Here is a 53,958-nt window from a genome sequence, read left to right on the forward strand (position 1 = left end):
GCGCGCAGACCGTCCTGTGGGCCCTGTGGTCGAGCGCCGACCTGGCCGAGGGCTGGCGGCGGGCCGCCCTCGCAGGCGGGGCCGGCGGTGCCCGGGCGGACCGCGACCTCGACGCGGTGCTCGCGCTGTTCCGCGCGGCCGAGACGTTCGTCGACCGGCTGCCGCAGGCCCCCGCGCGCGCGTTCCTCGACTACCTGCAGTCCCAGGACCTGCCCGCCGACAGCCTGGCGGCGCGGGCGGCCAGCCGCGACTCCGTCGCCGTGCTCACCCCCGCCGGCGCGGCCGGCCGCGAGTGGGACGTCGTCGTGGTGGCCGGGGTCCAGGACGGCACCTGGCCGGACCTGCGGCTGCGGGATTCGCTGCTCGGGTCGCAGTCCCTGGCCGACCTGCTGGCGGGTCGGTCCCCGGATGCGGCCGGCGCCGGCGCGCAGGCCCGGGCCGCGGTCCTCGCCGACGAGCTGCGGTCGTTCGCCGTGGCGACCTCCCGCGCCCGCGGCACGTTGCTGGTCACGGCCGTGGCCGACGCCGACGAGCAGCCGTCGGCGTTCGTCGACCTGGTGCAGCGGCCCGGCGACGACCCGGCTGACGAGGAGCGCGACCCGCGCCTCGTGGCAGCGCCGGTGCCGATGGACCTGCGCGGGCTGGTGGGTGCGCTGCGCTCGCAGCTCGAGGGGAGCCTGGCCGCACCGGGGTCCGCCGGGTCCGGCCCAGCCGCCCCCGACCGTGGCGCCGCGCAGCTGCTCGCCCGGCTCGCGGCGGAGGGGGTCGCGGGCGCCGACCCGCGCGAGTGGTACGGCCTGGCCGACGAGTCGAGCGCCACGGCGCTGTGGGCCCCGGACGAGCTCGTGCCGGTCTCGCCGTCGAAGGCGGAGACGGTCAGCACCTGCGCGCTGCGCTGGGCCCTCGAGGCCGCCGGCGGCACGGCGGCGGACGGGACGAGCCAGACGCTCGGCACGCTCGTGCACTCCATCGCCCAGGACTTCCCGGCCGGGACCGAGGGTGAGCTGCTGGAGGAGCTGGACCGCCGCTGGCGAGAGCTCGGGCTGCGGGACGGCTGGCCCGCGGTCGCCGAGCGCCGACGCGCCGAGCGCATGATCGGTCGGCTGGCGGAGTACCTCAAGGGTGCGGGGGAGGCGGTGCTGCGCGAGGCGCCGTTCAGTCTCGAGCTCGACCGGGCGCTGCTGCGCGGCGTCGTCGACCGGCTCGAGGACGTCGGCGAGGGCGCCGTGCGCGTCGTCGACCTCAAGACGGGCAAGCGCGCTCCCAGCGCGACCGAGACGGCCCAGAACCCGCAGCTGGGGGCCTACCAGCTCGCGGTCGACGGCGGGGCGTTCGAAGGGCTCGCGCCGGGAACCCGGAGCGCCGGCGCCCAGCTGGTGTTCGTCGGCGACATCTCCAAGGGCCCGACCGTGCGCGCCCAGAGCGGGCTCGGGCCCGAGACCGACTCGCCGACGTGGGCCCGCACGATGATCGAGGGCGTCGCGGTGACCATGGCGTCCTCGGCGTTCACCGCATGCCTGAACGACCTGTGCCCGATGTGCCCGGTGCGCACGAGCTGCCCGCTGCACGGTGAGGGACGCCAGGTGGTCGAGTGACCCTCTCCGCCGTCCGGATCGCCGAGCTGCTCGGCCGCGCCGCGCCGACCGCCGACCAGGTCGAGATCATCGAGTCCCCGCTCAGCCCGCTCCTCGTGGTCGCCGGCGCCGGCTCGGGCAAGACCGAGACGATGGCCGCGCGCGTGGTGTGGCTGATCGCCAACGGCCTGGTCGTGCCCGAACAGGTGCTCGGCCTGACCTTCACCCGCAAGGCCGCCGGCGAGCTGGGCGACCGGATCCGGCTGCGCCTGCGCCGGCTCGCCGCGGTGCGGCCCGCGCATGGCTCGCAACAGGGCCCAGACCGCGGCTCGCATCAGGGCCCCGATCGGGGCTCGAACCAGGGCCCCGATCGGGGCAGTGACCGTCGACCCGGGCTCGACCTCGCCCGGCCGACGGTGGCGACCTACAACTCGTACGCGGCGTCGCTCGTGACCGACCACGCGCTCCGGCTCGGCATCGAGCCGACGTCGCGCCTGCTGCGGGAGGCCGGTCAGTGGCAGCTCGCGACCGAGGTCGTCGAGACCTGGGCGGGGGATCTGGCGACCGACGCCGCGACGTCGTCGATCGTGCAGGCGGTCCTTTCGCTCTCCGGCGCGCTCGCCGAGCACCTGCTGGAGCCCGACGCGGCGTCCACGCAGATCGAGGCGATGATCGAGGAGCTGCTCGCGGTCCCGGACGCGGGCGCCAAGAAGGGCCCGTACGCGGCGACCGGCAAGGTGATCAGGTCCCTCGCGGAGCGCGGCCGGCTGCTGGAGCTCGTGATCGCGTACCGCCGCCGCAAGCGGGACGCGGACGTCATCGACTTCGGCGATCAGGTCTCGATCGCCGCCCGGCTCGCCCGCGAGGTCGAGGCGGTCGGGCAGACCGAGCGCGACCGGTTCCGGGTCGTGCTGCTCGACGAGTACCAGGACACCTCGCACGCGCAGCTCGAGCTGCTGTCCGCGCTGTTCGGCGGGGGGCACCCGGTGACGGCCGTCGGCGACCCGCACCAGTCCATCTACGGCTGGCGCGGCGCGAGCGCGGGCGGGCTCGAGCGGTTCCCGGACCGGTTCCCGGTTCTCACCGTCGACGGTCCGCAGCCCGCTCCGGTGCGGTTCCTGGCCACCTCCTGGCGCAACGACCGGGCCATCCTGGCCGCCGCCAACCTCGTCGCCGCGCCGCTGCGCGCGCGGGCTGTCGAACCGGCTGCGTCGATGGCGGCTGGGTCGATAGCGGCTGCGTCGTCGTTGGTGGCTGCGTCGTCTGCCGCATCGTCTGCGGCTGCGGCGGAGTCGGCGCCCACCCGGGTGCAGGTCCCGCAGCTCGAGGCTCGCCCTGGCGCCGGCCCCGGTGCGGTGTACGGCGTCTACGCGATCACGATCGAGCTCGAAGCCGCGGCGGTCGCGCGGTTCGTCAAGGACCACTGGCGCCCGAACCACGCCACCTCGGGGCGCGTGACCGCGGCGGTGCTGTGCCGCAAGCGGTCCCAGTTCGCCGCGCTCGAGACCGCCCTGCGCGCCGCCGGGCTGCCGGTCGAGGTCGTCGGTCTCGGCGGGCTGCTGCAGACCCCGGAGGTGGTCGACCTGGTGGCGGCGCTGCGGGTCGCGCACGACCCGTCTCGCGGGGACGCGTTGATCCGGCTGCTCACGGGCGCGCGGACCCGGTTGGGGATCGCCGACCTGCACGCGCTCGCGGCCTGGGCGGGCGAGCTCGCGGACTCGCGCGGCGGCCCGCCGCGGCCCGTGCGGGGCAGCGCACCGGCGGCGGAGCCGGAAAGCGCGAAGCCGGAAAGCGCGGAGCGGGACCGCGTGGACCGGGACCTCGTGGAGGGTGACGTCGTCGACGAACGCAGCATCGTCGACGCGCTCGACGACCTGCCGAGGCGCGGGTGGCGCAGCCGGACCGGGCGGCACCTCACCGACGCGGCCCACGGGCGGCTGGTGGACCTGGCGGACCTGCTGCGCACGCTGCGGTCGCACACCTACCTGTCCCTGTCGGAGCTGGTGGGCGAGGCGGAACGGCTGCTCGGCCTCGACATCGAGGTGGCCTCGCGCCCCGGGGTGAGCCCCGGTCGCGCCCGCGCGCACCTGGACGCGTTCCGCGACGTGGCGGTGCAGTTCTCCGACGGCGCCGACACCCCGACCCTCGGCGCATTCCTCGCCTGGCTCGACGCGGCGGCCAGCGAGGAGCGGGGCCTCGAGCGGCCGCTGGCCGAACCGGACCCGGACGCCGTCCAGCTGATCACGGTGCACGCGGCGAAGGGGCTCGAGTGGGACGTCGTCGCCGTGCCCGGCCTCACCGACGGCGTCCTGCCGTCGACGGCGACCTCCGGCAAGCACGGCCCGCGCGAGAGCGGGTGGCTCGGCGGGCTCGGAACGCTGCCCTACCCGCTGCGCGGGGACGCCGCGGAGCTGCCCGTGTGGGCGGTGGCCGACGCCGTCGACCAGAAGGACCTCGACGTGCGCCGTGAGCAGCTGCGCTCCGCCATCGGCGCCCACCAGGTCGCCGAGGAGCGCCGGCTCGCCTACGTCGCGTTCACCCGCGCCCGCCGGGCGCTGCTCCTGTCCGGCTCGTGGTGGCTCGATCGGCAAGATCCCCAGCCGCCGTCGCTGTTCCTGGCCGAGCTGGTCGACGCCGGGCTCGTGCGCACCGACGGCTGGGCGGATCGACCCGACGACGACGCCGCCAACCCGCGCACGGCCGAGCCGGTCACCCAGGGGTGGCCCACCGACCCGTTCGGCCCGGGGGACCGCCGGGCGCACGTCACCGCGGCCGCCGCCGCCGTCGATGCCGAGCTGGCGGCCGGGCGCACGGTCGCCGTCGGCCCGGATCCGACCTCCGCACCTCCGACGCCCGCACCTCCGACGCCCTCACCGCTGACCCGGACCGCCACGCTGCTGCTCGAGGAGCGGGCGCGGGTGGCCGCCCCGGCGGGCGGCGTCGAGCTGCCCGCGCACCTGTCGGCGTCGGCCGTGGTCCGGCTCGCGGCCGATCCGCAGGCCTTCGCGCACGCGCTGCGCCGACCGGTCCCGCTCGAGCCGTCGGTGCAGGCACGCCGCGGCACGGCGTTCCACGCCTGGGTCGAGCAGTACTACGGCTCGGCGAGCCTGGTCGACGTCGAGTCCCTGCCCGGCGCCGACGACGACTCGGTGGCCGTCGACGGGAGCCTGGCGGACCTGCGTGCGGCGTTCCTCGCGACCCCCTGGGCCGGTCGCACCCCGGTCGCGGTCGAGGTCGACATCGAGACGCCGGTGGCGGGCTACGTGCTGCGGTGCCGGATCGACGCGGTGTTCAGCGCGCCCGACGGCGGCGTCGTGGTCGTCGACTGGAAGACGGGCCGGCCCCCGCTCGACGAGGCCGCGGCGCGCACCCGGGAGGTCCAGCTCGCGGTCTACCGGCTCGCGTGGTCGCGCTGGTCGGGGCTGCCCCTCGCCCGGGTCGACGCCGCGTTCTGCTACGTCGGGGCGGGCCTGACGGTGACCCCCGAACGGTTGCTCGACGAGGCCGGGATCGAGGCGCTGCTGCGCGACGCGACGACCTGACGGCGACGACCTCACTGCGACGACCTGACTGCGGTGGGCGGCAGTGGAACCGCCCGTCAGCGATTCAGCTGGGCAGGGCCTCGTCCGCGGCTGCGGGGGCCTCGGCCGTGTGGGCGTCGAGCTCCTCGAGCATCTGCACGGCGTCGTCGATGACCTCACGGTCACCGGTCCGCACGCCGTACAGGAGCCAGCGGGCCAGGGCGAGCTCGCCGGCGAGCTGGGCGCGCTCGGTCAGGTGCGGGTCGGTGAGCTCGGTGCGGCCCAGGTGATAGGCCTCCATGATCGACTCGACGGCGTACTGGGGTGCGGCGACGAGCAACCAGGCGAGGTCGTCAGCGGGGTCCGCGACCTTCGCGTCGCCCCAGCCGAGCAGCCCGGTGACGGTCCGGCCGTCGGTGAGCACGTGCTCCGCGGAGAGGTCGCCGTGCACCACGGTCGGCTGGAAGCGCCACATCGCGACGTCCTCGAGCAGCCCCTCCCACCGGCGCAGCAGCGAGGCCGGGACCTTGCCGGTGCGCGCGGCCTCGTCGACCTCGGACAGGCGTCGTTCGCGGTAGGCGGCGGCGTCGTACGTCGGCAGGCCGACCTGCTCGACGAGGTCCACGGGCAGCTGGTGCAACGCGGCGAGGGCGCGTCCGAGGGAGGCGGCGAGGCCGGGTCCGGGGACGAGCGTCTCGAGCCGCAGCGGCCGCCCGGTGAGCTCGGCGTGCACGACGGCGCGGCCGCCCTCGGGCAGGTGGGCGAAGCCGATCGGACGCGGCACGGCGAACGGGAGGTGTCCGCCGTCGACCTGCTCCGCGATCTGCTCGAGCAGGGCCACCTCGGCCTCGAGCGCGGCGCCGGCGGCCGGACGCGTCGGGGAGCGGACCACCCAGCGCCGGCGGGAGGAGTCGATGACGACCGCGACGTCGAAGTCCGACCCGGTGGGGGTCGGGCGGAAGACGTCGACGGCGTCGAGGCCGGGGATCGCGACGGTCGCAAGGGCGGCGAGCGCGAGGGGTGAACGAGACACCCGTTCAGCCTAGGTGCCGCTAGCGGGGATTGGGTCGCGTGCGCGTGGCGTGTCCGTGAGCCCGCGTACGGTGAGGCCCGTGGACTGGACCGACCTTCCCCTTGCCCGTGCCACCGTCGACCGCGCCTCCGAGCGCCGGGCCCAGCCCGGCCTCGTCGAGGGGCTGCTCGCGGACGACACCACCCGCGTCCTGCTCGTGCACAGCGGACTCGTCGCGACCCTGTCCGCCGGGGACGCGGTCGCGCTGGACCTGCTCCCCCCGAGCGCGGTGCTCCGTCCCGGGCTTCCCGCGCACGGGTGGCTGTACCTCGGGGCGGACGACGCGACGTCGTACCTCGCGCTCGTGCTGGCCGACCGGGGCGCCGAGATCGTCGACGTCGAAGGGTTCGTGCTGGAGGCCGGGGCCGATCTGGTCGCCGGCCGCCAGTGGTCACAGCTGCGGCGCATCGGCGCGGTGCTCGGTGCGCGCGACGCCGGCCTGGCCACCACGGCCCTCGCGCTCGCGGCCTGGCACGAGACCCACCCGAGATGCCCGCGGTGCGGGGGACTGACCGACGTCGTGCAGGCGGGCTGGGTGCGGCACTGCCCGGCGGACGAGAGCGACCACTACCCGCGCACGGACCCCGCGGTGATCATGGCCGTGGTCGACGACGCCGACCGGATCCTGCTCGGGCACGCGGTGCAGTGGCCCGAGAACCGGTTCTCGACCCTCGCCGGCTACGTCGAACCGGGTGAGGGGATCGAGCAGGCCGTGCGCCGCGAGGTCGGCGAGGAGGTCGCGGTCCGCATCGGCGAGGTGAGCTACCGCGGCAGCCAGCCGTGGCCGTTCCCGGCGTCCCTCATGCTGGCGTTCCGTGCCCGCGCCGTGACCACGGACATCACGGTCGACGGCGTCGAGATCACCGAGGCCCGCTGGTTCACCCGGGCCGAGCTCGGCGCCCAGGTCACCGCGGGCGAGGTCCTGCTGCCGATGCGTGCCTCGATCGCCCGGGTGCTCATCGAAGAGTGGTTCGGCGCCGAGCTGCCCGGCACCTGAGCCGGCTCCGCCGAACGCCGAGATCGTCTGTTCGCGCCGAGGTAGTCAGGCAGAACTGACGATCTCGGCGCGGAAGGACTACCTCGCCTCGCGCTCTTGCGGTGCGGCGACTAGTTGACGGCGACCGCGAGGCGCTTCTGGACCTCGGCGAGCGACGGGTTGGACGCCCACGACCCGTCCGGGAACTGCAGCGTCGGCACGGTCTGGTTGCCGCCGTTGGCCTGCTCCACGAGCGTGGCGGCGTCCGCGTGCTCCTCGATGTTGACCTCGGTGTACCCGATCCCCGCGGAGTCGAGCTGGCTCTTGAGCCGGCGGCAGTAGCCGCACCAGGTGGTGGAGTACATCGTGACGGCACCGGCAAGGGGCAGGCTCTGCGTGGTCAAGGGGTCCTCGTCTGCGGTCCGGGTCGTGCGCGCCGGTCGGCCCGCACCCGACCTCGCCGCAGGCCCCGCAGGGCAATCCTCGACGTGTCGCTCAGGTCGAAACCCCGATCGGGGCCCGGATGTTCCCGCGAGCGGACCGCGGGTGTGGGTGGGGGTGCGGGAGAATGGTCGCGATGTCAGCAGACGAGATCCTCGAAGCCCTTGACCCCGACCAGCGGGCGGTTGCGCTCGCCCTGACCGGACCCGTGTGCGTCCTCGCGGGCGCCGGCACGGGCAAGACCCGGGCGATCACGCACCGCATCGCGTACGGCGTGCAGAGCGGGGTCTACGCCCCGACCTCGATCCTCGCGGTGACCTTCACCGCCCGCGCCGCAGGGGAGATGCGCACCCGGCTGCGGGAGCTCGGCGTCGGCGGCGTCCAGGCCCGCACGTTCCACGCCGCCGCCCTGCGCCAGCTCAGCTTCTTCTGGCCCAAGGTGGTCGGTGGCGCCCCGCCGCGCATCCTCGAGCACAAGGCACCGGTCATCGCGCAGGCCGCGAACCTGCTCTCGCTGTCGGTCGACCGGGTGGCGGTCCGCGACCTGTCGAGCGAGGTCGAGTGGTCCAAGGTGTCCCTCGTCACCGCGGACGACTACGTCCGGGCCACGACGGCGATCGACCGGCCGGCGCCCGCCGGGTACGACCGGCAGACCGTGGCCCGCCTGATCACGGCCTACGAGGAGCTGAAGACCGAGCGCGGCGTGATCGACTTCGAAGACGTCCTGCTCATGCTCGCCGACATGCTGAACACGCGTCACGACGTCGCCAAGGCGGTGCGCGAGCAGTACCGACGGTTCGTCGTCGACGAGTACCAGGACGTCTCCCCGCTGCAGCAGTTCCTGCTCGACCAGTGGCTCGGCGGGCGGGAGGAGCTGTGCGTCGTCGGCGACCCGAGCCAGACCATCTACTCGTTCACCGGCGCCTCGCCGCACCACCTGCTGACCTTCGCCACGACGCACCCCACGGCGCAGGTGGTCCGCCTGGTCCGCGACTACCGGTCCACCCCCCAGGTGGTCGCGCTGGCCAACCGCCTGATCGCCCAGCGCGGCCGGCGCGGCGCGCAGGCGCTCGAGCTCATCGCGCAGCGCCCGGCGGGGCCGCCGGTCGGGTTCACCGTCTACGACGACGACGAGTCGGAGGCCGCCGGGATCGCCGCCCGGATCGGGCGCCTGCTCGCCGCCGGGACGCACGCCAGCGAGATCGCCGTGCTCTACCGCACGAACGCGCAGTCCGAAGCCTTCGAGCAGGCCCTCGCCGCGGCCGGGATCGGGTACCTCGTGCGGGGCGGCGAGCGGTTCTTCGCCCGCCGCGAGGTGCGCGAGGCCATGGTCCTGCTGCGCGGCGCCGGCCGGGCCGCCGACGCGGACACCCCCATGCCCGACGTCGTGCGCAACGTCCTGCTCTCGGTCGGCTGGTCCGAGCGGCCGCCGGCCGCGCGGGGGGCGGCCCGCGAGCGGTGGGAGTCGATGCAGGCGCTGGTGGCGCTCGCGGAGGACCTGTCGGCCCGGCACCAGGCCACGCTGCGCGACCTCGTCGTCGAGCTCGACGAGCGCGCCTCGGCCCAGCACGCGCCGACCGTCGAGGGCGTCACGCTCGCGTCGCTGCACGCGGCCAAGGGGCTCGAGTGGGACGCCGTCTTCCTCGCCTCGATGAGCGAGGGGCTCATGCCGATCTCGCTCGCGGAGACGGAGGACGCCGTCGCCGAGGAGCGACGCCTGCTCTACGTCGGGATCACCCGGGCGCGCGAGCACCTCGAGCTGTCCTACGCGCGCTCGAGGAACCCCGGCGGGCGGGCCTCGCGCCGCCGCACCCGGTTCCTCGACGGGCTGTGGCCGGAGGACGGCGGGACGCGCCGTCGCGTGGCGGGGTCGGCCCGTCCGGCGGTGGCGAGCACGACCCTGACCGGCGACTACGACACCGAGCTGTTCGAGCGGTTGCGCGGCTGGCGCGCGCAGGTCGCGACCGAGACGGACAAGCCCGCGTACACCGTGCTCGCGGACTCCACGATGGCCGCCATCGCGGAGAAGCGGCCGGCCTCGATGTCGGAGCTTGCGCAGGTCAAGGGCATCGGCCCGGCCAAGATCGACCGGTTTGGCCCGACCCTGCTGGCGATGGTGGCCGGACCGGTTCGCGATTGATCGATAAATACGTTGTGCAGCCGCGACGGGTGCCCCTAGGTTGGTACCCGTCCTTGTAGGAGGGCCGCGCCGCAGGGCGTGGGCCCGATCGTGAGAGGTGGTGGAGCGAAGTGAAGAACCCGAATCTGACGGCGTATGCGGCAGATATTGCGCACCTCGGTCTGCGTACCCCCGCCGCCACCTCGAAGCGACCCCTCGGCGGAGCTCTGTCCTCGGACACCTTCGGCGCCGGTCTGGCTCTGCCCCCTGCAGGAACTCGATGAACTGATCAGTTCCCCCCAGGCCGCGGAGTCCACATCGGAAACCGCGGCCTTCTTCTTGCCCTGAGCCCCTGAGATCCATCGGGGCGGCGAGCGGCCGGTCGCGGATCGCGATCTACCTGCTCATCGCACCCGAACGGAAATTTCTCAGGAGGACATCGTGCGGCTCACCTCGCTGCTCGACACAGTCGGTCAGGGCGGATCCGGTCCCTGGCCACCGAGGGCCGCGGTCGACGTCACCGACGACCGTGCCCAGTTCGACCGGCTGATCGCCGGTCTCATCCCGTGCAAGACCGGCGACCCCGAGCTCTGGTTCGCCGAGCAGTCCGCCCAGGTGGAGCAGGCCAAGCTGCTGTGCCGCGGCTGCCCGCTGCGCGCCGGGTGCCTCGAGGGTGCGCTCGAACGCGCCGAGCCCTGGGGGGTCTGGGGCGGGGAGGTGTTCGTCGCCGGCCAGGTGGTCGCGACCAAGCGCGGGCGCGGCCGTCCGCGCAAGGTGGTTGCGGACGCTCCCGGGGAGGCCGTCGCCTAGCGGGTCCTGACCAGGCCGGTGCACCCGCACTCCGGGTGCACCGGCCAGTCCCGCACCCGGGGGACCGTGTCCGGCAGGCCGATCTCGAACGCCGCACCGCGCGTGCGGGGGCCGGTGCCGTCAAGCTGGGCGAGGACCTGACCGGCGGCCAGGGCGCCCGCGATCGCCGCGAGCACCGACTCCTCGCCGGCGCCGGCCGGGGCGCGGGTCCCCGCGAGCTGCGCCGCCACCGCGGGCCACCGGCCGTCGGCGTCGGTGCGGTGCAGGTCGAGGCACCGCAGGCACGCGGAGGCACCCGGCACGACCAGCGGGCCGACCACCACGTCGGCCTCGCGGACCACGACGGACAGGTGCACCACGCTCGTCGACAGCAGCACCCGGCCCCGGTACGCGTCGGCGGCGCCGTGCTCGACGAGCACCATGACGTCCGGCCGGGTCCCCGGCGGGCCCGTGGTGCACACGGCGGGCGCGACCGTGCGCAGCACCCGGGCGGCGGCCTCGCGGCGGGGGGTCTGCAGGTCACGCAGGGTGTAGCCGCCGACGCCGAGGTCCGCGGGCAGCACCGGCAGGTCGTCCTCGACCAGCACGGTGCCGACCCCGGCCGCCGCGAGCGTGACCGCCATGCTCAGGCCGAGCCGACCGGCCCCGAGCAGCCCGACGGTCCGCTCGCGGCGGCCGGCGAGCAGCGCGGGACCCGCGCCGTCCGCGAGCACCCGCGTCCAGGTGGCAGCGTCGGGTCCCGTCGCCGGGGGGACGGCGCCGGCGGCCAGCCGAGCCCGGGCGTCGTCGGGCATGGTCACCTGGGCCTGATCGAGCCTGCCCCGCAGGGCCTCCCAGCGCGCCTCGGTCACCCCGAGGGCCCGGGCGTGGGCGCGCAGCCCCCGGGCGGTCGCGCCGTCGTCCAGCGTGCGGAGCAGCTCGATCTCCGGGGTGCTCAGGTCGGTCAGCCGGACCGCCCAGCGCGGGTCGGTCCCGATCTGGACCTCGTCCCGGGCCCGCCAGAGCACCCGCAGACCCGTCCGCAGCCGCACGAAGAACCGCCCCTTCGGGCCGGGTGCGCCCGGCCGCGTCGGCCCGTCGGCCGGGAACCACCCTGGCATCGCGGCGCGCCGGCTCGGGGCTCGTCCACAGGCCTTGCCCGGACGGCGCACAAAAGGGGCGGCCCGCGGCGTCAGTGACTGACGCGCGGGCCGCCCCTTGCGGTGTGGTGACTCAGGCCTTGCCGAGGATCCGGTTCAGCTTGGTGCCGCAGACGGGGCAGATGCCCTTGGCCATCCGGCGGCCGGACTCGGAGATGACGACGTCGCCCTCGGCCTCGCGCTTTTCCTTACACTTGACGCAGTAGAACTCGCCCTTGTATGTCTCGGCCATCATGTTCTCCGTTCGATGTCTGTGCGTCGGTTCGAGGATTCGCCGGCCGACGGCCGGGGCCGAGCGGCCGGATCGGCCGCACGCTCCCGTGCACCGACACGATAGTGGCCGCGTGAGGTGGTTCGAGTGCCAACTGGTGCGGCGCGCCGTTCGGATCACGCTTCTGGGGGTCGGTTACGCCCGTTTGCGCAGTTGTCGGACGCCGGGCGGGCCGCTGGCGCACGGGTGAGCGTGGGCCGCGGCGCGTCGACCGAACAGCCAATTGCAGGCACGGGGCACTCCCGCGCGCTAGCGTGCCAAGGGTGAACCCGCAAGATCCGGTCGGCCCGGTCGAGGTCCGCCGGAGCCGCAAACGACTCCGCACCGTCACCGCCTACCGGGACGGCGATCGGATCGTGGTGGCGATCCCGGCCCGGTTCACCCGCGCGCAGGAGCGGGAGTGGGTCCGCCGGATGGTGGGTCGGCTCGCCGATCAGGAACGCCGTCGGCGCCCCTCGGACGACGAGCTGACCACGCTGGCGGCCGAGCTGTCGGCCCGGTACCTGCGCGGCCAAGCCAAGCCCGTGAGCGTCAACTGGTCGACCAACCAGGGTCGACGGTGGGGTTCGTGCACGCCCACCGAGGGCACGATCCGGATCTCCACCCGGGTGCGCGGCATGCCGCGCTGGGTGATCGACTACGTGGTGCTGCACGAGCTGACCCATCTGCTGCACGCGGGGCACGGGCCCGAGTTCTGGGAGGCGCTGGCCGCCTATCCGCGCACCGAGCGGGCCCGCGGCTTCCTCGAAGGGGTCACCTTCGGTGAGGAGCGGCTCGCCAACCCGGACCCCGACGCCGACGCGGCCGAGCCGCCGGCGGGCGAGTCTCCGCCCGACACGGCCGACGCCGACGAGGTCGCCGATGACGAGGTCGCCGACGACGAGGTCGCCGATGACGAGGTCGCCGACGACGAGGTCGCCGATGACGCCGACGACCCCGGCGAGGTCGTCAGCTCCGCTCGGGCCTGACCTCGCCTCGCCGGGCCGTCGAGCCGTCGAGCCGTCGAGCCGTCGAGCCGCCGAGCCGTCCGAGCCGTCAGGCCGGGTCGCTCGGGTCGCGCGGCGTGTCGCCGGGCTCCTCCCCGAGCAGCTCGGCCAGCGCGCGGTCCATCTCGGCGCTCTCGTCCTCACCCGCGACGCGCCGGGCCGTGTACCCGGTCGGGTCGTCCAGGTCCTCGGGGGTGGGCAGCAGGTCGGGGTGGCCCCAGACGGCGTCGCGCGCGCTCGGACCGCCGGCCCGGGTGATCTCGGCCCACAGCGTCGCCGCATCCCGCGAGCGACGCGGGCGCAGCTCGAGCCCGACCAGGGTGGCGAACATCTGCTCGGCCGGCCCGCCGGCGGCGCGGCGACGGCGGATCATCTCGCGCAGCGCGACGGCGTGCGGCAGGTGGGGGAGGGTCGCGACGGAGGTGACCTCGTCCACCCACCCCTCCACGAGCGCGAGCGCGGTCTCGAGGCGCAGCAGGTTGGCCTTCTGGGCGTCGGTCGCCTGGGGGGCGAACACGCCGCTCGAGAGGGCGCCCTGCAGGGCGGCGGCGTCGGTGGGGTCGATCGCCCGGACCGCCTCCTCGAGGCTCTCGACGTCGATCGTGATCCCGCGCGCGTACGCGTCGACGATCCCGAGCAGGTGTCCGCGCAACCAGGCCACGTGCGTGAACAGCCGCGCGTGCGCCGCCTCCCGCACCGCGAGGAACAGGCGGACCTCTTCCACGGGGGCGTCGAGCCCCTCGGCGAACGCCGCCACGTTGGTCGGGACGAGCACGGTGGCCGCCTCGGTCAGCAGCGGCAGCCCGATGTCGGTGGCCCCGAAGACCTCCCGGGACAGCGTGCCCGCGGCCTGCCCGACCTGCATGCCGAACACCGCCGAGCCGAGCTGGCGCATCAGCTGGGACGGGTCGATCGGACCGCCGACCTCCGGCTGCTCGGGCAGCTGGTCAGCCAGCGCCCGCACGAGGGCCGCCGAGAGCGAGGTGGCGACGGGCTCGGCGAGCGCGCGCCAGGTCGGGAGCGTGTGCTCGACCCATTCCGACCGGTTCCAGGCACGGGCGACGCCGCCGGCCGGCGGCAGGTCGGTCGCCGCGTCGAGCCAGAGCTCGGCGACCGAGAGGGCCTCGAGCGCGGTGCGCACCTGGCCGGGGGTGAGGGACGGGTCGCCCTCGGCCACCGCGGCCTGCCGGGCGACGTCGTGCGCGACGTCCCAGTTGACCGGGCCCGAGCCGGACTCCGCCAGCATCTTCTGGACCTGCCCGAGCACGATCCCGAGCATGTGCGGGTCGTCGGGCAGGCCGGCGGCGGCGGCCATGGCGGCCGGATCCATGCCGCGCTCCCGAAGCTCCCGCATCGCCTCGTCGGCGTCGGCCCCGAACATCGTGCGCAGCAGCTCCTCCCACTGCGGAGGCTGCTCGTCGCTGGGTCCGGTCGGGGGTTCGATGTTCATGGTGACTCCTGGGACAATGGCCGGCACGGGTCCGTCCACGGTAACCACATCGGACGTCGCGGAAGGGTGCGCAGGGGCATGGCAGCAGGCAAGGTTCGCTCACGGCGCAGCATGGTCGCGGGACGGAGGCGCGAGAACCTCGCGCCCGGGCCCGACGACGCCGTCCTGGTCGTGGGGCGCGGAACGGTTCCGGCCGCGGTCGGGGCCTGGTTCGCGCGCCCGGCGACGACGGTCGCCCGACCTGGGACGTGCGGTACACCGACGAGGTGCCCGCGATCGCACCGCAGGACGGGCTCACCGGGGCCGACGTCGTCGTGGTGGTGATGGACCGGTCCGACTTCGCGGCCTACACGCGCACACCGGAGGCCGAACGGCGCGGGGGCGGGGTCATCCACCTGCAGCGCACGCTGACCGCGGCCCGGGCAGCCGGGGTCCGGCACGTGGTGGTGATCAGCTCGGCGATGGTCTACGGCGCCGCGCCCGGGCAGGCCGTGATCACCGACGACACCCCGCTGATCACGACCGACGACGGTCTGGTCGGCGACCTGCTCGCGTTCGAGGCAGTGGTGACGCGGGGACGACGACGGCGCACACCGCTGGTCACCGTGCTCCGCCCGGCCGCGCTGGTCGGCGAGGGCATCGACACCATGATCACCCGGCACTTCGAGGCGCCGCGGCTGCTCACGGTGCGCGGCGCGGTCCGCGAGTGGCAGTTCGTGCACGTCGACGACCTCGCGTCCGCGGCCGAGCACGCGGTGCGGCACGGGCTGGCCGGTGGGCTCACGGTGGGGGCCGGTGACGTGCTCAGCCCGACCCAGGTCGAGAAGGCGTCCGGGCTGCGCCGGATCGAGCTCGCCCCCGTGACCGCGTTCGGGACCGCCGAACGCCTGCACCGGGTCGGGGTGCTGCCGACGCCGTCGAGCGAGCTCGCGTACACGGTCTACTCCTGGACGGTCGCGAGCGACCGGCTCCGGGCCGCCGGCTGGGAGCCCGCCTGGACCAGCGTGGCGTGCCTGGAGGTGCTGCTCGAGAGCGGCTCCGGCCGGCTCGCGGTGGCCGGGCGCCGGGTCGGGGCGCGGGACGCGGCCACCCTCGGGGCGGCCGGGGCGGCGGTCGCCTTCCTCAGCACCGCAGCCGTCTGGCGGCAGGCGCGAGGGCGGCGTAGGGGATGATCGAGTCGTGCCTGAGCAGCTGACCGGTCCCGACGCCGATCCCACCGACGTCGACCGCGCGAAACCCGGTCCGGCCGATGCCGGATCCGACGTCGACGCCACGGCGGACGCGACCGTGGACGCGGCCGCGACCGACGCCACCACCGACTCGGGGCCGGTGCAGACCCCGCGCGCGGTGACCCTGAGCGTCGCGGTTCTCGCGACCATGGCGCTGCTCGCGGCCCTGGTCTTCGTGCCGGTGCCCTACGCGGTGGGTGGCCCCGGGCCGACGCGGAACACGCTCGGCGAGCAGGACGGCACCCCGCTGATCGAGATCTCCGACGCGCCGACCTTCGAGTCGACCGGGGAGCTGCGGCTCACCACGGTGTCGTACTCCGGCGGGCCGGGCTACCCGGTCACGCTGCCCACCGTGCTCGACGCCTGGATCTCGGGATCGAAGGTCGTCAGCCCCGTCGAGAACGTGTTCCCGTCCGACCGGAGCCAGGACGAGATCGACGAGGAGAACGCCGCCGAGATGGTCTCCTCCCAGGAGAACGCCACCGTCGCGGCGCTCGAGGAGCTCGGGTACGCGGTGCCGGCCAAGCTCGTCGTGGCGGGCACGGTCGACGGCACCGGTGCGGTCGGCGTCGTGCAGGAGGGCGATGTGCTGGTCGCGCTCGAGGGGGCCCCGGTCGAGACGTACACCGAGCTGGTCGAGGCCCTCGGCGAGATCGCGCCCGGTCAGAACGTGTCGCTCGGGATCGAGCGCGACGGTGCGCCGCTCGACGTCGAGATCGTCACCGGTGAGCGCGAGACCGGCGGCAGCCAGCTCGGCGTGTTCATCGACCCCGCGTTCGAGCTGCCCGTGGACGTGAAGATCCAGATCGAGGACATCGGCGGGCCCAGCGCGGGAACCATGTTCGCGCTCGGGATCATCGACAAGCTCACCCCGCAGGACGAGGTGAACGGCCAGATCATCGCCGGGACCGGGACCATGGACGTCGACGGCACCGTCGGACCGATCGGCGGCATCCGGCAGAAGCTCGTCGGTGCCCGGCGGGACGACGCGACCTGGTTCCTCGCGCCCGCCGACAACTGCGACGAGGTGGTGGGCCACGTCCCCGCCGGGCTGCACGTCGCCAGGGTCGCGACCCTGGCCGAGGCCCGCGCCGCCATCGAAGCGATCGGGGCCGGGGACGGCGAGTCCCTGGCGACCTGCACCGCGGGCTGAGTCGGGTCGGTCAGGTCAGCGTCGCGTAGAGGGCGTCCAACAGCCCGGGAACCAGGTTGGGACCCATCGCGACGGCGTCGTCGGCGTCGTTCGAGCGGGTGCGGATGGCCGACCACGACTCCCCGTTGCGCAGGGCGCCGACGGCGATCCGCACGTCCTGGCGGTCCGGGTGCCCCATCAGGTACGCGAGCGCGGCGTCCTGGTCGGTGGGCATCGCCTCTTCGGCGGCGGGCGGCAGCACCACCCGCTCGACGGTGATCGCGGCCCCCTCCACGCTCGGCGGCCAGGTGATCCCGCCCAGGAGCTCCTCGAGGTCGGTGGCCGACGGCAGGCCCTCCTGCTCGATGGAGGTGAGGTGCGTGTCGTCGCCCTCGGCCGCGGACACGACCTCGGCGGTCAGCTGCACGGCGAGCTCGGGCGAGGTCGCCAGGGCCCGGGCCGTGCCGACCAGGGCGAACACCCGGACCGGCCCGTCCCAGCCGGCGGAGGCGACGTGCCGCTCGATCTCGCGGACGGCGTCGGCCAGCGCGATCTGGGAGCGCGGCAGGACGGGCAGCTCGGGCGCGGTGGCGGGGTCGGTCGGCTCGGAGGTCATGGGGATATCGTCGCACCGGGGTGTGGGAACCTCAGACCACGGCGAGGCGTTCACGGGGGAGACCCGGTACGCCGGGCCACCGCACCGTCAACGACGAGGAACCCATCGCTGTGAGCTTCACTGCCCCGCCCCGCCGCCCTTCCGGACCACCACGGGCGCGTAAACGCCGCGGCGCGCTGGCGCCCACGCTCGTCGTGCTCGGGGCGATCGTCGTCCTGGTCCTCGTCCTGGCTCAGGTCTGGACCGAGGTGCTCTGGTTCAGCCAGACCGGCTTCTTCACCGTGCTGCGGACGGAGTGGCTCACGCGTGGGCTGCTGTTCGTCGCCGGCTTCGTCCTGATGGCCGGGGCGGTCGCCGCCAGCCTGAACATCGCCTACCGCGCCCGGCCCGTGTATGCGCCGTCGACCCCGGAACAGGCGAACCTCGACCAGTACCGCGAGGCCGTCGAGCCGCTGCGCAAGCTCGTCATGATCGCCGGACCGGCCCTGCTCGGCCTGTTCGCCGGTGCGGCGGCGTCCCAGCAGTGGACGACGATCCAGCTGTGGATGAACGGGGTGTCGTTCGGCACGAAGGACCCGCAGTTCGGGATCGACCTGTCGTTCTACATCTTCACGCTGCCCGGCCTGCGGTTCGTGGTCTCGTTCCTCATGGCCGTGGTGTTCCTGTCCGCGATCGCGACGCTCGCGACGCACTACCTGTACGGCGGGATCCGGATCGGCGGCGACGGCCCCAAGACCACGACGGCCGCCCGCGTCCAGCTCTCGATCGTCTCCGCGGTGTTCCTGCTGCTCATCGCGGCGAACTATTGGCTCGACCGGTACTCGATGCTGACGAAGGCCGGAGAGAAGTTCGAGGGCGCGTCCTACGCGGACGTCAACGCGGTGATCCCGTCCAAGGGGATCCTCGCGGTGGTCGCCGTCGTCGTCGCGGTGCTGTTCCTCGTGACCGCTCGGCGCGGCAACTGGCGGATCCCCGCGATCGGCGTCGGGCTCATGGTGGTCTCGGCGATCGCCATCGGCGGGATCTACCCCGCCGTCGTGCAGCGGTTCCAGGTCGTCCCCAACGCCCAGGAGCTCGAGGCCGAGTTCATCCAGCGCAACATCGACGCGACAAAGACGGCGTTCGACCTCGACGACATCGAGGTCACGCCGTACTCCGCCACGACGGACGCTGCGGAGGGCGCGCTGCGCAAGGACGCCGAGACGGCCGCCAGCATCCGCCTGCTCGACCCCGCGATCGTGAGCCCGTCGTTCCGTCAGCTGCAGCAGAACAAGCAGTACTACAACTTCGCCGACACCCTGTCCGTCGACCGCTACACGATCAACGGCGAGAAGCGCGACACCGTGATCGCCGTCCGCGAGCTCAACCTCGGCGGGCTCGCGACGAGCGCGCGCACCTGGGTGAACGACCACACGGTCTACACCCACGGGTTCGGCGTGGTCGCGGCCTTCGGCAACACCACCAGCGTCGACGGTCAGCCCGCCTACTTCGAGGGTGGCATCCCCTCGACCGGCGAGCTCGGGGAGTACCAGGAGCGCATCTACTTCGGGCAGAACTCGCCCGGCTACTCGATCGTCGGCGCCCCCGAGGACACCACCCCGTGGGAGCTCGACTACCCGGACGACGAGTCGGGCGGCCAGAAGAACACCACGTTCCCGACCGCCGACATCGACGCCGGACCCAGCGTCGGCAACGCGTTCAACAAGCTGCTCTACGCGCTGAAGTTCGGTGACGAGGAGCTGCTGTTCTCCGACCGCGTCACGTCCGAGTCGCAGATCCTGTACGACCGTGACCCCCGCGACCGCGTGCAGAAGGTCGCGCCGTACCTGACGATCGACGGTCGGGTCTATCCCGCCGTCGTCGAGGGCAAGGTCGTGTGGATGGTGGACGGCTACACCACCTCGGACGGCTACCCGTACTCGGCCTCCGCGCAGCTCGACGACGCGACGGTCGACTCGCTCACCCAGCGGTCGTCCACGGTCGCCGAGCTCGCCCCGCAGACGGCGAACTACATCCGCAACTCGGTCAAGGCCACGGTCGACGCCTACACGGGCGAGGTCACGCTGTACGCGTGGGACGCCGAGGACCCGGTGCTGCAGGCGTGGCAGAAGGTCTTCCCCGGCACGATGAAGCCGATCTCGGACATCAGCGGTGACCTCATGAGCCACATCCGCTACCCCGAGGACCTGTTCAAGGTCCAGCGCACCCTGTTGTCGAACTACCACGTCGACGACGCGGGCGACTTCTACACCAGCCAGGACTTCTGGTCGACGCCCAACGACCCGACGCAGGCGGCCGCGGTCGCCCAGCCGCCGTACTACCTGACGCTGCAGATGCCGGGTCAGGACACCCCGGCGTTCTCGCTCACGTCGACCTACATCCCGCAGGGTGGCACCCGCGAGGTGCTCACCGGTTTCCTCGCGGCCGACGCCGAGGCGGGGGACGTGGCCGGGAAGCCGGCCGAGGGCTACGGGAAGCTGCGGCTGCTCGAGCTACCCCGCAACTCGACGGTCCCCGGCCCGGGGCAGGTGCAGAACAACTTCGACGCCAACCCGGACGTCTCGACGACGCTCAACCTGCTCGCGCAGGGAAACTCGACGGTGATCCACGGCAACCTGCTGACGCTGCCCGTCGGCGGCGGTCTGCTGTACGTGCAGCCCGTGTACGTGCAGTCGTCGAGCGGCACCCAGATCCCGCTGATGCAGAAGGTGCTCGTCGCCTTCGGTGACTCGATCGGGTTCGCCGACACCCTCGGCGAGGCGCTGGACCAGGTGTTCGGCGGCGACTCCGGGGCCGACGTCAACGACACGACGCCGGACACGGGGCCGGTCGCCCCGCCGACCGACACCCCAGACGCGACGGAGACGCCGGCGCCCACCGCGGAGCCCACCACGCCGGCCCCCGATGCGCCTGCGGGCACCGACGCGGGGACCGCCCGTGAACGGCTCGACGCGGCCCTGGCCGAGGCCAACGCGGCCATCCAGGAGGGTCAGGCGGCGCTCGCCGCGAACGACTTCGCGGCGTACGGCGAATCGCAGGCCAAGTTGCAGGCAGCACTCGAGGCTGCCATCGCGGCTGAAGCCGAGCTCGGCTAGGACCTGAAAGCACCCTGCGGGCACCCGGTTCGACCCTCGATTAGGAGGGTCGGCCCGGGTGACGTAGGGTTGCTTCAGCGGCGCGGGGTGGAGCAGCTCGGTAGCTCGCTGGGCTCATAACCCAGAGGTCGTAGGTTCAAATCCTACCCCCGCTACTTATGAAAGTGCAGGTCAGAGGCCCTTTCTCCCTTCGGGGAGGGAGGGTCTCTTATGTTCGATGTACGCATTTCATCAGCACGGAGCCTCGGGTCCCGGTAGGTCCGTGGGCATGACTACTGGGTTTTCCGTGGGTTTTGGGCCCGGACCACCGATGTGGTGCTGATCATTTGGTGCGCGACACGTCGGAAAGCCGGAGCGCTGATGTACGCAGTATGTACGCAGTTGCTCACGGCGGACCTTTCCGGCCACCCCACGACTCGCACGCCAGCCGAGCGCGACGATGATTCACGGTGTCAAAGTCATCGACCTACGACGCCAGTACGGCCAGAGACTGGCTAGGGCTGAATCCAGGACGGCCCTGGGTAGACAGCACCGGCCAACGCCTGCGGGGGCGCTAGCTCAGGTCCAGGCTCCGTTGCTCTGACCCGGTGTCATCAGGCAGGGACGTCATGCCTCGATGGCACGCAGGTGCAGCACCAGCGCCTGAGCCGGCCACAACGGTGGGATCTGTACGCCCACTTCGGAAAGCATGCTCCCGGTGAGCAGGACGCCGGCCCCGGACATCCATTGCGGTGAGGCCAGACCCTGACGGCACACGCTCGCCTCCTCACGCACGCTCAGACGGTAGCGGGTGCGGGGGTCGAGGCCGTCGAGCCGCACGCGCTCCGGCACCGCGTCTTCCAATGCTGCAACTGTCGCGATGCTGAAGAGGGCTTCGGAGCCATCGGGCAGAACGAAGCCGGTCACGCGCAGTGCGGGATCGACCACTTCCGGGTGAACCACCACGCCGTTGCAGATCACGTGGCGCACCTCCTTGTAGAGCTGCGACCAGCGGGCAATCGCCTCAAGCTCGTCGTCGGTGCACTCGAGAAGGTTCCATTCGAAACCGGCCGAGCCCATCAGGCTCGTTGCCATGCGGTAGGCGAGGGTGGTGTGACGGCCTGAGCTGTGGGCCTCCGCGGGCCCGACATGGCCGCCGACCAGCTCCGGAGGCAGCAGCAGCTGGGTCCAGCGCTGAATGTCCTGACGCTCGACAGGGTCGTTGGAGTCGCTGGCCCAGACCCGGTCGGTTCGCGAAATGATGCCGAGGTCGGTGCGGGCACCACCGCTCGAGCATGACTCGACCTCGAGCCCCGGATGCGCTGCCTTCAATTCATCGATGAGGCGGTAGGCGGCCAGCGTCTGAAGGTGACCGCCCGGGCGGCCGTCGTGCACCGCATCGACGAGGTCGCGGTTGTGGTCCCACTTGATGAAGTCGATGCCGAGCTCGCTGATGAGGGCGTCGATCTGGCCGAAGACGTGGGCGAAGGCGCCAGGATTCGCTAGGTCGAGCACGTACTGGTGGCGCCACGACAGACCAGGGGGAGGCGTCAGCGCATCGGGAGCGTGCAGCAGCCAGTCGGGGTGCGCGCGGGCCAGGTCGGAGTCGAGGCTCACCATCTCGGGCTCGAACCACAGGCCAAACTCGAGCCCGAGGCCGTGCACGTGATCGGCGAGCGGACCGAGACCGTCACGCCACACCTCCGTGTCGACGACCCAGTCGCCGAGCCCGGTGGTGTCGTCGCGCCGGGAATGGAACCAGCCGTCGTCGAGCACGAACCGCTCCACGCCGACGCGCGCCCCGACCTCCGCGAGGCGGAACAGCGCCTCCTGGTCGTGGTCGAAGTAGACCGCCTCCCAGGTGTTCAGCACGAGCGGACGAGGAGAGGCAGGATGCTGGGGCCTGGACCGCAGATAGTTGTGGAAGCGCGCGGACAGGCCGTCGTGTCCCCGCGATGACCAGGCGAAGTAGCTCACCGGCGTGACGTAGCGCTCGCCCTGCGTGAGCCGGATCTCGCCCGCACGCAGCAGCTCACCGGCGCCGATGAGCGTGACGGCGTCGGGCATCCGATCGACGCGGTAGCTTGTGTCGCCGCTCCAGCCCAGGTGCACGGCCCAAGAGCGCCCGTTGCGATTCCGGGGGATGCCCTCAGATGCGAGGAAGAGGTTGGTCGCGTCATGACCGCTCCTGCCTCGCCGTGTCTGACGAACCGTCGCGCCGCGGGGCATGTTCGTCGTGTGCGGTGCCTTCTCCCTGGTCCACCGCCCGGAGAACGAGGTCAGGTGGTCGGCGGACTTCGGCACCGGCAGGACGGCCTCGAGCCAATCGACATCGAGAACTCCGCTGGCGGAGTTCTCGAGCGTCGACGTGAGGGCGACCAGACCGCCTTGCTCGATGGCCAGCTCGAGTCGCAGGGTCAGCCCGTTGCGCGCGTCCTCAAGCTCAAGCGCGAGCTGCGGCGACGACGACGCGTCGCCGCCCGTGACCCGCACGGTCGTCCAGTGCGGAAAGACCTGTAAGCCGTCGCGCCGGGCTGACAGAGCAGGCCGGCCGGCCCAGCCGTCTGACTCTTGAGGAACCAGCGGTATCTGCAACGCCGATTCGGCGGTCTGAGGCGGCGTGACGCGGCTCTGCGCGGCGGAGAGGTCGGCCAGCAGCCCGTCGTCGAGCGGCCCCAGATCCTCGCCCCAGTGCAGCACCGAGGCGGGCGAATCCTGTTTGTGCTCCAGAACGAGCATGACGCGATCCCGGCTCAGCACACTGAACCGGCGCAATGGCGCGGCGGGGGAAACGGGCGACATGGGATCCTTCCGATCGGCGGGCCAGCATGCGGCCGCGGCCTGGGTCAGTCGATAACGAGGACGCTTGCGTGCGGTGCGAGGAAGTGATCGATCACCAGATCGGCGGCGCCCTGTGCGGCGATCAGCTCACCCACGGTGGAGGCCACGACCGAGAATGCCTCGCGTGAGACGACGAGCTCGCGGCGCACTGCATCCTCGAGTACGGGAAGGAAGGCGGCGCTAAGGCGGTTCCAGGTGGGGCCGCCCAGCACGACGCGGGGGACGTCGAGGAAGTTGACGAGCACGCCGATGCCGACGGCGACCCGGCGCGCGGCGCGATCCAGGATGAACGAGGCCTTGGCGTCCCCACCCGCCGCTAGCTCGGTGAGCGTCGTGAATGCGTCGTCGGTCGCCAGGTAGTCGGTCAGGTCAGGCAGCACCATCAGGCCGGCCTGCACCGCCTGGATGACGAGCGCCTCGGGGACGCACGCTGCGGCGAGTCCGCCGCGCCGGCCGCTCCAGTGAAGGTCCTCGGCCGTGGGATCGACCAGGATGTCGCCGATCTCGCCGATGTTGTTGCTGGCACCGCGGAGCACCTGGCCCTGGGTGACGACGGACGCACCTACGCCGGAGCCGAGATAGAGGAACAGGAAGTCGGAGTCAGCCGATTTGCGTAGTTCCGCGGTGGCGGATGCGGTGACATCCTTGTCGAGCAGGACCGGCAACCCGGTGGCGTCGTGGAGGTCTGCGCGAAGTCGCACGTCGCGCCACTTGGGCAGCTGGGGTGGGTCGAGCACCACACCGGTGCGTACGTCGAGCGGGCCTGGCACGGCGATCCCGACTCCCAGCAGCCGGTCACGGTCGATGCCGGCCTCGCGAACCAGACGACCGATGCTCACCGCGATGAGGGCCGTCATCTCGCCGGGGTTGGTCGCTTGCGGTGTGCGCAGATGCAGACGGTGGCGCACCTCACCGGCGATGTCGAGCAGCAGGATCGTGAGGTGGGCGGGGTCGATGTGCACGCCGACGGCGAAGCCGCCGCCTCCGTTGACCACCAGGGGGATGCTAGGGCGCCCTCGAACCGCGTCGCCCGGCTCGCTCTCGCGGATCATCTCGGCGTCGATGAGACGCCGAGCGATGTTGGAGATGGTCTGTGACGCGAGGCCGGACCTTCGCTGCAAGTCCGCCCGGCTTGTGCCGGGTTTCCGGCGAATCAGGTCGAGGATGACCGCCTGGTTGTAGTTGCCCAGGCTCAGCAGGTTGCTGCCTCGGAGCATGTCACCCCCCACGATCGGACGATCCGGTGCGCTGACCGCACTCGGACACGTGGTTAATCCTATCGAATGGAATGGCTTCCGCGTGGTCGGTGAGACCACCTCGGTTCGGTGAGCCGCGGTGGACGTACGCAGCCACGTGCGGCCATCGGGCAAGGTTTGACAGGTCGCTCCTCCTGACCTAACGTCTGGACCACGCTTTATCCCATCGAATAGGCAAAGTGGCCCAGGGGAGCGAAGCGGAGAGAGGCACCGCAATGAAGCGCACTCGAGCGAGAGCCGCACTTGCCGCCACCTTGGTCGTGGCCGGCGGGCTCACTGCCTGTTCCACTGCCAGCAGCACCACCGACGGCACCGTCACGATCTCCATCGTGGAGTTCCAGAAGTCCCGCATCGACTCCATCAAGAAAGTTCTCCCCGGCTTCGAGGCGGAGATGAAGAAGCAGGGGAAGGACATCAAGGTCACTCTCGTGGCCGACGTCCTCACCGACGACCAGTTCAAGACCAAGCTCACCCAACAGCTCATTGCGGGGGAGGCGCCCGACGTCATCGACATGGGTGACAGCCTCGTTCCCGGCTTCGCCGGCGCCGGCTACCTGACCCCGCTCGACGACTACCTCAACGAGTGGGACGGCTGGGACCACTACTTCCCGCAGTTCAAGGAGGCGATGGTCCGCCAGGACGGGCACATCTACGCCCTCGTGCACGACACGCAGGTGCAGAACCTCTTCTACCGCAAGGACATCCTCACGGAGCTCGGCGTCGACACCAGCCAGCCGGATACCTGGGAGGACCTGATCGCTCGCCTCGTCACCCTCAAGGAGAAGACGGGCGGCACGCCGATCGTGGTCCCGGCCGGTAGCGCCTGGGGCGGAAGCACCTGGACCGAAGGGTTCCTCCCCATCCTCGGCGGCACCGATACGGACTTCTACAGCCTCGAGACAGGCAAGTGGGATCTGGAGAGCGACGGCTGGGCCGCCGTCTTCGACCTGTACGGCGAGCTCTATGCCAAGGACCTCCTCCCGGTCCAGGACCTGGAGAACCCCAACCCGTGGGAGCCGACCAAATACGTCAAGTTCCCGGCGGGCGAGATCCAGGTCGCCGCGCAGGGCACCTCGGGCTGGAAGTTCGACTGGGGCACCAACGGTGCCGCGCCCATCCCCGAACTTGAGACCAAAGTCGACACCTGGCAGTACCCGGCGCTCCAAAGTGGTGACAAGCCGTTCGGCTGGAGCGGCCTCGGCTCCAGCTTTGCCATCCCGGAGAAGTCGCAGCACAAGGACGAGGCGATGCTCCTTGCTCAGTACCTCTCGAGCGGTGAACCGCTCGCCGAACAGCTCGTCACCTCCGGAGCTGCTTCCCCCCGCGACGACCTCGCTGACGTGAAGCCCTACGCGGACGAGCCAAAGCTCCTGCAGGCGGGAGAGGACCTGGCGACCAGCGTCTACGTGCCAACCGGAGACGGTTCCGAGCAGATCGCGCAGGCGGTCGCGTCTGCCACCGAACTCATCATCTCTGGTGAGGCAGACGGCGCCCAGGCGTATGCCGCGTTCGTTGAGGACGCGACCGACCTGCTCGGCCCGAACCTGGTCAAGTAGTGTCCTCGGTCACCGAGATGCCCGTTTCGGCAGCGGCGGCAACGCGGCCGCTGCCGAAACGGCGCGGCCGATCCAACAACCGGCCGCTGCTCCTGCTCCTGCTCGGCCCGGCCGCCGTGCTGATCGTGCTGTTCATCGTCGGTCCGGCGTTGTACGGCATGTACCTCAGCTTCACCAACACCCAGCTCACCGGGTTCGCCGCCCGCGACCCGAAGTTCGTCGGTCTCGACAATTACGTCTACCTGCTGAACAACGCGGACTTCCTCGGCTCGCTCGGGCACACCGGCGAGTTCGTGCTCTACTCCGCGATCATCGGTCAGACCGTTCTCGGGATGCTTGCGGCGATCCTGCTCAGCCGGCCCTGGATGCGCGGCAAGGGAATCATCGGCGCTGCCGTCCTCATGCCGATGATCGTGCCCGAGGTGGTCGCCTCGCTGACGTGGGCGAGCGTGCTGTCCAACAACTCCTCCGGCACTCTGAACCAGCTGACAGGGATCTTCGGTGTTCCACCGACGGCCTGGCTCCAGGTGGTGCCGATGGCTTCGATCATCGTGGTCAACATCTGGCGCGGCATCGCCTTCGCCATGATCATGTTCCAGGCCGCCCTCGAGGACGTCCCGGTCGAGCTTATCGAGGCGGCCAGGATCGACGGAGCCCGTGCCATGCAGGTGTTCCGGCACGTCACGCTCCCCCTTATCCGTGGCCCGGTGTTCCTCTATCTCCTGCTGACCACGATCAGCACGGTCGGCGCCTTCGGGCTCGTCTACTTCCTCACCCAGGGAGGCCCCGGCGGTCAGACCCAGCTGGCGGCGATCTACATCTACGAACGTGCGTTGCAGTTTTCTCAGGTCGGAATCGGAAGCGCCGCTTCGATGATCCTCCTGGTCATCGTGCTGGTGCTGGGCTCGGTCTACCTACGGCTCGCGAAAGTGGAGGTGTGAGATGACGACCCTGGCCAACCGTGCTGCCTCGCCGCAGACAGCTGCTCCCGTTCGCCACACGCGGCGACGTCGCCTCACTGCGATCGATCTCGTGCAGCGGGTGCTGGGCTACACGCTCATCGTCATGCTGGCGCTCTTCTGCCTCGTACCCTTCGCGTGGGTGGTGCTGAGCGCCGTCGATGCGAATGCCGGGCCGAACGTGCAGTGGCCGACGGTCTCGATCGAGAACTTCGTGAACTTCTTCACGAACTCCGGTACCCCGCTGCTGCTGCTCAACAGCCTGATCATCGGGATCGGTGCGACGGCACTCAACCTCGTGCTCGGGCTCGCGGGCGGATATGCGCTCGCCCGCTTCCAGTTCCCCGGTCGCCGCATGTTCATGTTCAGCATTCTGCTGATCAGGGTGATCCCCGCGCCGGCCACGATCGTGGCGCTTTACCTGATCCTCGTGAAGCTGAACCTCACGAACTCACTGTGGGGGCTCATTCTCGTCGAAGCGGTGCTCCAGCTGCCGGTGACTCTCTGGTTGCTCAAGGGGACGATCTCGGCCGTGCCGATCGAGCTGGAGGAAGCAGCCTGGGTCGACGGCAGCTCTCGCTTCCAGGCGATCTGGCGGATCGTGCTGCCCCTCGCCGGACCTGGGCTCGGCGCCGCGGCGATGCTGACGTTCCTGGGCGTGTGGGGCGACTTCCTCACCCCCCTCGTGATGCTGCAGCGCCAGGAGCTCTACCCACTGTCGATCGGGCTCTTCCGCGCCTTCAGCGAGCACAACCAGGTCGACTGGGGCCTCCTCGCCGCCAGCGCGATCGTCTACGTGGCGCCGCCGGCCGTGCTGTACGTCTTCGTGCGCAAGCACCTGCTCCACTCCAGCCTCGGCGGCGCCATCAAGGGCTGAACCTCGACCTTCGGTCGCCGGGTGGCCGACGGTGTCGCTCGGCCTTGACTCTGAAAGGAACTCTTCTTGTCTTCGAACGACTGGGTCTTCATCCCGCACACGCACTGGGATCGCGAGTGGTACGAGCCCTTCCAGGTGTTCCGCTACCGCCTCGTCACGGAGCTCGACCGGCTGATCGAGACGGCGGAGCGCGATCGGGAATTTCGATTCACGCTCGACGGACAGACGGCGGCCATCCAGGACTATCTGGAGATGCGGCCCGAGAATGAGGCACGCGTGCGAGGGCTGGTCGAGTCCGGCCGACTCGCGCTGGGGCCCTGGTTGATCCTCCTCGATGAGTTCCTCTGTACCGGCGAGACGATCGTCCGCAATCTCCGGCTCGGGGTCGAGGGCGCGACGGCCCTGGGCGGCGCCATGGCGGTCGGGTACCTCCCGGACATGTTCGGGCACGTGGCCCAGATGCCTCAGATCCTCAGGCGGGCCGGGATCGAGCACGCGGCCCTCTGGCGCGGCGTCCCGGCCTCCGTCACGGGCCACAGCTTCTTCTGGCAGGCCCCGGACGGCTCGACGATCCGCACGGAGTACCTTTTCGACGGGTATGACAACGGCCTCGACGTGCTACTCGTGCCCCTCGAGATCGGCCGCGCCCTCGACGACTACGCCCAGGCGACGGAGGGGCGTTGGGGCGACGATCCGATCCTCGCGATGGCGGGGACCGACCACACTGTCCCGGATCCCCGTCTCGGCGAGTGGCTGCGGCGGGCCGCACGGCATGACCGGACGATCGTCGTCGCCACCCTCGAGGAGTACGTCTCGAGCCGCCCCGTCGATCCCTCGGCGCCGGTTGTCCACGGAGAGCTGCGAAGCCACGCCCGGGGGAACATCCTCCCGGGTGTGCTTTCGGTGCGCCGTTCGTTGAAGCAGATGATGGCCGGTGCCGAGCGGGTGGTCGATCAGGCCGAGCGCCTGGCCGCGCAATGGTCCGCGTCGAGCCCCGACGAGTTCCTCACCGTGGCCTGGCGGAAGATCATCGAGTCCACGGCGCATGACTCGGTGGTCGGATCCGGCACCGACGAGACGAGCGATCAGGTCCTGGCCCGCCTCGCGGAGGCAGGCCAGATCGGCCGTGCGGCCCGCGACGGAGTCCTAGACGGCCTCGCCGCTTCGGTGCCGACGTCGGGCTACTTCGTCGTCAACCCGTTGCCGAACCCCTGCGACGTGATGGCGGCCGTGCACGTCGAGATGCCCGACGACGGTGGAGCGCTGCGGGCCACGACCGCGGACGGCTCGGAGCTGCCGATCCAGGCGCTGACGACGGCTCCGACCGTGCTCGGCGACGAGACGATGGACGCCTCTCAGCTGGACCGGGTGCTGCGCCGCATCCACCGGCGCGAGCTCTTCGGCCGACAGATCGCCTCCTATTCCCTCGAACCCGGCACCCTCGCGTTCCGGCTGGCCGAGGTGGCTACCGAGGAGCCCTTCGACCTGCTCGAGCTGAGGAGTCACGTGGCCTCCGCGACACGTGCTCGTCCCGGCAGTTGGCGCGTCCTGACCACGACCGCCCCGGTCACGAGCGTTCTGGTCACGGTGCCCGTGGCGTCGTCGGGCATGACCGCCTTTTCCGTGGTTTCTACCGGCGGATCGATTCCCGTGCCATGCCCTGAGCAGCTCCCGGGGAGCATCTCGAACGGAGTGCTGCGCGCGAGCGTGCGGGACGATGGAACGCTCGACCTGGCTGACGGCGAAGGGGTGGTGCTGACCGGACTCGGGCGGCTCGTCGACGGCGGTGACCGGGGCGACAGCTACAACTTCGCGCCGCCCGCTGACGATCTGCTGGTCGACGTCCCGACCATCGTCACCTCCGACGTCCTCGAGGAGGGGCCGGCTCGATGGATCCTGCGGGTGGTCCGGACCTACGCCGTCCCGCTCTCCCTTGCGAGCGATCCGGATCGACGCAGCCGAGCCACGGGTCCGCTCGTCGTCGAGACGCTGGCGGAGCTTCGAGGCGGTGAGCCCTTCCTCCGCCTCACGGTGTCCTTCGTGAACGTCGCCCGGGACCATCGCACGAGGCTGCACCTTCGGCTACCGGACGCCGTCACGACGTCGGCCGCCGAAGGTCAGTTCGCCGTCACCACGCGAGGCTTGGCCGGCGAGGGAGGGTGGGGAGAATACCCGATCCCTACCTACCCTGCGACCTCCTTCATCAGCGCCGGACCGGTCACCGTGCTGCTGGATCACGCCACCGAGTACGAGTTGGTCGACGGCGGCCGCGACCTGGCGATCACCCTCCTGCGCGCCGTCGGGTCCATGAGCAGAAACCTCCATCCGCTCCGCGACGAACCCGCCGCGAGCGAGATCGCCGTGCCGGGCGCGCAGGCGTTGGGGGAGACCGTCACCGGCCGATTTGCCGTCCTCCCGTCCCGGGCAGGCTGGCATCCGGCCAAGGCCGTCCTGCTCGCCGAACGGTTCCGCAGCGAACCCCTCGTCCGCCGCGGGACCGCCTCCACGAGCACAGCGTTGCCGGCGCCCTCCACCGGTCTCAGGGTGGACGGCGACTCGGTCGCCGTCTCAAGCGTCCACCGAACGGCAGCGGGGGTCGAGCTGCGGATCGTGGCCATGGGCGACTCACCCACCATCGCCACGGTCACCGGTGACTTCACCGCCGCCACGACGGTCACGCTGCTGGGTCACCCGATCTCGGACGTCACCTCGCCTGGCCGCTTGGAGATTCCCTTGATGCCCTGGGAGATCCGGAGCGTCGTGCTCAAGGAAGGGCATTCCTCATGACGAAAGACTCAAGCGGGCCGACGGCGATTGCCTACCTCACGGACACCGGACCGAGCTCCGGCCTCCGGCGGCGTGCGCGGTCGTGGCTGCACTCGGACGCACCGGCCCTCTCGCTCGACGGTAACTGGCGGTTCCGGCTCCTGGCGGGTGCCCCGGGCACATTCGGTGGCCGGGGAGTCCTGCCCCCGGGCGAGTCGGTCGAGGGCGTCGCGGCGGTCGACTTCGACGATTCGGCCTGGGACACCCTCGCGGTGCCGTGCCACTGGGTTCTGCAGGGGGCCGGTCGCTACGGGTCTCCGATCTACACCAATGTCCAGATGCCCTTCCCGCAGGATCCGCCGAATCCGCCCGACGAGAACCCGACCGGGGACCACCGGCGGACCTTCACGCTGCCCGCCGGGTGGGTCGATCCGAACCGGAACGAGGCGGTCGTCCTCCGCTTCGACGGCGTCGAGTCGCGGTACCGGGTCTGGGTCAACGGCGAGCTGATCGGCGTCGGCGTCGGCTCACGCCTGGCGCAGGAGTTCGACGTCACGGCGGCCGTCCACGAGGGCGAGAACCTCATCGTGGTGCGCGTGCACCAGTGGTCGGCGTCGACGTACGTCGAGGACCAGGACCAGTGGTGGCTCCCGGGAATCTTCCGCAGCGTCTCCCTCCAGGCCAGGCCGATCGGGGGTCTCGAGGACGTGTGGCTCCGGGTGTCGTTCGACCGCCAGACGGGAGCCGGGATCGTCGATCCTGAGATCCGCGCCTCCGGTCGCTCGTTCCCGGTGCAGTTCCGCATCGCCGAGCTCGGCGTCGACGTCACCTGGCAATCACCGGCCGACGTAGGTCCGATCGCCGTCGGCGGGGTCGAGCCGTGGTCCGCAGAGCAGCCGCGCCTGTACGACGCGACGGTGACGAGCGGGGGAGCGGCCGAGACGATCTCGATGCGGCTCGGCTTCCGCACCGTCGAGATCGTGGGCGATCGCTTCCTGGTGAACGGCCGACGCGTCGTTCTGCACGGGATGAACCGGCACGAGACGCATCCGGATCGCGGCCGGGTCTTCGACGAGGAGTTCGCCCGTCGCGACCTCGAGATGATGAAGCGGTTCAACGTGAACGCCATCAGAACGTCTCACTACCCGCCCCACCCGCGGCTCCTCGACCTTGCCGACGAGCTCGGGCTCTGGGTGATGCTCGAGAACGACATAGAGACCCATGGCTTCCACCACGGCGGCGACCGAGACGAGTGGCTCGGGAATCCCAGCGAGGACCCCGCCTGGCGCGATGCCTACCTAGACCGGATGGAGCGGGTGGTCGAACGCGACAAGAACCACCCGAGCATCGTCATGTGGTCGCTCGGGAACGAGTCGGGCACCGGGAGCAATCTTGCGGCCATCGCGGCGTGGACGCGCGCCCGCGACGCCGGGCGGCCCATCCACTACGAAGGCGATCGCGCCGGCGACTACACCGACGTCTACTCGCGGATGTACCCGTCGATCGCCGAGACGCAGAGCATCGGGGACGACTCGACCTCGCTCTTGGACGGCAGCTCCGGGGCGGAGTCGGCACGGCAGCGGTCCAAGCCGTTCATCCTGTGCGAGTACGTCCACGCCATGGGAAACGGCCCCGGGGGAATCGACCTGTACGAGAACCTCGTGGACCGCTATCCGCGGTTGCACGGTGGTTTCGTCTGGGAGTGGCGCGATCACGGCATCCGGACCCACACCCCCGACGGCACCGAGTTCTTCGGCTACGGCGGCGACTTCGGCGAGGTGGTGCACGATGGACCGTTCTGCATGGATGGGATGGTCCTCTCCGACGACACCCCGACGCCGGGGCTCTTCGAGTTCGCGGCCGTCGTGGCGCCGATCCGCTTCTCGTTCGGACGAAGCGCGGACGGCACCCGCACCCTGACCGTCTCCAACCTCCGGCACTCGGCCGACACCTCGGACCTCACCTTCCGGTGGCGCGCTGAGCAGGATGGAGCCCGGACGGAGTCGGGCGAGCTGGCGGTGAACCTGAACGGCCGATCGCTCGAGGCCGGGGCGGCGGGCGTCGTCACCCTTCCCGCCGTCACAGCCGCGACCACGGGGGAGACGTGGCTCACCGTCGAGGCAGTGCTCGCGTCCGACGCACCATGGGCGGCCGCCGGGCACATCATCGCGGCGGCACAGCTCGACCTCACGCCGCCGACCGCGGAGGCACGCGCCGGCCGTCCGCCGGTCCCGCTCAGCACAGCAGCCGTCCATGGGGACCCCTCGGGTGTCGTCGACCTCGGGCCGGCCACCTTCGTCGACGGCCGGCTCGTCGGGCTCGCAGGCCTGCCCGTGTCGGGCCCTCAGCTCGAGCTCTGGCGCGCTCCGACAGACAACGATGGCGGCTCCCACCTGGGCAGCTACGACCTCGGTGACCCGATGGCGGGCCGCGGGCTCTCCGTCGAGGCGCCCTCGTATGCGTCCACATGGCGACGGGCTGGTCTTGACAGGCTCGTGCGACGGGTCGTGGAGGTCTCGCTCCTCGAGTCGCAGATGCGGATCCGCACGCGCTACGGCGCTGCCGACACCAGGCCCGCCGTGAGCCTTGAGGAGACCTGGAGCTTCGAGGGGAATGACCTCTGGCTGCGCCTCGACATCGAGCCCACGTCGCGGTGGGACCTCATCTGGCCCCGCATCGGCGTGCGATTCGACCTGCCCCGATCCGTGGACGAAGCGTCGTGGTTCGGCACCGGACCGGGCGATTCGTACCCGGACTCTCGGCGAGCGGTTCGGGTCGGCCGGTTCTCGGGCTCGACCGACGACCTCACGGTCCGGTACGCCCGGCCGCAGGAGAGCGGCCACCGGAGCGACCTCCGGTCCCTGACGCTGTCCACCGGCGGTGCCCCGTGGCTGACTGTCGATGCCGTTCCGGACGGCAGGGGACGGCGACCTGGCTTCACCCTCGCCCGCCACACCGCTCAGGAGGTCGATCGGGCGCGGCACCCGCACGAGCTCCCGGAGCCTACGGCGTCCTACCTCTACCTTGACGCCGCTCAGAACGGGCTCGGATCGCGGGCGTGCGGACCGGACGTCTGGCCCGACGCACTGCTGCGGCCGGAGGCCAGGTCGCTCGTCCTCAAGTTCACCGCCTGATCGCCACGACTTGAGAGCGGATGCTCCACGTCGCAATGAAGTCGCAATGAAGGAGTCCCATGCCTGAAGCACGCCAGAAGAACAAGCTCACGCAGATCGAAGAGCGCATCAGGCGATTCGTCGGCGAGCGGATCGAGCCCCAGCTGTATCGCGCCCGGGTCCCGATGGACGTCACCCACCGCGTCGTCGGGGGGGAGCCGGTTTCGTTCGAGGTAGGAACGTCCGGAGAGTTCGCACCCCTTCCCGTCGGGTCGGAGTGGGGCCGGGCGTGGGACACGGTCTGGCTGCATGTTCGCGCGACCGTGCCCGCGACGTGGGGGAATGGGACAGCGATCCGTGTTGGGACAAAGCTTGAGGCAGTCATCGACCTGGGCTTCACGGAGGCCGGGCCCGGTTTCCAAGCGGAGGGCATGGCGTTCTCGCTGCAGGGAGAACCGCTCAAGGGACTCTCGCCATGGAACCACTACGTGCCGCTTTCGGGCGATGCCGGCGAATCCGTTGATCTTTGGGTCGAGGCGGCGGCGAACCCGAATGTCGCTGGGTCGGACGTCGTCAACTTCACCCCGACTCCGCTTGGACTATGGGAGACGGCGGGCGAGCAGCTGCGCTATCGCCTAAAGGTCGCCGACATCGCCCTTCTCGATGAAGAGGTGTACGAACTTGTCCAAGACATCACCGTTCTCACCGGCGTCATGGAGGAGGCGGCCAGCACGAGCCCTCGGCGCTGGCGCATCGCCGGAGCACTCGAACGGATGATCAACGTCCTCGATCCCGACGACATCTCCGGAACCGCCGCGGCGGGCCGGGCCGAACTGCGCGCGGAGCTCGACAAGCCGGCCAACGCCAGTGCTCACACCGTGTACGCCACCGGGCACGCGCACATCGACTCGGCCTGGCTCTGGCCGCTGCGTGAAACGGTCCGGAAGTGTGCACGGACCTTCTCGAACGTCCTCGCGCTCATGGACACCGATGACGACTTCATCTTCACCTGCTCGTCGGCCCAGCAGTTCGCCTGGATCAAGCAGTTCTACCCCGCTCTGTTCGAACGTATCCGCAAGCGGGTCGCGGAGGGTCGGTTCGTACCTGTCGGCGGAATGTGGGTCGAATCGGACACGAACATCCCGTCGGGTGAGTCTCTCGTCCGGCAGTTCACGTTCGGCCAGCGCTTCTTCGCCGAGGAGTTCGGCGTCCAGTGCGAGGAGGTGTGGCTTCCAGACAGCTTCGGCTACTCCGGAGCACTGCCGCAGATCGCCGTCGGCGCCGGGGCTAGGTGGTTCTTCACGCAGAAACTGTCGTGGAATCGCGTCAACCGTATGCCGCACAACACGTTCCGCTGGGAGGGTCACGACGGCTCGACCCTGTTCGCGCACATGCCGCCGATCGAGACGTACAACGCCCAGCTCTCGGCCGCTGAGCTCGGCTATGCGGAAAATGGGTTCGCCGACCACCTGTCGAGCTCGATGTCCCTCGCGCCGTTCGGCTGGGGAGACGGTGGAGGTGGGCCCACCCGGGAGATGGTGGCGGCCGCGAGGAGGTCCGCGAGTCTCGAGGGGATCCCCCGGGTGACGATGAGCTCGCCCGCCACGTTCTTCGCGGCAGCGGAGGCCGAGAATCCGGAGCCGGCGATCTGGAAGGGGGAGATGTACCTCGAGCTGCACCGGGGCACCTACACCTCCCAGGCGCGGACGAAGAAGGGCAACAGGCTGTGCGAATCGCTTCTTCGCGAAGCGGAGCTGTGGGCCGCGACTGCGGCCGTTCGCACCGGCAGCGCGTACCCGTCCGAGGTCTTTGACGAGGCGTGGCGAAGCGTCCTGCTTCTTCAGTTCCACGACATTCTTCCGGGGAGCTCGATCGCCTGGGTGCACCACGAAGCGGAGGAGACCCATGCCCGGGTGGCGGCGACCCTGCGCGCCTCGATCGATGCATCGCTCGCAGCGCTCGCCGGCGAGGGGAATCAGCTCCTGCGCTTCAACGCCGCGCCGATGCCATTCGAGGGGATCGCGGCGCTCGGCGCAGGTGCCCGCCGCCCGCTCGCCAACACGCCCGTCGTGCTTGAGCGGCGTGAATCGTCCATCGTGATCTCCAACGAGCAGTTGCGCGTGGTCATCGACGAACACGGCCTGCTGGTCGCTCTGGACGACCTCCGCAACGACCGGAGCCTGTTCACCCCTGACCGTCCGGGCAACCTCCTCCAGATCCATCGGGATCTCCCGACCGAGTGGGACGCTTGGGATCTCGACGACCACTATCGCCAGACCGTAACCGACCTGGATTCCGTTGCCGAGGTCACTATCGCGACAGCCGACGAAACGTCGGTGACCGTGGTCGTTCGGCGTAGCTTCAACGACTCGACGTTCGAGCAGCGGATCACGGTGTCCCGAGACAGCGACACGGTCTCGATCGAGACTGACGTCGAGTGGAACGAGCGCGAGAAGGTCCTCAAGCTCGCATTCCCGCTCCGGCTGGATGCGTTGGAGTCGACGTCAGAGACCCAGTTCGGGCACGTCGCGCGGCCGACGACGACCAACACGAGCTGGGAAGAGGCGAAGTACGAGATCTGCGCGCACCGCTGGTTGCACGTGCGCGAAGGTGCCTACGGCGTCGGCGTCGCCAACGCGACGGTCTATGGCCACGACGTCGTCCGCGACCGCGACCGCAGCGGACCGATGACAGTGGTCCGCGAGACCTTGCTCCGCAGCCCCCTGTTCCCCGACCCAGAAGCCGACCAGGGCAAGCATTCGTTCGTCACCGTGCTTGCGCCTGGCGCCGACATCCTCCGAACGGTGTCACTCGGCTACGAGGTGACCTTCCCCCTGCGCGAGCTCCTCGGGCACGCCGACGTGGAGCCTCTCGTGCGCATCGACGGAGAAGGTGTCGTGGTCGAGACGGTCAAATTGGCCGACGACGGAAGTGGCGACGTCGTCGTTCGCCTTTACGAGTCGCTCGGCCGTCGCGGCCTCGCTTCTGTTCAGGGCAACTTCGTCTACTCGGCCGTGCTGCGAACAGATCTACTCGAAAAGCCCCTCACCGATGCGTCTCAATCGGAATCTCTCACCGCACCCGACATATTGCGGCCCTTCGAGCTCGTCACGCTGCGATTTGTTCGAGCAGACAATCCAGAGGGGGGATTCTGAGAAGAGCGCACGAAGCGGATGGCGGCCCGGACCAAGTCCCGAGCCGCCTTCTCGGCTACCTGGGTCGTCAGGTGGTCCGGAAGGTGCGCTTGGCGAGGCCGATGGACTAGCCGGCGATGAGCACGGTCGCGGCCGCCGGTGCCCGAGGCGAGCGCCGGCCGCAATCTCGTGGGCAGCGGACCCGGTCGGCCGCCACGACGAGCGAGTCGAAGGTTCGGGGACGTCAGCGCCCCCGCATCTTGGCGGCCTATCGCGCACCGGTAAGGTCCGCAGGGCGGTTCCCGGTGCCGCTTGCCGAGCGGGCGGTCGCTGCTCTCCGGGTACACGACGTCGCGTTCATCCTCGAAGCGCCGGACGCGCTCTAGGGCGGAGTCGGCGTGGCCATCGAAGGCGCGGACCCACGGGTTCTCGCCGTGGCCGACCGGGTCGCCGCCGACCCCGAGCGGGCGGATCTGGTCCACGCGTTCACTGAGCTCGGGCTGATCTGAGTGGACCGACGGGTCGGTGGCGCCACGGTGTCAGCGCCGCGGCCACCGCCCCCGTCGGCACCCGAGCCAGCCACACAGCGCGGTGATCGCGGCGGACCGCCTCCTGCGGGGGAGCAGCTACGGGGCTGGGACGATGATGTCGCGGACGAGGGCGTCCAGGTCCGCGTCGGCGGCGAGGAACTGCCGCAGCGTCGTGCTGCACGACCCGAAGTTCTCGAACTCCTCGATCGTCATGCCGTCGACTTCGAAGGCTCGGACGAAGTCGGGGATCTTCTCCAGGGCCTCCAGGATGCGGGAGTCGACCTGCTTGTTGATCCGCGAGACCGGCTCGATGCCGCTCGAGTTGAACTTCTGCTGCCACGCGAACGGCGGCGAGACGACGAGGTCGCCGCCGATGAGCTCGCTCCACTGCATGTGGTTGCGGAATGCCGCTGACAGTATCCGGCTGCGGTAGCCGCGCTCGGTGAACACCTGGTAGCCGCGTTTGAGGGCTGCGACGCCGGCCCACTCGAGGTAGCCCGGGTCGATGGTGAGCTTGTCCCGGGTGACGACCTTCTTGAGCCAGTCGTCCAGGCGCCCGCCCATGATCGTCACGACTGGTCCCATCCGGGTGACGTCTAGGCCCTCGGCCTCGCGGCGGATCAGGGCGCGTTCGATGGCCTCGCCGACGGCGACCGCCTGCGGCACCGTGAAGGAGACCGTGGCGTTGATGCTGACGCCACGGTATGTCGCCTCTTCCATCGCCGCGATGCCGGTCTTCGTGGCGGGGATCTTCACGATGATGTTCTTCGCGAGGGCGTCGAACTCGACGGCCTGGGCCACGAGGGCGTCCTTGTTGCGGTGCAGGCGCGGGTTGGTCTGGACCGAGACGCGACCGTTGCGACCGGCGTACTTCTCGAAGATCGGCTCGAGCAGCTTCGCGGCCTCGACCGTCATGTCCTTGACGGCCTGCCAACCGATCTCGGCCTCGCCCGCCGTGGGCATCCGCTCGGCGATCTCGCGGATGCGCGGCCCCCAGATCTCCGGGTGCTTCTTGATCGTGGTGTAGGCGATCACCGGGTTGCACGTCGCGCCTACGCAGCCCCACCGCATCGACTGAGTGAGCTCCAGCGGGTCGGCGGAGTCGTTCCACAGGACGGTCGGCGTGGTCTGAGTCATCGCCAGGAGCGGTGAGTCGGCGATCGGGTTCGTGGGCTGGGGCTGGGGCTCGGTCAGGGTCTGGGTCACGTGATCTCCCGGGGTGGGTCGGCAATCCCGGATCGTGACGCTCCTCGGTGAGCGAGCGGGGCCGAAAGAACTAGTAAAGCCCTCGTCCCGAGGGCTGTCAACCGTATGTCCTGACAATCGAACAAATGATAGAATCCTGGTTTCCACGACCACCCCTGCACTGCCCCCAGGAGGACCACCATGCCGCTTGTCCGCATCGATCTGCAGCAGGGCCGGTCCGCCATCGAGGTCCGCGCGATCGCCGACGCCGTCCAGGACGTCATGCTCGCGGTGTTCGCGGCGCCCGTGGGCGATCGCTACCAGATCATCACGGAGCACCCCCGCGGTCACCTCATCGCCGAGGGCTCCGGGATTGGGATCGAACGCAGCGACGAGCTCGTGATCATCCAGGTATTCCACCAGGGTCGCACCACCGAGCAGAAGACCGCGGCCTACGCAGGCCTGTTCCGCATCCTCGCCGAGCGGACCGGGCTGGCGTCCGGTGACCTGATCGTCTCGATGGTGGAGAACACGAAGGAGGACTGGAGCTTCGGTGCGGGTCGCGCGCAGTTCCTCACCGGCGAGCTCTAGCCCGACCGGAGCCTTCGTCTATGGTGCAGGACGGCGGCCGCCTGCCCGCGGGGCGGCCGCGGCGCGCTACTGCGCGAACAGCGTGGTCGAGAAGCTGTAGCGCGAGGCCCGGTACACGTGGACCCCGTGCTCGATCGCCCGGCCGGCGGCGTCGTAAGCGGTGCGCTCCATCGTCAGCAGTGCGGCTTTCGGCTTCTCCTCCAGGATGCGGGCCTCGGCTGCCGTGGCGATGCGGGCCCCGATGTGCTGCTGTGCCATGTGCACCTCGATCGCTCGCGTGCGCAGGGCGGCGTAGAGACCGAGCTCTGTGAGCTCGTCGTAGGTCGGGGCGATCTCGAGCGACAGCTGGTTCGTCATCAGTGCGAGGGGCTCGCCGTCGGCGAACCGCAGGCGTCGCACGGTGACGACCTCGGCGTCGGCCGGGATCTCGAGGAGGTCGGTGATCTCGGGGGTCCCGGGACCGACGGAGTACTCGAGCACCTTCGTGGTCGGCGTGCGGCCGCTTCCGGCCAGGTCGTCGAAAAGGCTCGTGAGGTCGACCTTGCGGCGCACCCGGACCGGTGCGACCTGGGTCCCGACGCCGCGCTTGCGCACGAGCATGCCCAGCTCGACGAGCTCCTGCAGGGCGCGTCGCGCCGTCGGACGCGACACCCGCAGCCTGCCGGCGAGCGCGATCTCGTTCTCCAGCCGCGCCCCCGGTGCGAGCTCTCCGGTCTCGATGCTCTTCTCGATCGCTTTGGCCATCTGGTGGTACAGCGGTACCGGGCTCGACCTGTCGAGGTCGATCCGCAGCATCCTCGCTGTGTCGCTGGACATGTTCCTCGAATCTCTGGTTGACCGAACAAACGGGTGTGCCGTGCGTGCCTAGGGACATCATTGCCGAACTCAAGGACCGGCGTGAGGCCTGCGAGGCCGCGTCGCGTGCGGCCCTCGGCTCGAATGCTGTCAAGCCTACGTGATGTCAGAATGTTAGGACAAAGATTTGACGTTGGGCTTGGTTGTAGTGCAGAGTCCTCCGTGAGGCAATGGTGAGGCGCAGATCGAGCCGATCAGCGCGAACCACCATCGCCCCGCTCGCCCAGCCGGGCGATCCCCAACGACGAGGAAAACCAGGAGACGCTGTGCTGCCACAGGTAGAGGTCGTCACCATCGGCCGGTCAGGGGTGGACATCTACCCCCTGCAGACCGGGGTCGGTCTGGAGGACGTCGAGACGTTCGGGAAGTTCCTCGGCGGCAGCCCGACCAACGTCGCCGTCGCCGCCGCGCAGCTCGGCCGCTCGGCCGCGGTCCTCACCGGGGTCGGTGCCGACTCGTTCGGCCGGTTCGTGCGCCGCGAGATGGTGCGGCTCGGCGTGTCTGACGAGTTCGTGATCACGACGCCTCAGTTCGCCACCCCGGTCACCTTCTGCGAGATCTTCCCGCCGGACGACTTCCCGCTGTACTTCTACCGCCAGCCGAGCGCTCCCGACCTGCAGCTGCGCGCGGAGGACCTCCCGATGAGCACCATCCAGGACGCCAAGCTGTTCTGGGTGAGCCTCACGGGACTGTCCGAGGAACCGAGCCAAAGGGCGCACCACGCAGCGCTCGCGGTCCGCAACGGTGCCCGGCACACGGTGCTCGACCTCGACTATCGGCCGATGTTCTGGGCCAGCGCAGCCGAGGCGACCGACCAGGTCCGCCAGTGCTTGGAGAAGGTCACTGTTGCGGTGGGCAATCGTGAGGAGTGCGAGATCGCCGTGGGCGAGACCGAGCCCGACCGCGCGGCCGATGCGCTGCTTGAGGCGGGTGTTGAGATCGCGATCGTCAAGCAGGGCCCGAAAGGGACGCTGGCCAAGACCCACGACGAGCGCATCGTCGTGCCCCCCACCCCCATCGAGGTCGTCAACGGCCTCGGTGCCGGTGACGCGTTCGGCGGGTCCCTGTGCCACGGCCTGCTCAGCGGCTGGTCGCTCGAGCGGATCGTCGCCGGCGCGAGCGCGGCCGGCGCGATCGTGGCCTCGCGGCTCGAGTGCTCGACCGCGATGCCGACCGAGGACGAGGTTGAGGCCGTCCTTGCCGGCACCCCCGTCGCCGAGCTGCAGCGCTCGCAGATCAGGAGCCCGCGATGACCGCCATCGGCCAGATCGTCCAGGTCCGCGCGCACGAGCCACAGCGCATCGCGGCCGCCCTGCGCGACCGTGTCCGGGGCGCGATGCCGACGGATCCGGATGCCAAGCTCATGATCATCGCGGCCGACCACCCGGCCCGCGGCGCGCTCGCGGCCGGCGCGGACCCGATGGCCATGGCCGACCGGGGCGACCTCCTGGGCCGATGCGTCGAGGCGCTGTCCCGACCGGGGGTGCACGGGTTCCTCGGCACGGCGGACATGATCGAGGACCTCGCCCTCCTCGGGGCGCTCGACGGGAAGCTCGTGCTCGGCTCCATGAACCGCGGTGGCCTCGCCGGCGCCCGGTTCGAGCTCGACGACCGCTTCACCGGCTACGACGCGCGGGGGGTCGTCGCGGCGGGGCTGGACGGCGGGAAGATGCTGCTGCGCCTCGACTATGACGACCCGGCCACGATCCGGACCCTCGAAGCGTGCGCTCACGGCGTCGACGAGCTCGCCGATGCTGGCCTGATGGCGATGGTCGAGCCATTCATCTCGGGTCGGGTGGACGGTCGTGTCCGCAACGACCTCACGCCCGACGCCGTCATCCGCTCGATCGCGATCACGTCCGGCCTGGGCCGCACGTCGGCCTACACCTGGCTCAAGCTGCCGTGCGTGCCCGAGATGGAGCGGGTCATGGCGGCGTCGACCATGCCGGCCCTCATCCTCGGCGGCGAGGTGTCCGACGACGCCGACGCTGCGCTCGTCGGCTGGGCGAAGGCTCTCGCGATCCCCGCTGTCAAGGGGCTCGTGATCGGCCGATCCCTGCTGTACCCGCCCGGTGGCGACGTCGCCGCGGCCGTCGACAACGCGGTCGGTCTGCTGTGAACCCGCTCGTGATCCGCGCCGGCGAGACCGCGCACGACGACGTCGCGGTCGACGTGACCCCCGAGCGCGCCGGCTGGACCTTCAGCGGCCTGCGCGTGATCGAGCTGGCCGCTGGCCGGAGCCACTCGCTTGCGACGGGCCCCGACGAGGCCCTCGTCCTGCCGCTGGCGGGGAGCTGCGCGGTCACGGTGGCGGGGACGACCTACGAGCTCGTCGGCCGCCCGGACGTGTTCACTGCGGTCACTGACTACCTGTACCTGCCTCGCGACACGGTCGCGACCCTGACCTCGGCGGCCGGCGGGCGCTTCGCCGTCCCGACGACGCGGGCGAGCCGCCGCCTCGAGGTGTCCTACCGGCCGGCGTCCGACGTCGTCGTCGGCCTGCGCGGCGCGGGCAGCGCGTCGCGGCAGGTCAACAACTACGCACTGGGCAACGACCTGGAGACCGACCACCTGCTCGTGTGCGAGGTGCTCACGCCCGGGGGCAACTGGTCGTCCTACCCGCCGCACAAGCACGACGAGCACTCCGAGACCGAGCGAAAGCTCGAGGAGATCTACTACTTCGAGGTCCAGCCGGGTCCAGACGGGCCGGGCTTCGCGTTCCACCGGACCTACGCGAGCGGCGCCCGCCCGATCGACCTGTCCGAGGAGGTCCGCAGCGGCGACGTCGTCCTGACACCGAACGGCTACCACGGACCGTCGATGGCGGCACCGGGCTACGACCTGTACTACCTCAACGTCATGGCCGGCCCGGCCCAGGACGGGGCCTGGCTGATGAGCGACGACCCGGCCCACCACTGGATCCGCGAGACCTGGGACTCCCAGGTGGTCGACCCCCGGCTCCCCATGACCGCATCCGTTCCTTCCTCCGCCACTCCCGTCACCACGAAGGACACCCAGTGAGCAACGACGCCACGACTCCTGCCGACGGAACGGTCCACCTGACCGTCGGCCAGGCCCTGGTCCGCTTCCTCGCGAACCAGTTCAGCGAGCGCGACGGGGTCGAGCAGCGCCTCGTCCCGGGCGCGTTCGGCATCTTCGGCCACGGCAACGTGGCCGGCGTCGGGCAAGCCCTGCTGCAGAACGAGGTCGACCCGGCCGACGGCGAGAACCGCCTCAAGTACTACCTCGCCCGCAACGAGCAGGGCATGGTGCACGCCGCGGTCTCCTACGCCCGCACCCGCAACCGGTTGCAGGCGTTCGCGTGCACAGCCTCGATAGGACCCGGGTCGCTCAACATGGTCACCGGCGCCGCGCTGGCCACGGTCGACCGGATCCCGGTGCTGATCCTGCCGTCGGACATCTTCGCGACCCGCGTGCCGGACCCGGTGCTCCAGCAGCTGGAGGATCCGCGCAGCCTGGACATCTCCGTCAACGACGCCTTCAAGCCGGTCTCGCGGTTCTGGGACCGCATCAACCGCCCCGAGCAGCTGATCCCGAGCGCGCTGGCGGCGATGCGGGTGCTCACCGACCCGGCCGAGACCGGCGCGGTGACGATCTGCCTGCCGCAGGACGTCCAGGCCGAGGCGTTCGACTGGCCGTCCGAGTTCTTCCGCAAGCGCGTCTGGCACGTGGCCCGGCCCGCACCCGAGGCCGCCGCGATCGCCCGCGCCGTGGCCGTCATCCGGTCCGCGAAGAAGCCGCTGCTGATCGCCGGCGGCGGGGTCATCTACTCCGAAGCCTCCGCCGCGCTGGCAGCATTCGCCGACGCGACCGGCATCCCGGTCGCCGACACCCAGGCAGGCAAGGGCGCGATCAGCTTCGAGCACCCCGCCTCCGTCGGCGGCATCGGCTCCACCGGAAACGACGCAGCGAACGCGCTCGCCGCGCAGGCCGACGTCGTCATCGGGGTGGGCACGCGGTACTCCGACTTCACCACGGCGAGCCACACGGTGTTCCGCAACCCGGACGTGAAGTTCGTCAACCTCAACGTGCTCGCGTTCGACGCCGCGAAGCACTCCGCCGAAATGGTCGTCACCGACGCCCGCGCCGGACTCGAGGCCATCACCGCGGCGCTCGCGGGCTACCGCGTCGGGACCGACTTCGCGGCCGAGGTCGGCACCCGGGTTGCCGCGTGGGCGACGGTCACTGACGAGTGCTACGACCGGGGCAACGCCCCGCTGCCCGCGCAGACCGAGGTGTTCGGGGCGCTCAACGAGCTCATGAGTGACGACGACATCCTCATCAACGCCGCCGGGTCCATGCCCGGCGACCTGCAGGCACTGTGGCGCGCGCGCAGCCCGAAGCAGTACCACCTCGAGTACGGCTTCTCCTGCATGGGGTACGAGATCCCCGCCGCGATGGGTGCCAAGCTCGCCGCCCCGGACAGCGAGGTCGTCGCCATCGTCGGCGACGGCACGTACCAGATGCTGCCGCAGGAGATCGCGACGATCGTGAGCGAGAACCTCAAGGTCATCCTCGTGCTGCTCCAGAACCACGGCTTCGCCTCGATCGGCGGCCTGTCGGAGTCCCGCGGCTCGCAGCGTTTCGGCACGAACTACCGCATGCGCGACGACGCCTCCGACCGCCTCGACGGGGCGAACGTGCCGATCGACCTGGCCGGCAACGCCCGGAGCTTCGGCGCCGACGTGCTCGAGGTGCACGGGATCGACGAGTTCAAGATCGCCTTTGCCAAGGCGGTCGCGTCCCCGCGCACGACCCTCATCTACATCGAGACCGACCTCTACGGGCCCAACCCGCCCGCTTCCGCGTGGTGGGACGTGGCGGTCTCCCAGACCTCCCGCCTGCCCAGCACCCAACAGGCCTACCTCGAGTACCTGCAGCAGAAATCTTCCCAGCGCCACTACCTCTGACCGATTCGACCTGAGCAGAAGGACAACTAGCGATGACGATCACGCAAGAAGCACCCACCCCCGCCACCGGCACGGCGCCGACCGCGACGGTCAAGCACTGGATCAACGGCCAGGAGACCGCGGGCGCGACGGGCCTGACCCAGCCGATCTACAACCCGTCGACCGGCGAGGTATCCGGGCACGTCGCCCTCGGCGACGCCGGCACAGTGGCCGAGGCGGTGGCCGCCGCCCAGGCCGCGCAGAAGACCTGGGGCCGGATGTCGCTCGCGAAGCGCACCACGATCCTGTTCAAGATGCGCGAACTCATGCTCACCCACGACCTCGAGCTCGGGCAGATCATCTCCGCCGAGCACGGCAAGACCGTCGAAGACGCCCGCGGCGAGATCGCCCGCGGCCGCGAGACGATGGAGTTCGTCTGCGGCATCAACCAGGCCTCCAAGAGCGAGTTCAGCTCGGACGCCTCGACCGGCGTGGACGTGCACACCCTGCGCCAGCCGCTCGGCGTCGTTGCCGGCATCACCCCGTTCAACTTCCCGGCCATGGTGCCGCTGTGGATGCACCCGGTCGCCATCGCCGCCGGCAACGCATTCATCCTCAAGCCGTCCGAGCGTGACCCGTCCGCGTCGATCTTCGTCGCCAAGCTGTACCAGGAGGCCGGCCTGCCCGACGGCGTCTTCAACGTCGTCCAGGGCGGCAAGGTGGCCGTGGACGCGATCCTCGAGAACGACGGCATCGCGGCGGTGTCCTTCGTCGGCTCCACCCCGATCGCGAAGTACGTGCAGCAGAAGGCCATCGCGAACGGCAAGCGCGCCCAGGCTCTGGGCGGGGCGAACAACCACGCCATCGTCATGCCCGACGCGAACATCACCTTCGCTGCCTCCCAGATCTCCTCCGGGGCCTTCGGCTCCGCCGGCGAGCGCTGCATGGCCCTGCCGGTCGCCGTCGTCGTCGGTGACGCCGCCGAGCCGCTGATCGCCGCTCTCAAGCTCGAGGCCGAGAAGCTCAAGGTCGGCCCCGGCAACGCGGCCGACACCGACATGGGCCCGGTCATCACCCCGGCCTCCCGCCAGCGCGTGCTGGACTTCACCACCGAGGCGATCGACGCCGGCGCGCGGGCGATCGTCGACGGCCGCGACCTCGTCGTCGAGGGCTTCGAGAACGGGTTCTACGTCGGCCCGACCATCCTCGACAACGTCACCACCGACCTGCGCGCCTACTGCGACGAGGTCTTCGGGCCCCTCCTGGTCGTCATGCGGGTCGACACGTACGAGCAGGCCATCGAGCTGGTCAACTCCTCGCCGTTCGGCAACGGCGCGGCGATCTTCACCAGCTCGGGCGAGGTCGCGCGCGCGTTCTCGGTCGACGTCGAGGCAGGCATGGTCGGCATCAACGTCCCGATCCCGGTCCCCGTCGGCTACTTCTCCTTCGGCGGCTGGAAGGACTCGCTGTTCGGCGACCACCACGCCCACGGCCCCGAGGGCTTCCGGTTCTACACCAAGGCCAAGGTCGTCACGACCCGCTGGCCCCACCAAGCCACGGCCGCTGCCGCGAGCATGAGCTTCCCCGGCAACGACTGAGTCCCGCAGCAAAACCAGGTGCGTGAAAGCCGGCGAGACCTCACCGTCCCGCCGGCTTTGGCGCGCCCGGCGCGCGGCTGGTGTGCAACTCACGGTGCGTGGCAAATTAGTCAGAATGACAGGACAAAGAGTTGACAGGTCACATCATTCTGAGTTGAATGTAAGGACAAACACGTGCGGGCGAGGCTGCCGGTGTGGCGCGGATCTCTCAGAGACGAGAATGCGGGTCTACGCGTTCGAGCAGCCGCCATGCGCACGCCGCTGCCGGGTCCGGTCACGACCGCCCGGCCATGGAAAGGACGCCAATGACGGCGATCAGTGATCAGGTGGGGGCAACCTCCGGAACCGGGCAACAAGTCTCGCCCGCCGAGCTCGACGCGTTCTTCGAGACGGGCAAGCCCCTCAAGCCGCACTCCATGAAGGCGATCGCCCTGGTCGCGACACTTGGCGGGCTTCTGTTCGGCTACGACACCGGCGTGATCGCCGGCGCGCTGCCGTTCATGACCGACACTGCCGCCAACGGCGGGCTGGGCCTGAGTCCGCTGACGGAGGGGCTCGTCACCTCCTCGCTCCTGTTCGGTGCGGCCTTCGGTGCGCTGTACGGCGGGCGGCTCTCGGACCGGTTCGGGCGCCGGCACAACCTCCTGCTGCTCGCCGGGGTGTTCTTCGTCGGTGCCATCGGCACGGCGCTCGCTCCGTCGGTCGCCGTCATGGTGGCCGCCCGGATCGTCCTCGGGCTCGCGGTGGGTGGCGCCTCGGCCACGGTCCCCGTGTACCTCGCCGAGATCGCGCCGAAGGAGCTGCGCGGCCGGCTCGTCGCCGTCGACCAGCTCATGATCGTCTCGGGCCAGCTGCTCGCCTACTCGATCAACGCGGTCCTGGCGAACGTATGGGACGGCCACTCCACCTGGCGCTGGATGCTCTTCCTGTGCTCGATCCCCGCGATCGCGCTGTGGATCGGCATGCACCGGATGCCTGAGACCGCCCGCTGGTTCGCGTGCAAGTTCCGCTTCGGCGAGGCCGCCGAGGTGCTGCGGAGCACGCGACGCCCGGGCTACGACCTCAAGGGCGAGCTGTCCGAGATGCTCAACGTCGCGCAGGAGTCCAACGCGAAGCGCGAGGGTGGTTGGGCGGACCTCAGGACCCCGTGGATCAAGCGCCTCGTGATCATCGGCGTCGGCATCGCCGTGCTGCAGCAACTCACGGGCGTCAACACGCTGATGTACTACGCGCCGACCATCCTCACCGAGACCGGACTCGGCACCAATGCCGCGCTCACCGCGACGATCGCCAACGGCGTGGTCTCGGTCATCGCTGCGGTCGCCGGGCTGTGGCTCGTGGGTCGCGTCCGCCGCCGCAACCTGTTGATCGTCGGTCAGATCGGCATCATCGCGTCGCTCGCCGCCATCGCGACCACGTTCGGGCTCCTCGTCCAGCCGAGCCTCGAGGCCGGCACCACCCCGCCGGCGTCGAGCTCCTACACCGTGCTCGCCTTCATGCTCTGCTTCCTGATCTTCCAGCAGGGCGCCGTCTCGCCGGTGACCTGGGTGATGCTGTCGGAGATCTTCCCGATGAAGATGCGCGGCTTCGGCATGGGCCTGGCGGTGTTCCTCATGTGGATCGCCAACGCCATCATCACGTTCAGCTTTCCGCTGCTCATCAGCACCTTCGGGGGCACCGGGACGTTCCTGGTGTTCGCCGTGGTCAACGTGGGCACCGTCATCTTCAGCTGGCGGATGGTGCCCGAGACCTCGCACCTGACGCTCGAGGAGCTCGAGGAGGAGTTCCGCGACAGCAGCGTCTGACCGCGCGAGGCCCGGACTCCGACGTCGATCAGGGCGTGGGCGTCCGGGCCTTGCGGGGACCGGGCCGCGGGGCCGTCGAGCCGCGCACGACGAGGTCGGGGTCGAGGCGCACGGTGCGCCCCGGCTCGCGGCCCTGCATCCGCTCGGTCAGCAGAGCGAAGGCCGTTCCGCCCGTGCGCGCCCTCGGCTGATCCACCGTTGTGAGGTCGAACTGCGGCATCGCGGCGAGCCGCGTGTTGTCGTACCCGACGACCGACATCTCGCCCGGGATGTCGATCCCGGCCCGGGAGAGCGCGCCCATCGCGGCGATGGCGGTGACGTCGTTGTGGGCGAGCAGGGCGGTGGGCCGGTGGGCGAGGGCCAGGATCAGCGCGGCGGAGTCGCCGTCGGCGGCCACGTCGGCGACGACCCGCGCGCCGAGCCCGGCCGCGTCCATGGCCGTGAGGTACCCCGCGCGCCGGTCCAGCAGGAGCGGCTCGGACACGCCGGCGGCGACGTCGAGGTACGCGATGTCGCGGTGGCCGAGCGCGAGCAGATGCTCCGTGGCGCGCCGCGCGCCGGCGGCCGAGTCGTTGTGCACGAAGTCGACCCCGACGGCGGGCACCGGGAAGCCGACGACGACCGTCGGGACCTGCCGCCCGATCGCCGCGAGCGCCGCGCTCGCCTGCAGCGGCGAGACGATGACCAGACCGTCGACCCGCAGCTGCAGGAACATCTCGACCGCGTGGGCCTCACGGGTGGGGTCGCGGCGGCCGTCGTTGAGCAGCGTCGTCAGCCCGGCAGCGGCGGCCGCGTCCTGGAGGTGCGCGGCGACCTCGCTGAAGAACGGGTTGGCGACGTCTTGCAGCACGACGCCGACGAGCCCCGTGCGACGGCGAGCGAGGTTGGCGGCGGGCGCGTTGACGCGGTAGCCGATGTCGAGGGAAGCCTGCAGGATCAGCTCCCGCGTGCTCTCGGCGACCTCGGGTCGTCCCGAAAGCGCCATCGACACGAGCGCGCGCGAGACCCCTGCACGCGCGGCAACGTCCGCCTGGGTCGGGAGTCGCCGCATGGGCAAATCCTAGGTCGACGCGGCCGGAGGCCGGTGTCGACACGCGAATCGGCGGCATTTGAGCGTATGTCCGGACATGAATTTGACGCGCGTCAAGTTCCTCGGTAGACATAGGTCCAGGTTCTCCGGCGATCGCCGAGGAGCTTCGCGCGACCTTCAAGGAAGAGGGGTACCTCGCCCATGGTCAACATCGCCATCATCGGGGCAGGACGCATCGGTGCCGTGCATGCAGCAACCGTCGCCTCGCACCCAGGTGCTCGGCTCGTGCTCGTCGCCGACCCGTTCGGCGAGAACGCCGCGACCGTGGCCGCGAGGTACGGTGCGCGCTCCACCACCCAGGTCGCTGAGGTCTTCGCTGCGCCAGACGTCGACGCCGTCATCATCGGCTCACCCACCGCGACCCATGTGGACCACATCATCTCCGCGGTCGGCGCCGGAAAGGCCGTGCTGTGCGAGAAGCCCGTCGACCTCAGCGTCGTGCGGGTCGACGAGTGCCTTGCCGCGATCGCCGGGCACGAGAGCTCGGTGATGATCGGCTTCAACCGCCGGTTCGACCCGACGTTCGCCGAGGTCCACGATCGCGTCCGGGACGGGGAGATCGGCGCGCTCGAGCAGCTCACCATCATCAGCCGCGACCCGGCGGCCCCGCCCGCGTCATACATCGCCGGATCCGGCGGGATCTTCCGCGACATGACGATCCACGACTTCGACACCGCGCGCTTCTTCCTCGGCGACATCGTCTCGGTCTCGGCAGTGGGCCAGCACCTCGACGCCGCCATCGAACGCGCCGGCGACTTCGACGCCGCCGTCGTGACCCTGACCGCCGCGAGCGGCGCGGTCGCGACGATCATCAACTCCCGTCACTGCGCGTCCGGGTACGACCAACGCCTCGAGGCGTTCGGCCCGCGCGGTGCGCTCGAGGCGGTCAACCACCTCGCGACGTCGGTGCGCTCCTCGGGCCGGGGCCAGTCCTCGGCCGCCGGGCCCTACCTGGACTTCTTCCTCGCGCGGTACGCCGAGGCGTACCAGCTCGAGCTGAGCCACTTCATCGACTGCGTGACCTCGGGGCTGGCGCCGTCGCCGTCGATCTTCGACGGCCGCGCCGCCCTGGTCCTCGCCGACGCGGCGACCCTCAGCGCGAGCATCGGAGAGCGGGTCGCCGTCACGACGGCACCCGAGCTGATCGCCACCGCTCGCTGAATACGCCAGATCCAACTCGACCGACGCAAGGAGACTTTCCGTGAAGATCGCTGGAGCCCCCATCAGCTGGGGCGTGTGCGAGGTCCCCGGGTGGGGCTATCAGATGGCACCGTCGAGGGTGCTCGCCGAGATGACGGCCGTCGGGCTCGAGGCGACCGAGTTCGGTCCCCAGGGCTGGCTCCCGCCGGCGCCCGTTGAGCGCGCCGCGGCGCTTGAGCCGTACGGCCTCGCCGCCGTCGGGGCGTTCGTTCCCGTCGTGCTGCACAACCCGGACCACGACCCGCTGCCCGCCGTCAGCTGCGAGTTGGACAGCTTCGAGGCGGCGGGCGGCGACGTGCTCGTGCTCGCCGCGAACTCAGGGCTCGCGGGGTACGACGAGCGTCCCGTGCTCGACGAGCAGGGGTGGGCCACGATGTTCGCCAACCTCGACCGCCTCGTCGACCTGGCCTCCTCCCGCGGCATCAAGGCCACCCTGCACCCGCACGTGGGCACCATGGTCGAGAAGCGCGACGAGGTGCTCCGCGTCCTGGCGGGCTCCAAGATCCCGCTGTGCCTCGATACCGGTCACCTGCTGATCGGCGGGACGGACCCGGTCGAGCTCGTGGCGACCTTCGCCGGTCGCATCAACCACGTGCACGCCAAGGACGTGCGCCTCGATCTTGCCAAGCGTGTCCAGGCGGGCGAGCTCACGTACACCGAGGCCGTCCGGGCCGGGATCTACGTCCCCCTCGGCGAGGGCGACGTCGACTTCGCTGCCATTGTGACGTCGCTCGACGCCGCAGGCTTCGACGGCTGGTACGTCCTGGAGCAGGACACGATCCTGGCCGGCGAGCCCGCCGACGAAGGCCCGGTCAGGGATGTTCGCTCGTCGATCGCCTACTTGCGCGGCCTGAATCTGGCCTGAGACCTCCGGGCGGGGGCCGCTATCCCACTTATCAGTTATCGACGCCGTCAGCCGCGCGAGTGTCTGGCAGCGATCGGTGGAATTTGTTGCACCTTCCAGAAGTCACGCTGCAATCAGCGACGACCGTGACTTTGGCGCGACCCAAGAGTGCATTCAGAAGCGTCTACGCGTCGCCCCGCCGGCGGATGATTTGGAAGGCGGCGAGGGCTTTGATGTCGGCGTCGGGCAGGGTGTGGAGGTATTTCTGGGTGGTCATGATTTGGGCGTGGCCCATGCGTTCCATGACGGATTTGAGGTCGGCGCCGCCGGCGAGGAGCCAGGAGGCGTGGGCGTGGCGTAGGTCGTGCATGCGCACCGGGAAGTCGATGCCCGCTTTGGTGACGGCGGGCCGCCAGAACCGGGTGTTGAACGTCCCGCGAGACAGCGGCTGCCCGTGGGCGACCTCGCGGGAGGGGAACAGCAGGTCGTCGCGGCCCAGCCCGAGGGCGGCGATGCGGTCGGCGAGGGTGTCGAGCAGATCCTGAGAGACATGAAGTATTCGGGTCTGGTCGTTCTTGGGGTAGGGCTTGACGATCATGCGCTGGCCGGTGGGGGAGTCCTTCTTGGAGACCTCCACGATGGTCTCCTCGATGGTGATCGTCCCGCGGAGGAAGTCGATGTGTCGGGGTCGTAGTGCGACGAGCTCGCCCCAGCGCAGGCCGGTCTCGATGTCGGTGAGCAGCAGGGCATGGAAGCGGGCGGGCATGGCGGCCACGACGGACTCGAACTCGGTCGGGGTCAGGATGCGGGTCTTCTTGAGCACGACCTTGGGTAGCTCGGTGTTCTCGCAGGGGTTGTAGGCGATCATCCGGTCGCGTGCCGCGCGGGCGAACACGGAGTGCAGCATCACGTGGTACTTCGCGATGGACCGGGGCGACAGGCCGTGCTCGAGGGCGTGGGTGACCCAGGCTTGGACGGTGGTGGGCAGTATCCGGGCCACGCGCATGTGCCCGAAGTAGGGCACGAAGTGGTTGCGCAGGTACGACTGGTACCCGGCGCGGGTGGTGACCTCGAGGTGCCGGGAGGGCAGCCAGACCTTCACCGCGTACTCCTCGAACGTGATGCGCCCAGCGGTGGGGTCGATCCAGGTTCCCTGCGCGACGGCGTCTTCCTGGCGGTCCGCGGCGCGGCCCGCCTCGCGCTCGGTGGCAAAGGTCCCGGCGGAGCGGGTGCGCCCGTACGGGTCGCGGAACATCGCGGTGTACCGGGTCTTGCCGTCGTCGGCTGTCCGCCGGATCACCCATCCCACAGCGCCACCTCCGCGGGCTGATGTACGCACAATGTACGCAGACGCACCTGGAAAGAGGTGGACCCGGGCGAACCTCGACGGTTCAGAAGTGGCCTCTGACCTGCGTGTATGCTGCAACTCACGTTAGCAGGAGCGTGGCCGGATGCAACGTGGCCCCGGCTCATAACCCAGAGGTCGTAGGTTCAAATCCTACCCCCGCTACTTATGAAAGTGCAGGTCAAAGGCCCTTTCTCCCTCCGGGGAGGAAGGGCTTTTTTGTTTCCGTAAGCAGTTCGTAAGCAGAGGACTGCGGAGGATCCTGGCGGAGATCGGGGGACGTCGGCGGATCTTGGGCGGGAAGTGTCGCGGCTCACAGGGGGTCAGGTCCGCGATGTTCCAGCCGAAGTCGATCCCGTGCAGCGAGGCCAGACAGGGGTGATGTGTAGGGCTCTGTCGTCGGCGCACCAGCACCTCGTAGACGCCGTGCTTGATCGGGCGGTACTCGTCGCCGCAGGAGACGGTCTGATTCATCAGTCCGACCAACTCGCGCTCACGGCGTAGAGGTCGCCACCGCGCTGGTCGAGCTGGGCCTGGTCCCGTGCGACAACGCCACTGCCGCTGAGCCTCTATGCCCCATGTGTCGCCCTTGAGCTGTGATCGCTGCGGCGACGAGCGCATTCCCAACCATGTCCAGCACGGCGGACAGGTCCAACAGTCATGGGGCGGCCTGGGCACTCGTCAAGCCCCTGGGAGTGGTGTGGCGCTTGGCGTGATCTTCGTGCTGGTCAGGCTGTGAGGGCTAGTGGCTGGTCGGTCGCCTCCGTGGTGTCGGGGACAAGGTTGCGGCGGGACTTGGCCAGGACGTCCAGGGGTTGGTCCACACTGATCGCAAGCACACTCGACGGAGGACCAGATGCCGGAACGCACGCACTTCGACTCGCTCGACGACGCAATGGCTGCACTCGGCGTCCCGCTCGAGAGCCGAGCGCTCGCACGTGCGCTTACGCCCAACGTCCCGTCGGAGATCTGGATCCCTGCGAAGAGTCCCTACATCGCAGTGCGCCCACTCGGCGTGTCGACGCTGAGTGAAAACTGACCCCCTGGCGCCGGGCGAAAATTGACCCCCCTCGCTGAGAGTGAGGGAGTGATC

At 70.6% G+C, this 53,958-nt stretch carries 36 protein-coding genes and 1 tRNA gene; 25 read left to right on the forward strand and 12 right to left on the reverse strand.

Going from position 1 to position 53,958, the window contains the following annotated elements; genetic code table 11:
* Together EUA98_RS13395 and EUA98_RS13400 are read left to right on the forward strand one after the other, a co-directional pair.
* A partial coding sequence (locus EUA98_RS13395) for a PD-(D/E)XK nuclease family protein (RefSeq protein WP_130103195.1) occupies positions 1–1,595 on the forward strand: 1,595 nt, incomplete at its 5' end.
* Entirely contained in the window at positions 1,592–5,116 is a 3,525-nt protein-coding gene (locus EUA98_RS13400; protein ID WP_130103196.1) for an ATP-dependent helicase, read from the forward strand. The genes EUA98_RS13395 and EUA98_RS13400, both read left to right, overlap by 4 nt.
* Positions 5,117–5,180: 64 nt before the next feature.
* Here EUA98_RS13400 and EUA98_RS13405 read toward each other — a convergent pair whose 3' ends face one another.
* Positions 5,181–6,128 carry a macrolide 2'-phosphotransferase gene (locus EUA98_RS13405; protein ID WP_130103197.1) on the reverse strand — a complete coding sequence of 316 codons (948 nt, stop codon included), beginning with the start codon at positions 6,126–6,128 and terminating at the stop codon, positions 5,181–5,183.
* Between the two features lie 79 nt (positions 6,129–6,207).
* On the opposite strand from EUA98_RS13405, the gene nudC reads away from it, so the two are divergent.
* Positions 6,208–7,164, forward strand: coding sequence for an NAD(+) diphosphatase (gene nudC, locus EUA98_RS13410; protein ID WP_130103198.1), 957 nt, complete (start codon positions 6,208–6,210; stop codon positions 7,162–7,164).
* Between the two features lie 110 nt (positions 7,165–7,274).
* Here nudC and EUA98_RS13415 read toward each other — a convergent pair whose 3' ends face one another.
* A complete protein-coding gene (locus EUA98_RS13415; protein ID WP_130103223.1) occupies positions 7,275–7,508 on the reverse strand; it encodes a mycoredoxin in 234 nt (77 codons plus the stop codon).
* 212 nt (positions 7,509–7,720) lie between these two features.
* Here EUA98_RS13415 and EUA98_RS13420 point away from each other — a divergent pair, with 212 nt between their 5' ends.
* Together EUA98_RS13420 and EUA98_RS13425 are read left to right on the forward strand one after the other, a co-directional pair.
* Positions 7,721–9,724 carry an ATP-dependent helicase gene (locus EUA98_RS13420; RefSeq protein ID WP_130103199.1) on the forward strand — a complete coding sequence of 668 codons (2,004 nt, stop codon included), beginning with the start codon at positions 7,721–7,723 and terminating at the stop codon, positions 9,722–9,724.
* 420 nt (positions 9,725–10,144) lie between these two features.
* Positions 10,145–10,513 (forward strand): WhiB family transcriptional regulator, encoded by a 369-nt coding sequence (locus tag EUA98_RS13425; protein ID WP_130103200.1) that lies wholly within the window; start codon positions 10,145–10,147, stop codon positions 10,511–10,513.
* Here EUA98_RS13425 and EUA98_RS13430 read toward each other — a convergent pair.
* Both EUA98_RS13430 and EUA98_RS13435 read right to left on the reverse strand, forming a co-directional pair.
* Positions 10,510–11,613 (reverse strand): ThiF family adenylyltransferase, encoded by a 1,104-nt coding sequence (locus tag EUA98_RS13430; protein WP_130103201.1) that lies wholly within the window; start codon positions 11,611–11,613, stop codon positions 10,510–10,512. The genes EUA98_RS13425 and EUA98_RS13430 overlap by 4 nt on opposite strands.
* 112 nt (positions 11,614–11,725) lie before the next feature.
* Positions 11,726–11,887 (reverse strand): DUF5679 domain-containing protein, encoded by a 162-nt coding sequence (locus EUA98_RS13435; RefSeq protein WP_130103202.1) that lies wholly within the window; start codon positions 11,885–11,887, stop codon positions 11,726–11,728.
* Positions 11,888–12,186: 299 nt separating this feature from the next.
* On the opposite strand from EUA98_RS13435, the gene EUA98_RS13440 reads away from it, so the two are divergent.
* Entirely contained in the window at positions 12,187–12,891 is a 705-nt protein-coding gene (locus EUA98_RS13440; protein ID WP_130103203.1) for a M48 metallopeptidase family protein, read from the forward strand.
* 67 nt (positions 12,892–12,958) lie between these two features.
* Here EUA98_RS13440 and EUA98_RS13445 read toward each other — a convergent pair whose 3' ends face one another.
* Positions 12,959–14,359 (reverse strand): zinc-dependent metalloprotease, encoded by a 1,401-nt coding sequence (locus tag EUA98_RS13445; RefSeq protein WP_130103204.1) that lies wholly within the window; start codon positions 14,357–14,359, stop codon positions 12,959–12,961.
* Positions 14,360–14,625: 266 nt separating this feature from the next.
* Between EUA98_RS13445 and EUA98_RS13450 the strand changes: the two genes are divergently transcribed.
* Positions 14,626–15,531 (forward strand): NAD-dependent epimerase/dehydratase family protein, encoded by a 906-nt coding sequence (locus EUA98_RS13450; RefSeq protein WP_242511502.1) that lies wholly within the window; start codon positions 14,626–14,628, stop codon positions 15,529–15,531.
* Positions 15,532–15,538: 7 nt separating this feature from the next.
* Positions 15,539–16,741, forward strand: coding sequence for a YlbL family protein (locus tag EUA98_RS13455; RefSeq protein ID WP_242511504.1), 1,203 nt, complete (start codon positions 15,539–15,541; stop codon positions 16,739–16,741).
* A 10-nt stretch (positions 16,742–16,751) separates the two neighbouring features.
* On the opposite strand, the gene EUA98_RS13460 is transcribed toward EUA98_RS13455, so the two are convergent.
* On the reverse strand, positions 16,752–17,336 hold the full coding sequence (locus tag EUA98_RS13460; protein ID WP_130103205.1) for a PPA1309 family protein: 585 nt from the start codon (positions 17,334–17,336) through the stop codon (positions 16,752–16,754).
* A gap of 110 nt (positions 17,337–17,446) precedes the next feature.
* Here EUA98_RS13460 and EUA98_RS13465 point away from each other — a divergent pair, with 110 nt between their 5' ends.
* Together EUA98_RS13465 and EUA98_RS13470 are read left to right on the forward strand one after the other, a co-directional pair.
* Positions 17,447–20,431, forward strand: a complete 2,985-nt coding sequence (locus EUA98_RS13465; protein WP_130103206.1) for a UPF0182 family membrane protein — start codon at positions 17,447–17,449, stop codon at positions 20,429–20,431.
* Between the two features lie 81 nt (positions 20,432–20,512).
* A tRNA-Met gene (locus tag EUA98_RS13470) sits at positions 20,513–20,586 on the forward strand.
* Positions 20,587–21,037: 451 nt separating this feature from the next.
* Here the strand turns inward: EUA98_RS13470 and EUA98_RS13475 are convergent.
* Positions 21,038–23,149 carry an alpha-galactosidase gene (locus EUA98_RS13475; RefSeq protein ID WP_242511505.1) on the reverse strand — a complete coding sequence of 704 codons (2,112 nt, stop codon included), beginning with the start codon at positions 23,147–23,149 and terminating at the stop codon, positions 21,038–21,040.
* A 107-nt stretch (positions 23,150–23,256) separates the two neighbouring features.
* Positions 23,257–24,567, reverse strand: coding sequence for an ROK family transcriptional regulator (locus tag EUA98_RS13480; RefSeq protein WP_207219091.1), 1,311 nt, complete (start codon positions 24,565–24,567; stop codon positions 23,257–23,259).
* 155 nt (positions 24,568–24,722) lie between these two features.
* Between EUA98_RS13480 and EUA98_RS13485 the strand changes: the two genes are divergently transcribed.
* The 6 genes from EUA98_RS13485 (at position 24,723) to EUA98_RS13510 (ending at position 36,933) form a co-directional block, all read left to right on the forward strand.
* Positions 24,723–26,063, forward strand: coding sequence for an ABC transporter substrate-binding protein (locus tag EUA98_RS13485; protein WP_130103208.1), 1,341 nt, complete (start codon positions 24,723–24,725; stop codon positions 26,061–26,063).
* 17 nt (positions 26,064–26,080) lie between these two features.
* A complete protein-coding gene (locus EUA98_RS13490) occupies positions 26,081–27,004 on the forward strand; it encodes a carbohydrate ABC transporter permease (RefSeq protein WP_130103209.1) in 924 nt (307 codons plus the stop codon).
* Position 27,005: 1 nt separating this feature from the next.
* Complete coding sequence (locus tag EUA98_RS13495) at positions 27,006–27,899, forward strand: carbohydrate ABC transporter permease (RefSeq protein ID WP_130103210.1); 894 nt, start codon at positions 27,006–27,008, stop codon at positions 27,897–27,899.
* A gap of 66 nt (positions 27,900–27,965) precedes the next feature.
* Positions 27,966–30,686, forward strand: coding sequence for a glycoside hydrolase family 38 N-terminal domain-containing protein (locus EUA98_RS13500; RefSeq protein ID WP_130103211.1), 2,721 nt, complete (start codon positions 27,966–27,968; stop codon positions 30,684–30,686).
* A complete protein-coding gene (locus tag EUA98_RS13505; protein ID WP_130103212.1) occupies positions 30,683–33,799 on the forward strand; it encodes a glycoside hydrolase family 2 TIM barrel-domain containing protein in 3,117 nt (1,038 codons plus the stop codon). Before EUA98_RS13500 ends, EUA98_RS13505 begins: the two co-directional genes overlap by 4 nt.
* A 59-nt stretch (positions 33,800–33,858) precedes the next feature.
* Positions 33,859–36,933: an alpha-mannosidase gene (locus tag EUA98_RS13510; protein WP_130103213.1), complete on the forward strand. Its 3,075-nt coding sequence runs from the start codon at positions 33,859–33,861 to the stop codon at positions 36,931–36,933.
* A 605-nt stretch (positions 36,934–37,538) separates the two neighbouring features.
* Here the strand turns inward: EUA98_RS13510 and EUA98_RS13520 are convergent.
* Positions 37,539–38,648 (reverse strand): transaldolase family protein, encoded by a 1,110-nt coding sequence (locus tag EUA98_RS13520; RefSeq protein WP_350339503.1) that lies wholly within the window; start codon positions 38,646–38,648, stop codon positions 37,539–37,541.
* A gap of 180 nt (positions 38,649–38,828) precedes the next feature.
* Here EUA98_RS13520 and EUA98_RS13525 point away from each other — a divergent pair, with 180 nt between their 5' ends.
* Positions 38,829–39,218 carry a tautomerase family protein gene (locus EUA98_RS13525; RefSeq protein WP_130103214.1) on the forward strand — a complete coding sequence of 130 codons (390 nt, stop codon included), beginning with the start codon at positions 38,829–38,831 and terminating at the stop codon, positions 39,216–39,218.
* Between the two features lie 66 nt (positions 39,219–39,284).
* On the opposite strand, the gene EUA98_RS13530 is transcribed toward EUA98_RS13525, so the two are convergent.
* Positions 39,285–40,034 (reverse strand): GntR family transcriptional regulator, encoded by a 750-nt coding sequence (locus EUA98_RS13530; RefSeq protein ID WP_130103215.1) that lies wholly within the window; start codon positions 40,032–40,034, stop codon positions 39,285–39,287.
* Positions 40,035–40,339: 305 nt separating this feature from the next.
* Here EUA98_RS13530 and iolC point away from each other — a divergent pair, with 305 nt between their 5' ends.
* From iolC to EUA98_RS13560, 6 genes are all read left to right on the forward strand, one after another.
* Positions 40,340–41,326, forward strand: a complete 987-nt coding sequence (gene iolC, locus EUA98_RS13535) for a 5-dehydro-2-deoxygluconokinase (protein ID WP_434063498.1) — start codon at positions 40,340–40,342, stop codon at positions 41,324–41,326.
* Positions 41,323–42,192, forward strand: coding sequence for a Cgl0159 family (beta/alpha)8-fold protein (locus EUA98_RS13540; RefSeq protein ID WP_130103217.1), 870 nt, complete (start codon positions 41,323–41,325; stop codon positions 42,190–42,192). The genes iolC and EUA98_RS13540 overlap by 4 nt, the downstream gene beginning before the upstream one ends.
* The gene (gene iolB, locus EUA98_RS13545) at positions 42,189–43,094 is read left to right on the forward strand and encodes a 5-deoxy-glucuronate isomerase (protein WP_130103218.1); all 906 of its coding nucleotides are present in this window, start codon (positions 42,189–42,191) and stop codon (positions 43,092–43,094) included. The genes EUA98_RS13540 and iolB overlap by 4 nt, the downstream gene beginning before the upstream one ends.
* Positions 43,091–45,004: a 3D-(3,5/4)-trihydroxycyclohexane-1,2-dione acylhydrolase (decyclizing) gene (gene iolD, locus EUA98_RS13550; protein WP_130103219.1), complete on the forward strand. Its 1,914-nt coding sequence runs from the start codon at positions 43,091–43,093 to the stop codon at positions 45,002–45,004. The genes iolB and iolD overlap by 4 nt, the downstream gene beginning before the upstream one ends.
* A gap of 32 nt (positions 45,005–45,036) precedes the next feature.
* On the forward strand, positions 45,037–46,581 hold the full coding sequence (locus EUA98_RS13555) for a CoA-acylating methylmalonate-semialdehyde dehydrogenase (RefSeq protein WP_130103220.1): 1,545 nt from the start codon (positions 45,037–45,039) through the stop codon (positions 46,579–46,581).
* A gap of 305 nt (positions 46,582–46,886) precedes the next feature.
* The gene (locus EUA98_RS13560) at positions 46,887–48,386 is read left to right on the forward strand and encodes a sugar porter family MFS transporter (RefSeq protein WP_242511507.1); all 1,500 of its coding nucleotides are present in this window, start codon (positions 46,887–46,889) and stop codon (positions 48,384–48,386) included.
* Between the two features lie 28 nt (positions 48,387–48,414).
* Here EUA98_RS13560 and EUA98_RS13565 read toward each other — a convergent pair whose 3' ends face one another.
* On the reverse strand, positions 48,415–49,437 hold the full coding sequence (locus EUA98_RS13565) for a LacI family DNA-binding transcriptional regulator (protein WP_130103221.1): 1,023 nt from the start codon (positions 49,435–49,437) through the stop codon (positions 48,415–48,417).
* 180 nt (positions 49,438–49,617) lie between these two features.
* On the opposite strand from EUA98_RS13565, the gene iolG reads away from it, so the two are divergent.
* Positions 49,618–50,637, forward strand: a complete 1,020-nt coding sequence (gene iolG / locus EUA98_RS13570) for an inositol 2-dehydrogenase (RefSeq protein ID WP_130103222.1) — start codon at positions 49,618–49,620, stop codon at positions 50,635–50,637.
* A 40-nt stretch (positions 50,638–50,677) separates the two neighbouring features.
* Positions 50,678–51,541 (forward strand): TIM barrel protein, encoded by an 864-nt coding sequence (locus tag EUA98_RS13575; protein ID WP_242511510.1) that lies wholly within the window; start codon positions 50,678–50,680, stop codon positions 51,539–51,541.
* 163 nt (positions 51,542–51,704) lie between these two features.
* Here EUA98_RS13575 and EUA98_RS13580 read toward each other — a convergent pair whose 3' ends face one another.
* Positions 51,705–52,820, reverse strand: a complete 1,116-nt coding sequence (locus EUA98_RS13580; RefSeq protein WP_207219092.1) for a tyrosine-type recombinase/integrase — start codon at positions 52,818–52,820, stop codon at positions 51,705–51,707.
* Positions 52,821–53,958: the final 1,138 nt, after the last annotated feature.

This window comes from Pengzhenrongella frigida, from assembly GCF_004168625.1.
Classification (GTDB): domain Bacteria; phylum Actinomycetota; class Actinomycetes; order Actinomycetales; family Cellulomonadaceae; genus Pengzhenrongella; species Pengzhenrongella frigida.

Bases quoted from the DNA above. Each gene is read 5' to 3' on its own strand.
- EUA98_RS13415 (WP_130103223.1), bottom strand. From the start codon at position 7,508: ATGTACTCCACCACCTGGTGCGGCTACTGCCGCCGGCTCAAGAGCCAG.
- EUA98_RS13420 (WP_130103199.1), top strand. From the start codon at position 7,721: ATGTCAGCAGACGAGATCCTCGAAGCCCTTGACCCCGACCAGCGGGCG.
- EUA98_RS13430 (WP_130103201.1), bottom strand. From the start codon at position 11,613: ATGCCAGGGTGGTTCCCGGCCGACGGGCCGACGCGGCCGGGCGCACCC.
- EUA98_RS13435 (WP_130103202.1), bottom strand. From the start codon at position 11,887: ATGATGGCCGAGACATACAAGGGCGAGTTCTACTGCGTCAAGTGTAAG.
- EUA98_RS13445 (WP_130103204.1), bottom strand. From the start codon at position 14,359: ATGAACATCGAACCCCCGACCGGACCCAGCGACGAGCAGCCTCCGCAG.
- EUA98_RS13460 (WP_130103205.1), bottom strand. From the start codon at position 17,336: ATGACCTCCGAGCCGACCGACCCCGCCACCGCGCCCGAGCTGCCCGTC.
- EUA98_RS13475 (WP_242511505.1), bottom strand. From the start codon at position 23,149: ATGCTCGTTCTGGAGCACAAACAGGATTCGCCCGCCTCGGTGCTGCAC.
- EUA98_RS13485 (WP_130103208.1), top strand. From the start codon at position 24,723: ATGAAGCGCACTCGAGCGAGAGCCGCACTTGCCGCCACCTTGGTCGTG.
- EUA98_RS13490 (WP_130103209.1), top strand. From the start codon at position 26,081: ATGCCCGTTTCGGCAGCGGCGGCAACGCGGCCGCTGCCGAAACGGCGC.
- EUA98_RS13495 (WP_130103210.1), top strand. From the start codon at position 27,006: ATGACGACCCTGGCCAACCGTGCTGCCTCGCCGCAGACAGCTGCTCCC.
- EUA98_RS13505 (WP_130103212.1), top strand. From the start codon at position 30,683: ATGACGAAAGACTCAAGCGGGCCGACGGCGATTGCCTACCTCACGGAC.
- EUA98_RS13510 (WP_130103213.1), top strand. From the start codon at position 33,859: ATGCCTGAAGCACGCCAGAAGAACAAGCTCACGCAGATCGAAGAGCGC.
- EUA98_RS13525 (WP_130103214.1), top strand. From the start codon at position 38,829: ATGCCGCTTGTCCGCATCGATCTGCAGCAGGGCCGGTCCGCCATCGAG.
- EUA98_RS13530 (WP_130103215.1), bottom strand. From the start codon at position 40,034: ATGTCCAGCGACACAGCGAGGATGCTGCGGATCGACCTCGACAGGTCG.
- EUA98_RS13540 (WP_130103217.1), top strand. From the start codon at position 41,323: ATGACCGCCATCGGCCAGATCGTCCAGGTCCGCGCGCACGAGCCACAG.
- EUA98_RS13555 (WP_130103220.1), top strand. From the start codon at position 45,037: ATGACGATCACGCAAGAAGCACCCACCCCCGCCACCGGCACGGCGCCG.
- EUA98_RS13560 (WP_242511507.1), top strand. From the start codon at position 46,887: ATGACGGCGATCAGTGATCAGGTGGGGGCAACCTCCGGAACCGGGCAA.
- EUA98_RS13565 (WP_130103221.1), bottom strand. From the start codon at position 49,437: ATGCGGCGACTCCCGACCCAGGCGGACGTTGCCGCGCGTGCAGGGGTC.
- iolG (WP_130103222.1), top strand. From the start codon at position 49,618: ATGGTCAACATCGCCATCATCGGGGCAGGACGCATCGGTGCCGTGCAT.